Source organism: Nocardia sp. NPDC004340 (genome assembly GCF_053602575.1).
On record NZ_JBSGDW010000012.1, the window covers coordinates 56,847 to 112,697 of the forward strand.

55 protein-coding genes (1 of these 55 cut by a window edge) are annotated in these 55,851 nt (G+C 68.9%); 18 read left to right on the plus strand and 37 right to left on the minus strand.

From position 1 onward, the window contains the following. Positions 1–52: 52 nt before the first annotated feature. Both ACWEOI_RS31460 and ACWEOI_RS31465 read right to left on the minus strand, forming a co-directional pair. Complete coding sequence (locus ACWEOI_RS31460) at positions 53–1,351, minus strand: hypothetical protein (protein WP_452361937.1); 1,299 nt, start codon at positions 1,349–1,351, stop codon at positions 53–55. Between the two features lie 74 nt (positions 1,352–1,425). Beyond that, positions 1,426–2,250 (minus strand): methyltransferase domain-containing protein, encoded by an 825-nt coding sequence (locus ACWEOI_RS31465; RefSeq protein ID WP_433673432.1) that lies wholly within the window; start codon positions 2,248–2,250, stop codon positions 1,426–1,428. 90 nt (positions 2,251–2,340) lie between these two features. Between ACWEOI_RS31465 and ACWEOI_RS31470 the strand changes: the two genes are divergently transcribed. Beyond that, positions 2,341–3,786, plus strand: coding sequence for a metallopeptidase (locus ACWEOI_RS31470; RefSeq protein WP_452361938.1), 1,446 nt, complete (start codon positions 2,341–2,343; stop codon positions 3,784–3,786). 6 nt (positions 3,787–3,792) lie between these two features. Here ACWEOI_RS31470 and ACWEOI_RS31475 read toward each other — a convergent pair whose 3' ends face one another. From ACWEOI_RS31475 to ACWEOI_RS31515, 9 genes are all read right to left on the minus strand, one after another. Continuing rightward, on the minus strand, positions 3,793–4,632 hold the full coding sequence (locus tag ACWEOI_RS31475) for an alpha/beta hydrolase (protein ID WP_452361939.1): 840 nt from the start codon (positions 4,630–4,632) through the stop codon (positions 3,793–3,795). 261 nt (positions 4,633–4,893) lie between these two features. Then, positions 4,894–6,357, minus strand: a complete 1,464-nt coding sequence (locus ACWEOI_RS31480; RefSeq protein WP_452361940.1) for a M20/M25/M40 family metallo-hydrolase — start codon at positions 6,355–6,357, stop codon at positions 4,894–4,896. Positions 6,358–6,360: 3 nt separating this feature from the next. Further along, entirely contained in the window at positions 6,361–8,019 is a 1,659-nt protein-coding gene (locus ACWEOI_RS31485; protein WP_452361941.1) for a CocE/NonD family hydrolase, read from the minus strand. A gap of 72 nt (positions 8,020–8,091) precedes the next feature. Further along, positions 8,092–8,226, minus strand: a complete 135-nt coding sequence (locus tag ACWEOI_RS31490; protein ID WP_452361942.1) for a hypothetical protein — start codon at positions 8,224–8,226, stop codon at positions 8,092–8,094. 20 nt (positions 8,227–8,246) lie between these two features. Further along, the gene (locus tag ACWEOI_RS31495) at positions 8,247–9,212 is read right to left on the minus strand and encodes an alpha/beta hydrolase (RefSeq protein ID WP_452361943.1); all 966 of its coding nucleotides are present in this window, start codon (positions 9,210–9,212) and stop codon (positions 8,247–8,249) included. Positions 9,213–9,298: 86 nt separating this feature from the next. Then, positions 9,299–9,631, minus strand: coding sequence for a hypothetical protein (locus tag ACWEOI_RS31500; protein WP_452361944.1), 333 nt, complete (start codon positions 9,629–9,631; stop codon positions 9,299–9,301). Further along, complete coding sequence (locus ACWEOI_RS31505; protein WP_452361945.1) at positions 9,628–11,028, minus strand: ABC1 kinase family protein; 1,401 nt, start codon at positions 11,026–11,028, stop codon at positions 9,628–9,630. The genes ACWEOI_RS31500 and ACWEOI_RS31505 overlap by 4 nt, the downstream gene beginning before the upstream one ends. Before the next feature lie 16 nt (positions 11,029–11,044). Then, positions 11,045–11,482 (minus strand): SRPBCC family protein, encoded by a 438-nt coding sequence (locus ACWEOI_RS31510; protein ID WP_452361946.1) that lies wholly within the window; start codon positions 11,480–11,482, stop codon positions 11,045–11,047. Then, positions 11,472–11,810 carry a hypothetical protein gene (locus ACWEOI_RS31515; protein ID WP_452361947.1) on the minus strand — a complete coding sequence of 113 codons (339 nt, stop codon included), beginning with the start codon at positions 11,808–11,810 and terminating at the stop codon, positions 11,472–11,474. Before ACWEOI_RS31515 ends, ACWEOI_RS31510 begins: the two co-directional genes overlap by 11 nt. A 187-nt stretch (positions 11,811–11,997) precedes the next feature. On the opposite strand from ACWEOI_RS31515, the gene ACWEOI_RS31520 reads away from it, so the two are divergent. The 4 genes from ACWEOI_RS31520 (at position 11,998) to ACWEOI_RS31535 (ending at position 17,588) form a co-directional block, all read left to right on the plus strand. Then, positions 11,998–12,981 (plus strand): alpha/beta fold hydrolase, encoded by a 984-nt coding sequence (locus tag ACWEOI_RS31520; RefSeq protein ID WP_452361948.1) that lies wholly within the window; start codon positions 11,998–12,000, stop codon positions 12,979–12,981. A 22-nt stretch (positions 12,982–13,003) separates the two neighbouring features. Beyond that, positions 13,004–14,329: a YhgE/Pip domain-containing protein gene (locus ACWEOI_RS31525; RefSeq protein WP_452361949.1), complete on the plus strand. Its 1,326-nt coding sequence runs from the start codon at positions 13,004–13,006 to the stop codon at positions 14,327–14,329. 132 nt (positions 14,330–14,461) lie between these two features. Then, positions 14,462–15,616, plus strand: a complete 1,155-nt coding sequence (locus ACWEOI_RS31530; RefSeq protein WP_452361950.1) for a TetR/AcrR family transcriptional regulator — start codon at positions 14,462–14,464, stop codon at positions 15,614–15,616. 145 nt (positions 15,617–15,761) lie between these two features. After that, the gene (locus ACWEOI_RS31535; protein WP_452361951.1) at positions 15,762–17,588 is read left to right on the plus strand and encodes an acyl-CoA dehydrogenase; all 1,827 of its coding nucleotides are present in this window, start codon (positions 15,762–15,764) and stop codon (positions 17,586–17,588) included. On the opposite strand, the gene ACWEOI_RS31540 is transcribed toward ACWEOI_RS31535, so the two are convergent. From ACWEOI_RS31540 to ACWEOI_RS31610, 15 genes are all read right to left on the minus strand, one after another. Beyond that, positions 17,585–18,577 carry an AraC family transcriptional regulator gene (locus ACWEOI_RS31540; RefSeq protein ID WP_452361952.1) on the minus strand — a complete coding sequence of 331 codons (993 nt, stop codon included), beginning with the start codon at positions 18,575–18,577 and terminating at the stop codon, positions 17,585–17,587. The two genes, ACWEOI_RS31535 and ACWEOI_RS31540, sit on opposite strands and share 4 nt — an antisense overlap. A 118-nt stretch (positions 18,578–18,695) precedes the next feature. Next, positions 18,696–19,664 carry an alpha/beta hydrolase gene (locus ACWEOI_RS31545; protein WP_452361953.1) on the minus strand — a complete coding sequence of 323 codons (969 nt, stop codon included), beginning with the start codon at positions 19,662–19,664 and terminating at the stop codon, positions 18,696–18,698. A gap of 153 nt (positions 19,665–19,817) precedes the next feature. Continuing rightward, on the minus strand, positions 19,818–20,771 hold the full coding sequence (locus ACWEOI_RS31550) for a ketopantoate reductase family protein (RefSeq protein ID WP_452361954.1): 954 nt from the start codon (positions 20,769–20,771) through the stop codon (positions 19,818–19,820). Continuing rightward, the gene (locus tag ACWEOI_RS31555) at positions 20,768–21,784 is read right to left on the minus strand and encodes a virginiamycin B lyase family protein (RefSeq protein WP_452361955.1); all 1,017 of its coding nucleotides are present in this window, start codon (positions 21,782–21,784) and stop codon (positions 20,768–20,770) included. The genes ACWEOI_RS31550 and ACWEOI_RS31555 overlap by 4 nt, the downstream gene beginning before the upstream one ends. Before the next feature lie 14 nt (positions 21,785–21,798). Further along, positions 21,799–21,993, minus strand: coding sequence for a hypothetical protein (locus ACWEOI_RS31560; RefSeq protein WP_452361956.1), 195 nt, complete (start codon positions 21,991–21,993; stop codon positions 21,799–21,801). Between the two features lie 22 nt (positions 21,994–22,015). Continuing rightward, entirely contained in the window at positions 22,016–22,900 is an 885-nt protein-coding gene (locus tag ACWEOI_RS31565; protein ID WP_452361957.1) for an SDR family NAD(P)-dependent oxidoreductase, read from the minus strand. Between the two features lie 70 nt (positions 22,901–22,970). After that, positions 22,971–23,561 (minus strand): hypothetical protein, encoded by a 591-nt coding sequence (locus tag ACWEOI_RS31570; protein ID WP_452361958.1) that lies wholly within the window; start codon positions 23,559–23,561, stop codon positions 22,971–22,973. Positions 23,562–23,578: 17 nt separating this feature from the next. Next, positions 23,579–24,535, minus strand: coding sequence for an MlaD family protein (locus tag ACWEOI_RS31575; RefSeq protein ID WP_452361959.1), 957 nt, complete (start codon positions 24,533–24,535; stop codon positions 23,579–23,581). After that, on the minus strand, positions 24,532–25,584 hold the full coding sequence (locus tag ACWEOI_RS31580; protein ID WP_452361960.1) for an MlaD family protein: 1,053 nt from the start codon (positions 25,582–25,584) through the stop codon (positions 24,532–24,534). The genes ACWEOI_RS31575 and ACWEOI_RS31580 overlap by 4 nt, the downstream gene beginning before the upstream one ends. Then, positions 25,581–26,567 carry an MlaD family protein gene (locus ACWEOI_RS31585; protein ID WP_452361961.1) on the minus strand — a complete coding sequence of 329 codons (987 nt, stop codon included), beginning with the start codon at positions 26,565–26,567 and terminating at the stop codon, positions 25,581–25,583. The genes ACWEOI_RS31580 and ACWEOI_RS31585 overlap by 4 nt, the downstream gene beginning before the upstream one ends. Next, on the minus strand, positions 26,567–27,529 hold the full coding sequence (locus ACWEOI_RS31590; RefSeq protein WP_452361962.1) for an MlaD family protein: 963 nt from the start codon (positions 27,527–27,529) through the stop codon (positions 26,567–26,569). The genes ACWEOI_RS31585 and ACWEOI_RS31590 overlap by 1 nt, the downstream gene beginning before the upstream one ends. Continuing rightward, the gene (locus tag ACWEOI_RS31595) at positions 27,517–28,521 is read right to left on the minus strand and encodes an MlaD family protein (RefSeq protein WP_452361963.1); all 1,005 of its coding nucleotides are present in this window, start codon (positions 28,519–28,521) and stop codon (positions 27,517–27,519) included. Before ACWEOI_RS31595 ends, ACWEOI_RS31590 begins: the two co-directional genes overlap by 13 nt. After that, positions 28,518–29,543 carry an MlaD family protein gene (locus tag ACWEOI_RS31600; protein WP_452361964.1) on the minus strand — a complete coding sequence of 342 codons (1,026 nt, stop codon included), beginning with the start codon at positions 29,541–29,543 and terminating at the stop codon, positions 28,518–28,520. The genes ACWEOI_RS31595 and ACWEOI_RS31600 overlap by 4 nt, the downstream gene beginning before the upstream one ends. A gap of 4 nt (positions 29,544–29,547) precedes the next feature. Next, positions 29,548–30,360 carry an ABC transporter permease gene (locus ACWEOI_RS31605; protein WP_452361990.1) on the minus strand — a complete coding sequence of 271 codons (813 nt, stop codon included), beginning with the start codon at positions 30,358–30,360 and terminating at the stop codon, positions 29,548–29,550. A gap of 46 nt (positions 30,361–30,406) precedes the next feature. Then, a complete protein-coding gene (locus ACWEOI_RS31610; RefSeq protein ID WP_452361965.1) occupies positions 30,407–31,264 on the minus strand; it encodes an MlaE family ABC transporter permease in 858 nt (285 codons plus the stop codon). A 198-nt stretch (positions 31,265–31,462) separates the two neighbouring features. Between ACWEOI_RS31610 and ACWEOI_RS31615 the strand changes: the two genes are divergently transcribed. Continuing rightward, positions 31,463–32,311: an alpha/beta fold hydrolase gene (locus tag ACWEOI_RS31615; RefSeq protein WP_452361966.1), complete on the plus strand. Its 849-nt coding sequence runs from the start codon at positions 31,463–31,465 to the stop codon at positions 32,309–32,311. Between the two features lies 1 nt (position 32,312). After that, positions 32,313–33,896, plus strand: a complete 1,584-nt coding sequence (gene mhpA, locus ACWEOI_RS31620) for a bifunctional 3-(3-hydroxy-phenyl)propionate/3-hydroxycinnamic acid hydroxylase MhpA (protein WP_452361967.1) — start codon at positions 32,313–32,315, stop codon at positions 33,894–33,896. A gap of 11 nt (positions 33,897–33,907) precedes the next feature. Here mhpA and ACWEOI_RS31625 read toward each other — a convergent pair whose 3' ends face one another. Further along, positions 33,908–34,606 (minus strand): IclR family transcriptional regulator, encoded by a 699-nt coding sequence (locus ACWEOI_RS31625; protein ID WP_452361968.1) that lies wholly within the window; start codon positions 34,604–34,606, stop codon positions 33,908–33,910. 44 nt (positions 34,607–34,650) lie between these two features. On the opposite strand from ACWEOI_RS31625, the gene ACWEOI_RS31630 reads away from it, so the two are divergent. Genes ACWEOI_RS31630 through ACWEOI_RS31645 form a run of 4 tightly spaced genes read left to right on the plus strand, consistent with a single transcriptional unit; the run spans position 34,651 to position 37,941 of the window. Beyond that, positions 34,651–35,481 carry a fumarylacetoacetate hydrolase family protein gene (locus ACWEOI_RS31630; RefSeq protein ID WP_452361969.1) on the plus strand — a complete coding sequence of 277 codons (831 nt, stop codon included), beginning with the start codon at positions 34,651–34,653 and terminating at the stop codon, positions 35,479–35,481. 6 nt (positions 35,482–35,487) lie between these two features. Continuing rightward, on the plus strand, positions 35,488–36,639 hold the full coding sequence (locus tag ACWEOI_RS31635; protein ID WP_452361970.1) for a DUF3500 domain-containing protein: 1,152 nt from the start codon (positions 35,488–35,490) through the stop codon (positions 36,637–36,639). Positions 36,640–36,697: 58 nt separating this feature from the next. After that, positions 36,698–37,333 carry a TetR/AcrR family transcriptional regulator gene (locus ACWEOI_RS31640; protein WP_452361971.1) on the plus strand — a complete coding sequence of 212 codons (636 nt, stop codon included), beginning with the start codon at positions 36,698–36,700 and terminating at the stop codon, positions 37,331–37,333. Further along, positions 37,330–37,941: a TetR/AcrR family transcriptional regulator gene (locus ACWEOI_RS31645; RefSeq protein ID WP_452361972.1), complete on the plus strand. Its 612-nt coding sequence runs from the start codon at positions 37,330–37,332 to the stop codon at positions 37,939–37,941. The genes ACWEOI_RS31640 and ACWEOI_RS31645 overlap by 4 nt, the downstream gene beginning before the upstream one ends. Positions 37,942–37,946: 5 nt before the next feature. Here ACWEOI_RS31645 and ACWEOI_RS31650 read toward each other — a convergent pair whose 3' ends face one another. Next, the gene (locus ACWEOI_RS31650) at positions 37,947–39,575 is read right to left on the minus strand and encodes a flavin-containing monooxygenase (protein ID WP_452361973.1); all 1,629 of its coding nucleotides are present in this window, start codon (positions 39,573–39,575) and stop codon (positions 37,947–37,949) included. A gap of 176 nt (positions 39,576–39,751) precedes the next feature. On the opposite strand from ACWEOI_RS31650, the gene ACWEOI_RS31655 reads away from it, so the two are divergent. The 3 genes from ACWEOI_RS31655 (at position 39,752) to ACWEOI_RS31665 (ending at position 42,751) form a co-directional block, all read left to right on the plus strand. Then, on the plus strand, positions 39,752–40,684 hold the full coding sequence (locus ACWEOI_RS31655) for a hypothetical protein (RefSeq protein ID WP_452361974.1): 933 nt from the start codon (positions 39,752–39,754) through the stop codon (positions 40,682–40,684). 137 nt (positions 40,685–40,821) lie between these two features. Further along, positions 40,822–42,054: an MFS transporter gene (locus ACWEOI_RS31660; protein ID WP_452361975.1), complete on the plus strand. Its 1,233-nt coding sequence runs from the start codon at positions 40,822–40,824 to the stop codon at positions 42,052–42,054. After that, positions 42,044–42,751, plus strand: coding sequence for a GNAT family N-acetyltransferase (locus tag ACWEOI_RS31665; RefSeq protein WP_452361976.1), 708 nt, complete (start codon positions 42,044–42,046; stop codon positions 42,749–42,751). Before ACWEOI_RS31660 ends, ACWEOI_RS31665 begins: the two co-directional genes overlap by 11 nt. Positions 42,752–42,754: 3 nt before the next feature. Here the strand turns inward: ACWEOI_RS31665 and ACWEOI_RS31670 are convergent, their stop codons facing one another. After that, the gene (locus ACWEOI_RS31670; RefSeq protein ID WP_452361977.1) at positions 42,755–43,666 is read right to left on the minus strand and encodes an oxygenase MpaB family protein; all 912 of its coding nucleotides are present in this window, start codon (positions 43,664–43,666) and stop codon (positions 42,755–42,757) included. Between the two features lie 130 nt (positions 43,667–43,796). Here ACWEOI_RS31670 and ACWEOI_RS31675 point away from each other — a divergent pair, with 130 nt between their 5' ends. Both ACWEOI_RS31675 and ACWEOI_RS31680 read left to right on the plus strand, forming a co-directional pair. Continuing rightward, positions 43,797–44,606, plus strand: a complete 810-nt coding sequence (locus ACWEOI_RS31675) for a hypothetical protein (RefSeq protein WP_433666978.1) — start codon at positions 43,797–43,799, stop codon at positions 44,604–44,606. Between the two features lie 27 nt (positions 44,607–44,633). Next, positions 44,634–45,812 carry a hypothetical protein gene (locus ACWEOI_RS31680; protein WP_452361978.1) on the plus strand — a complete coding sequence of 393 codons (1,179 nt, stop codon included), beginning with the start codon at positions 44,634–44,636 and terminating at the stop codon, positions 45,810–45,812. A gap of 140 nt (positions 45,813–45,952) precedes the next feature. Here the strand turns inward: ACWEOI_RS31680 and ACWEOI_RS31685 are convergent, their stop codons facing one another. From ACWEOI_RS31685 to tsaA, 6 genes are all read right to left on the minus strand, one after another. After that, entirely contained in the window at positions 45,953–47,209 is a 1,257-nt protein-coding gene (locus ACWEOI_RS31685) for a dihydrolipoamide acetyltransferase family protein (RefSeq protein WP_452361979.1), read from the minus strand. Between the two features lie 15 nt (positions 47,210–47,224). After that, entirely contained in the window at positions 47,225–48,208 is a 984-nt protein-coding gene (locus ACWEOI_RS31690) for an alpha-ketoacid dehydrogenase subunit beta (RefSeq protein ID WP_357288816.1), read from the minus strand. A gap of 19 nt (positions 48,209–48,227) precedes the next feature. Continuing rightward, entirely contained in the window at positions 48,228–49,391 is a 1,164-nt protein-coding gene (pdhA, locus tag ACWEOI_RS31695) for a pyruvate dehydrogenase (acetyl-transferring) E1 component subunit alpha (RefSeq protein ID WP_433666975.1), read from the minus strand. An 11-nt stretch (positions 49,392–49,402) separates the two neighbouring features. Further along, positions 49,403–50,860 (minus strand): dihydrolipoyl dehydrogenase, encoded by a 1,458-nt coding sequence (gene lpdA, locus ACWEOI_RS31700; RefSeq protein WP_452361980.1) that lies wholly within the window; start codon positions 50,858–50,860, stop codon positions 49,403–49,405. A 175-nt stretch (positions 50,861–51,035) separates the two neighbouring features. Next, positions 51,036–52,238: a helix-turn-helix domain-containing protein gene (locus tag ACWEOI_RS31705; protein WP_433666973.1), complete on the minus strand. Its 1,203-nt coding sequence runs from the start codon at positions 52,236–52,238 to the stop codon at positions 51,036–51,038. Between the two features lie 49 nt (positions 52,239–52,287). Beyond that, complete coding sequence (gene tsaA, locus ACWEOI_RS31710; RefSeq protein ID WP_452361981.1) at positions 52,288–52,722, minus strand: tRNA (N6-threonylcarbamoyladenosine(37)-N6)-methyltransferase TrmO; 435 nt, start codon at positions 52,720–52,722, stop codon at positions 52,288–52,290. Between the two features lie 146 nt (positions 52,723–52,868). Between tsaA and ACWEOI_RS31715 the strand changes: the two genes are divergently transcribed. Continuing rightward, entirely contained in the window at positions 52,869–53,318 is a 450-nt protein-coding gene (locus ACWEOI_RS31715; protein ID WP_452361982.1) for a TY-Chap domain-containing protein, read from the plus strand. 56 nt (positions 53,319–53,374) lie between these two features. Here ACWEOI_RS31715 and ACWEOI_RS31720 read toward each other — a convergent pair whose 3' ends face one another. Continuing rightward, a complete protein-coding gene (locus ACWEOI_RS31720) occupies positions 53,375–54,256 on the minus strand; it encodes a tyrosine-protein phosphatase (protein ID WP_452361983.1) in 882 nt (293 codons plus the stop codon). Positions 54,257–54,530: 274 nt separating this feature from the next. On the opposite strand from ACWEOI_RS31720, the gene ACWEOI_RS31725 reads away from it, so the two are divergent. Further along, positions 54,531–55,028: a hypothetical protein gene (locus ACWEOI_RS31725; protein ID WP_433666969.1), complete on the plus strand. Its 498-nt coding sequence runs from the start codon at positions 54,531–54,533 to the stop codon at positions 55,026–55,028. 61 nt (positions 55,029–55,089) lie between these two features. Here ACWEOI_RS31725 and glnA read toward each other — a convergent pair whose 3' ends face one another. Beyond that, a protein-coding gene (gene glnA, locus ACWEOI_RS31730; RefSeq protein ID WP_379095637.1) for a type I glutamate--ammonia ligase crosses the window boundary here: on the minus strand, positions 55,090–55,851 show its 3' portion. 675 nt of this gene lie beyond the right edge of the window; the window shows 762 of its 1,437 coding nt (coding positions 676–1,437); its start codon lies beyond the right edge, outside the window — the gene reads right to left on this strand; its stop codon occupies positions 55,090–55,092.

The window sequence follows — 55,851 nt, forward strand, 5'->3', positions numbered from 1 at the left end:
AGAAAACCCGTTGGGCGGAGAATTTCGCGGCAGGCCATTCTCGGCCCGCGGGTCAGAGGTGGTCGTCCGGCGTGCGTGCGGGGTCGATTCGGGTGGAGGGGAATTCGGCTCCGAGCGTGGGTGGGACGTGCGGGAGTGGGCTGCCGAGTAGCTCGTCCTCGCGATTGCGGATCAACCAGGGCGGGCAGGTGTGGGCCGATTCGGGAGCGGTCGTTCGGGTGCCCGGAGCGAACATACCCGGCGGTATGGCGGTGCCGGGAGATTCGGGGCGAAGCTGTGGTGTGAGGGGGCGGGGCTGGGTGGTCGGCTCGGGCACGGTCGGGCCCCGGACGCTGTGGGCGAGGTCGGGAAAGGGGTTGGGGGAGTATCGGTTCGATGGCGAGCCGATGCGGGAGCTGGGCCGGCTTGCACGGGTGGGATCGTCGGCGGGCGTCGTCGAGGTCGGGAGGGTCGCCGTGGGGTGGGTTTCGGTGGTGGTCGGTGGCGTGGTCGAGCGGTGATCGGGATCGGTGTCCGGTCGCCACCGATCCGCGCCGGGGTCGGTCGCGCTGCGATGGAGCGCGTCCGGCTCGTCGGTGGCGGCTTGATCCTGGGGGATGTGCTGTGCGAATGGGGAATTGGTGGCCGAGGCGGTCTCCTCACCTGCGTGTGGCCGGTGGGTATCGAGGTCGGCCGGATTGCGCCACGCGTCCAGGCTCGGAGTGAACCCTGGCGTGGTAATGGCTCGCGCATCGGAGGCGGGACTCGGATCCGTTGCGCCACTGCTGTTCCCGGAGGCATCGGCGGCGCCCGGTGTGGTGATCGTGAAGAACGCCGGGATTCCTGAGCCTGCGGGCGGATAGATCGGGGTGTAGTTGGCGTCCAGGGCCGCGAGGGCGAGCTGATATTGCTCGTCTCGGTCGGATTGGGAGCCTTGGGTCACCGGTGGGGGCACGGTTTTGCGGAGGGCTTCGGCGCCGAAGGCGGCGGCGATCATGCGGTGGCCGGTGCCGTGGGCGATCTCGGCGGTGTCGGTGGCGTCCTGGACGAAGCGGCGGGCGGCGGCCGCGGCGGCGTCGGCGAGGTGGCCGGTCATGCTGTCGGCGAGGGCGGTGTGGACGGCAGCGTGCAGGGTGGTGACGGCGCCGAAGATGCTGTCGGCGATGGTGACCCAGGTGTCGGCGGCAGTATGCATGTCGGCGGGGTTCATGGCTTGGGCGGCGTCGTGGATCTGCTGGTGGGAGAGCCGGGTGAAGTCTTCGACCTGGTCGATGTAGTCGGGGTCGGTGGTTCGGTCGGTGAGGCGGGCCTGGTCGTGTTCGGCGCCCGATTGGCTCAGGCGGGCGCTGCGCCGCAAGGCTTCCGGTTCCATCGGCGTCCCTCCCGTCGTCCAGCTTCCGAGTACTTGGACGCGGGAGGGTCGATGCCGGTTCCCTCTGTGGCCGGTCAGCCTTTGCGGGCTTGCAGGGTGTAGCTGAGGGGCAGGCGTTCGGGGTGTTCGATCAGTCGCCATTCCCACTGCTCGTCGTGGGCCATGCGGCCGGGCAACGGGTTCGAGGGGACGCTGTCGTGTTCGACGAGCTGGGTGAGGGTGAGGTCGGCCTGCAGCAGGGCTTCGACGATCTCGCCGAGGCCGTGGTTCCACTCGTGCGTGATGGTGTTGGCCACCGTGGAATCGGTTTCGACGTAGGTGGTCTCGTCGTTGAACACCATGGGCTCCGCGGTCTCGAAATAGGGGTAGCCGATCGTCAGAGCGTCGGTGCGGGTCTCGTCGATCGACCACAGCACCGGGTGGTACTCCCGCAGGAACAGGCGGCCCCCGGGCCGCAGCAGCGTGGCCACGGTCGTGGCCCAGCGGCGGATGTCGGGCAGCCAGCACAGCGCGCCGACCCCGGTGTAGACCAGCCCGAACCGCCTCCCGCCGAGCGCGGACACCGCCTCGTAGATATCGGATTCGACGTACTCGATCGGCGTGGCGGCGGCGTCGGCCAGCTTGCGGGCTTCGGCCAGCGAGGCGGGGGAGAAGTCGAGTCCGGTCACGGTCGCGCCGAGCCGGGCCAGCGACAGCGTGTCGGTGCCGATGTGGCATTGCAGGTGCACGGCGTCGACCCCGCGAATGTCGCCGAGCCGTGGCAGGTCGAAGCGCACCACATGGCTGAGGAAGGACGGGTCGGTCCGGAAGTCGTCGAAGTGGTAGTCGAGGGAATCGGCGTGTAGTGGGGCGCGATCGTTCCAATTGGCCCGGTTCAGGCCGCGATAGTCGCTCATGATCCTCGACTGTGTCACGAACTGTCGTTGCGGGACCGGGGACTTCGCGCGATATCTCGGTGGATACTTGTCCCGAGCGGTGTGGGAGGCGAGATGGGGACGTCGCGGATTCGGCGGGGACTGGTCGTACTGCTGGCGGTCGCGGGGGTGGCCCCGGTCGGCTGCTCATCGGTGAAAAGCCCCGCCTCGCAGCAGGTTTCGGCACCGGTGACGGACAACCCGTGGGTGGTGGCGGGCCAGACCTCGGCCGCCGGGCCCAGCGGACCCCGGTCCGGGGTGCCGGACGCGAACCTCACGGCCGAGAACGGTGACGGCGGCGCGGTCGACAAGCTGGCCCTCAATGCCATCGCGGATATCGCCGACTACTGGAACGGCCAGTACGCCAAAACCTTTCCGGGCGCGTTCAAACCGGTGACCCGGTTCATTTCCTGGGACTCCACCGCCCCGCGCGCCCAGGCCGTCGAATTCTGCCGCAGCAGTACGTTTCAGCAAGTCAATGCCGCCTATTGCGGTGTCGACAAGACCATCGGCTTCGACCGTGGCACCCTGCTGCCCGGCTTGGTGAAGAAGTTCGGCCCGATGGCGGTGGTCATGGTCCTCGCCCACGAGTACGGCCATTCGATCCAGGCGCAGGCCAAGCTGAACGGTTTCTTCACCCCGACCGTGGTCCGCGAACAGCAGGCCGACTGCTTCGCCGGCGTCTTCCTGCGTGCGGTGGCGGAAGGCAATGCGCGCCACTTCACCCTCAACACCACCGAGGGCCTCAATGGCGTACTGGCCGCGGTGATCTCCTTCCGCGACCGCGAACCGGGCGCGTCGCAGGACGAGCACGGCACCGCGTTCGAGCGGGTCACCGCCGTCCAGATCGGCTACACCGACGGCGCGACCGCCTGCAAGGGCATCACCCGCGCCGAACTGAAGCAGCGCCGCGGCACCCTGCCGACGAGCTTCCAGCCGGGCGACAAGGAACGCCAGCTGCCGGTGGATCAGCCCGATCTGGCGTTGGTGGCGCAGTCGCTGATCCGCACTTATCCGATCCAGCCCGCGCCCGCCTTCGACTACAGCGGAGTCACCCGGGCCTGCCCGAAAGTGACCGTAACCCAGCCGGTTTCGTACTGCCCGACCACCAATGTGATCGGCACCGACATTCCAAGCCTGGCAAAGCGCGCGGCCACTGGCGACACAGGCGACCTCTTCTCCGCGACCGTTGGCGGTGACTACAACGCCTTCGTGGTGTTCGTCTCGCGCTACATGATCGCCGTGCAGCAGGCCCGCCGGCTCGCCATCTCCGGAGCCGACACCGCCGGGCTGCGCGCCGCCTGCTTCTCCGGGGCCTACAGCACCAAGCTGAGTCGCCCCGGCAGCGATCTGCAGTTGTCCGCAACCGATCTCGACGCCGCCGTCTCCGGACTGCTGATGGACGGCCTGGCCGCCGCCGACGTCAACGGCGCGGTGGTACCCAGCGGTTTCGTCCGGTTGGAAGCGTTCCGGACCGGCGTCCTCGACGGCGAGGACGCCTGCCTGAAGACCTACAGGTGAGCCCGGTCAGGCGTTGGGCAGGTGCGCCTCGAGCCAGTTGACCACGTCGGTGAGTACCTTGTCCTGCTCGGGCTCGTTGTAGATCTCGTGGTAGAGCCCGTCGTAGCGGATGATCGTCTTGTCCTTGGCCGCGGCGTCGCGTTCCACCTTGTCGGTGCCGGTGGGTGAGGCGAGGCCGTCGGCGCTGCCGTGCTGGACCAGCAGCGGCGCGGTCAGCCGATCCAGGTGCGCCTTGACGTACTCCCCGGCGCGCAGCATCTCTCCGGCGGTGCGGGCGGGCACGCCGCCGTGATGCACCAGCGGGTCGTCGTCGTAGGCGCGCACCACCTCGGGGTCGCGGCTGACCAGCTTCGAATCCAGTTTCACCACAGGCACGTTCGGCAGGTACTTGGCCACCAGCGGCGCGGCCAGGCGCTGCACGGCATTGCCGGCCTCGATGTCGATCGCGGGGGCGGACAGCACCAGGCCGTCCACCTCGGGCTGGTCGCGGGTGGCGAAGTAGGCGGTGGTGAGCCCGCCCATGCTGTGGCCGATGACGAATTTCGGCAGTCCCGGGTGACGCCCGGTGGCGGTGGCGAGCATGGTGCGCACATTGTCGGCGGCGGTGTCGAGCGAGCCGATATTGGCGCGGGCGCCCTCGGACTTGCCGTGGCCGGTGTGGTCGAGCGCGTAGACGGCGAACCCGGATTCGGTGAGCCGCCGCGCGACATGGGCGTACCGGCCGGAATGCTCGGCGTAGCCGTGCACGATCACGGCCACCGCGCGCGGTTCGGTGTCGGGCAGCCACGCCTGCCAGAACACCCGCCCGCCCGCGCCTTGGAATTCACCGGTCTCCGTGCGGGTCATCGCCGCTCCCTTCGGGGTCGAATGGTCACCGTGCCGGCGGGAACGCCCGTCCACGACGACGTGCGCCCGAATTGTCACCCTCCGGCGAAGCCATTCTTGCGTATCCGGCGCGGCGCGGAGCGGGACCGCGAAGTTCGCACCCGTGGGCGTGGCAGTCGGCGCGGGGATGACGGCGTTCACGCGGGTCGGACGCGAGGCCGACGCCTCGGAGGGGCCGATGCGCCCGGGTGCGCTGCCGGCGGCGGTAGTGCCGGGCTCGGGTCAGAAGGTGGCGATGCGGTCGATGAGGAGCCGGTTGAACCGGATCAATCGGGCGTAGTTGGCGCGGGAGATGCGTTCGCCGGTGCCGTGGATGCGTTCCAGGTCGGCCGCTGACAGCATGATCGGCGCGAAGTTGCAGCGGGTCCGCGCCAGATCGTCGTAGTAGCGGGAGTCGGTGGCGGCGGGAACCACGCCGACGGTGACGGCCAGCCCCGGCACCACCGCGCGCGCCACATCGGCGACCACCTCGAAATCCGGTCCGGCGCTGGGGTTGGCCGATGGCTCGGAGCAGGTGCCGTCGAGTTCGATGGTGACTCCGTTGTCGCGCACCACCTTCCGGCAGTGCGCCAGGACACCGGCCACCGAATCACCGGGCAGGATACGGAAATTCACGTACGCCTCGGCCCGCTGCGGCAGCACGTTGGACTTGACCCCGCCGCTGATCACGGTGGGCGCGGTGGTGGTCCGCACCAGCGCCTCGGTCTGCGGCCGGGCGGCCAGCACCCGCGCCGCGATCGGCCCGGCCACATTGACCAGTCCGAGCAGGGTGCGCCGCGGTTCGGTCACGAATTTCCGCACCCGGGTGAGCATGTCGACGGCGACCGGGGTGAGCCGCAGCGGGAACGGATGGTCCTGGATCCGGGCCACCGCCCGCGCCAGCCGCCCGACCGCGGTCTGCCGTCCCGGCATGGACGAGTGCCCGCCCACATCGGTGACCGACAGCCGGACCGTCGCGAAGCCCTTCTCGCCCACCATGATCGTGGCCACCGGTACGTCGATGCCTTCGGCGACGCCGACGGTGATGACACCGCCCTCGTCCACCAGCAGCCGGGCCCGCACCCCCGCGTCCCGCAGCCGCCGCGACATCTGTCCCGCGCCGTCGGCCCCGAAGATCTCCTCGTCGTGGCCGAACGCGAGATACACCGTCTGCGTGGGCTCGACGCCGTCCCGCAGCGCCGCTTCGACCGCCTCGAGAATCGCGATCATCCGGCTCTTGTCGTCGATCGCGCCACGCCCCCAGATGAATTCGTCGTCCACGATCCCGCCGAACGGCGGATACGGCCAGCCGTCGTGGTCGTCGACGGGCACGACATCCATGTGCGCCAGCAGAATCGCGGCCACGGCTTCAGCGCCGGGCTCTCCGGTGCGCGTCCCCTGCCGCATGCTCCCGGCCGCCCCAACGTCGGCTGCCTTCGCCGCCTGCCCGGCTCCGCCCGCCAGGTGCTCGGCCGCCGCGCTGCCCGCCCAGCGGTACAAGCGGCTGTGGCCGAAGCTCTCCCAGGTGAGATGGGCGTGGACCAGGGGGAAGCATTTCTCCAGGTGGCCGGTGAGGCGTTCGAATTCGCCCGGGTCGATACGGCTGTGGTCCTCGTGAGAGACGGTGCGGCAGCGGAGCGCCCCCGCCAGCCGCTCGGCGGTGGCGTCGTCGACGGTGGGCGTGTCGGTCGGCGCGGTGCTGGTCATGGGCTAACCGCCGGTCCGGGGAGGGAAGGTCACGGCCACACTGGCATTGTTCACCAGATCAGGGATCAGGGAGACCGTCTTCTCGTTTCGCCACTTCGGAATCGCCTCGCTGAGGTCGCCGGGCAGGTCCGGGGTGCGGATCCCGGACAGCAGCGGCAGGTGCAGCTGCGCGGCGGTCACGGTGACGGGGGCATTGGCCGGCTGGTGCGCCCACACGTCGTCGACCACGTCGGTGACGCGGATGCCGATGCGATGTCCGGCGGGAATCGGCCAGTCCTGGGCGAGGAGCCGGACCTGTGTGGTCGGGGTGACCGGTGCGATGCCGCGGGTGATCACGGTGGCCCGATTGTCGGGTGCGATGTCGTAGACCTCGACGGTGACGCTGGCCGTGGCGGGACCGTCCAGGGTGAGCGTGGCGGTCGGCGCACCGGACAGCTGCTGATCCTGGGCGAGCGGTTCGGAGACGGTCCAGATTTCCCGGTCCGCGCCGGGCAGCAGCCCGCGATCGTTGTAGCGTCCGGTGCGCAGGTCGATGTCGAGGGCGCGGCTGTCGGCCGGCGGCCACGCCGTCTCCGCCCGCCAGCGGCCGTCGAACTGCCCGACCGTGACGCGCGGGCCGGGCACCGTCACATCCTTGCCCGCCACCTGCCGGTCGAAGAAGGCCAGCAGCTCCGAGGAGAACTGTGTGGCACCGCATTTCTCGCTGCAATCGCGGTGACCCCACTGCCCGAACATGGCCTTGTGCTCACCGGGGCCGAGCCCGTTCCACAGCTGGAAGACCCGGTCGGCGCGAGTGTTGTAGTCGACGAACCCCTGGCCGAGGAACAGCGGAATGGTGTTGCCGCGCAGCTTCTCCACCAGATCGCGGTCGCGCCAGAACGGCGTGCTCGCGTCGTGGTTGCTGGTCTCGGCCAGATACTGCTGGTAGCAGGCCGGATCGATGGACGACGCGTTGGCCTTGTACTCGGCCGAGTCATTGGGATGCGCGGGCGTCGACGCGATCAGCAGGTGCTCGAACCCGGCCATGTCCCCAGGCCGGAAACCTTGTTCACTGATCGGTTTCAGCGAGAACTTCCACGCGATGCCCTGCATGTACAGGTAGGCGTTGGGGTCGGCGACGACTTCGAACGAGGCCACCGCCGCCAATCCGGCCGGCTTCTCGGACAGCCCCATGAGCCCGGTCCACCCCTCGTAGGACACCCCGTACAACCCGACCCGCCCGGTCGACCACGGCTGTGCCGCCGCCCATTCCACCGCGGTCTTCACGTCCGACCGCTCACCCGGCCCCCCGAAGTCCGGGCACCCATTGGATCCGCCGAACCCGCGCAGGTCCACGATCACATAGGTGTACCCGGCGGCCAGGAGCATCGGCACCGGCAGATCCCCGGTCGAGGGCCCGCCACCGGGCCGCAACTCGGTCAACCGCGCCTCGTGCGACCGGTACGGACTCACCGTCATCACCACCGGCGTCCGCACATCGTCCCCGAGCCCCACCGGCCGCAGCACGTCCGCGTGCAACCGCGTCCCGTCGGGCGCGGTGATGAACTCCTCCCGCCACTGATACCCGGGATCCGCGCTCGCCTGGCCCGGCGCGACCACCGCTCCCATCACCAACAGCACGCCGACCACCGCGCGCCACACCACCATCCGCATGCTCACCATAGTGACCTTGGTGGTTGTGCGCGCCCCTGACCAGCCCCAGGAACCTGGGTGCACGATGGTCGGCGGCTCCGGTCATTCCGCGGGCGGCTCCCGGCGGCGAGCCCGCCGGTCGTTGATCCGGCCCACGATCTCCACGGCCAGGGGAATCCAGATCGGACTCAGGCCGAGCAGGAACAGCGGAACCAGAGTCTTGGCCAGTTCGAGCATCGGTTCGCGACCCTTCGGCTTCAGCTCGATTCGACGCCGACGGCGTCGCCCGCCAGTTCCCGGACCAGGAACGACTCCTGGGCGGCGAGCGCCCGGGAGAAGAACGGCTCGGCGTAGATCTCGAAGTGACCGGCCTGGTAGCGGTGCAGCTCGGCGCGGGGACCGAGCCGGGCGGCCGCACGCAGTGTCGGCTCGACCGGCGTGAGGTCGTCCAGTTCGCAGCCGAAGAACTGCACCCGGCACGGCACGCGGTCCAGATACTTGACGGCCCGGAAGAACGGCACGGTGGCGAAGTCGCGCAGGCCGACTCGATTCAGCCAGGTGGGTCCGGCGATCGGTTCGACGAATCCCCACGAGACATCCGAGACGTAGGCGGCCGCCGCGTTCGCGGGCCCGACAGCCTGGATGTAGTAGGGCTCGCGTCCCAACAGGCCGCGCCCCAGATCCCTGGCGACACAGGAGAACAGCCAGGCGACGCGGCGAATCGGCGTGGTGCGGATCAGGAATCGCAGTGTCGCGCGATTGTCCATGTTCGGGACCTGCGCGACGACGGCGGCGATCCGGCCGTCGAGCGCCGCCGCGGCGATGACCAGACCACCCGAGTACGAGGTGCCCCACAACGCCACCCGGGTGGCGTCGACCCCGGGCAGGTTGCGTGTCCAGTCGATGGCGGAGGCGTAATCATCGAGTTGCGAACCGACAGTGACCACCTCGCGCGGCCGCCCGCCGCTGCCGCCGAAGCCGGAGTAGTCGATGACCACGGCGTGCAGTCCGGCCGCGGCGAAGCGTTCGGCGTAGGCGGCCAGCCCACAGTCGCGGGTGAGTCCGTAGCCGTGCCCGAGGATCACCGCGGGGGTGCCGTGTTCGGTGCGCAGTCGGTCGGAGGCGGGCGGGTAGTGCCACGCGCTGAGCGAGTGGCCGCCCCGCGGGATGGCGACGTCCTGGCGGATCGGCGGCCGGGTGTCGGACGATAGTTCGGACGACATGGTGAAGCTCCTCGGTCGATTGTCGAGAGTCGGTGTCTGTGAAGGGCATTCGCCCTGCCCGGGGCGGTGCCCGCCGGGCGAGGCGGCTATTGCGGGGAGGCGCCGGTGTTCGCGGACATCGTCCGAAGCGCCGCCCAGAGTGCGCGTACCTCGGCGGTCAGCTCGTCCACTCGCTCCTGGAGATCTTCGAGCTGCCGCGTCTGGGCCCGAACCCGGCCCTGGAGCAGATGTTGTCCGGAGGCGGTCGGGAGGTTGAGCGTGCCGAGCACGGAGTCCTGGATCCGCAGCATCGAATCGCGGGCATCGGTCGCGCGATGCACCAGTTCGGTGGTCAGCGGCGCGGCCAATGCGGCGTTGACGGTGCCGAGCGCGGCGGACTGGAGGCGGTCGAGCGGCTTCACTTCGGGCTCTCTCGTCATGATCGGAGGGTGGGAATCGTTGTGGTGGACCGGAATTCACGATCGGACCGACCCAGCGGGGTGGCCGGCTCCGCGCCGTGCAGCCATTCCCGCAGGATGCCGTTCCAGTCGCCGGTGGCCCGCAGATGCCCGGCGGTGGCCATGACCAGCAGCATCATCCGCAGCACGACGGCCTGCTCGGCGGGCAGCGACTGCCGCCGGGTCATGCCGAAATACTGTGAGCTCGGGCTGATGGTGTTCACCAGCGCCTCGTTGATCACGTCCGGAGCCAGCTCGACCGGCCCCGCCGTGGCGGCCCACCAGAACAGGTCCCGGATGTAGGCGTGGGCGATCTCCGGGCTGACACCCTGTGCGTCGGTGATCATTCCGGCCCGGCGCATCTCCTCGAAGATCCGTTCGGGATCGTCGGTGAGGATCGCGCACAGCAGGGCCCGCTGCGTTTCGGCCTTCTCCCGGCCGAGATGCTTGTACAGGCCGAAATCGAGGAAGGCTACCCGGCCGTCGGGGCCCACCAGGAAGTTGCCCGGGTGCGGGTCGGGGGAGAACTGCCGGTGGTTGATCAGACCGCCGAAGTAGAACCGGAAGACGATCTCTGCCACCCGATCCCGCTCCTCGGCGGACCGGTCACGGATCTCCTCGAAGCGCGCGCCGTCGAAGAACTCGGTCACCAGCACGTGCGGTCCGCAGTGCGCGCCGATCACGTCGGGGACGGTGATGAACGGGTGCCCGCGGTACAGCCGCGCCACCGCGCGCTGGTTCATCGCCTCCAACTCGTAGTCGAGTTCTTCCTCGAGGCGTTCGCGGATCTCCTGGGCCAGGGCGGCCCAGTCGGTATTGGGTGCGATGGCGCGCCCGGCCCGCATGACCAGCGAGAGATTGCGCAGATCCGCCCGGATCGCCTTGTCGATGCCGGGGTACTGCACCTTCACCGCGACCGCGCGGCCGTCGCGCAGCCGGGCGCGATACACCTGCCCGATCGAGGCTGCCGCCAGCGGGGTCTCGTCGAAGTCGGCGAACACGCTGCCGAGCCGCACGCCCAGATCGCCTTCGATGACCCCGCGCATCTTGGCGAAGGGCACTGTCGGCGCGGAGTCGAGCAGCTTGGTCATGGCCTGCTGCATGTCCGAGCGGACCTCCTCGGGGAAGACGCCCATGTCGACGACGGCCAGCATCTGGCCGATCTTCATGGCCGCGCCGCGCATGGTGCCGAGCCCGGTCACGATCGCCTTGGCGGCCTCGGCCTGGCGGCGTTCCAGGGTGGCCGTGCGGTGCTCCTCGCCCCGGCCGGTCGCCGCGATCCGGGCGCCGACCTGACGGGCCGCCTGTCCGGCTACGACGCGGCCGAGGATCGCGGTGCGCGCCGTGCGGGAGGTCGGTAGTCGTTTCTCCTCGGGCATGGGTTCTCCTCCGCTCTCACCGGGCAGCCGTGCGGGCCGCGGCGGCCTTGCGCGCGCCCGCGATCATGGTGGCGGTGGACCGCCGCAGCAGCGCTCGTACCAGCGCGCCCGGAATCGGAAGCGCGGGAACGGATTCCATGGTGTACCGGACCCGGGTGCCGGCCGGGTCGACCCGGAATTCGACGGTCCCGACATGGCTGCGCACGGGCAGCCCGGACAGCACCCGGTAGACCATGCGCTCGCCGGGGACCAGCTCGGTGATCTGCTCGCGCACCCCGAAGCGGCCGAAGCCGAGGAAGTGGACCGCGCCCACGCCCTGCCGTTCGGTAGTGCCGGGTCGATCCAGGCGGGTGTTCAGCGGGAGGTAATCGCCGCTGCGCTCGCGGTCGGTGAACACCTCGTACACCAGGGGGAGCGGGGCCTCGATGACGGTTTCGACGGTATTAGACGGCATCGACGCCTCCGCGGCGGAAGGTGATGAAGCTGCGCACCAGGAACAGCACCTGTGCGGTCACCGCGAGCACGCCCAGCGGGCGGGTTCGCTTGCGCAGGAACATGATTCCCATGGCGGTCTCGGTGACGCCGAAGGCCAGCGTCTTGGGGCGCAGCGGCGCGCGATAGGCGATGGCGGTCATGCGATCCCAGGGGCGGGGGAAGATCAGGTGCGAGATGCCGATGACGGTCAGATACCAGCCGAAATACCGCAGCGGGGAGGTGTCCTCACGCTCGTCGGTATCGGGCTCGGTGAGCGTGGGGAGTTCAGGAGATGCCTGGGCTGTCATAGCCGTGGGTCCTGTCGCTAACGGACCGGGCGCGGGAGCGCGGCGGTCATGGCCATTGTGTACATAGATGTAGGTACCACACTGTAGGCTAATTTCGCGAGGGGTGGCCGACTATTGACTGACCGGTGGACGCTGAGCACGATTAGACAGCGAACGGCTCGCAAACTCTCAGATCAGAGGGGTTCCTATGAAGCGAAAGACCGGTCCCGACACCCTGTACCACGATCAATCCGCTTGGCGCGAGCTTCAAGAATTCCTGCCGTCCCGACTCCGGCTCACCACCGAGGCGGACCTTCCCGCCGAGGATTTCTGGGAATGGAACGGCAACAACATCCATCTCGACCAGTACCTGAATCCGAGCGCCCCCGCGAAAGTGATCCTGCATCACGGCGTCGGCACCAACGGCCGGCAGATGAACCTCATTCTGGGTAAACCCCTGGCGGACAAGGGCTGGGAGGTCACCGCGCTCGACAATCTGGGCTACGGCATGACGCAGGTCCGGCCCGAGGGCACCTACGGGTACGGCAACTGGATCCAGATGGTCACCGACTACCTGCTCTACGAGAAGTCGCGCGACGATCGCCCGATCGTGCTGTACGGCCTGTCGGCAGGCGGCATGGTGACCTATCACGTGGCTGCCCACGCCCCGCGCGGCACGCTGACCGGCATCGTGGGCATGACCTTCCTCGACCAGCGCAACCGGGACGTCTGGATCGCCACCGCGCACGACAAGTTCAGCGCCACCGTGGGCACCAAGGGCATCGAAGCCCTGGCCAAGTCGCCGATGAAGGGCCTGGAATACCCGATGAGCCTCGCCTCGAAGATGAGCGCGCTGTGCAACAACGACGACGCCATGAAAGTGTTTCTGGCGGACAAGACTTCGGCGGGCAACGTCGCGTCGATGAAGTTTCTCGACGATTACCGCACCTACGTCCCCGATATCGAGCCGCCCGATTTCGACGTCTGTCCGATCCTGCACACCCAGCCCGCGGCCGACCATTGGACACCGCTGGAATTGAGCAAACCCGTCCTCGACCCGATCAAGAAGGTTCCGGTGAAGCTGGTGATGCTCGAGAACGCCGGGCACTATCCGCTCGAGGAACCCGGACTCACCCAGATGGAGGACGCTGTCGACGCATTCGTGCGCGAGGTCACCGGCACCAACCCCTGAATCGCAGAGAGTCGGGTACCCCATGGCGAATGTAGAGCAAACCGCACCCGAGTCGGTGGCGGAAGCCTCCGCCGACTCGGTGCCGCGGAAGAGCCCGCGGGTGTGGCTGGCCCCCGCGATCGTGGTGTCACTGCTGATGGCGCTGCTGGCCACCATGTACCTGTCGTACGTGGTGGATCCGTCGAAGCACCTGCACGGATTCCCGGTCGCCCTGGTCGATCAGGACTCCGGCGACGTGATCGGCGGGCAGCCCACCAATATCGGCAAGCAGATCAATGATGCTCTGGTGCAACAGATTCCGGCCGACAAGTTCGATCTGCGGGTGCTGGGCATCAGCGAGGCGCAGCAGCAACTGAACACCGGCAAGGTGTACGGGGCCATTGTCATCCCCAGTGATTTCACCAAGCGGCTGGGCATCTTCGCGGCCGCCAGCGCCGTGCCCGGCGATGTCACGCGCCCACAGATCACGGTGTTCACCAATCCGCGCACCGGGACGTTCGGATCGCAGGTGATGCAGAACATCGCAGGAACGGCGCTGAAGCAGGCCAATGACACTGTGGGCCAACGGCTCACCGGCGCCGTGAACACCCAGCTGCAACCCTCCGGCGGCGTCGCCACGCTACCGGGGCTGAGCAAGCTCATGCTGGCCGCGCCGATCGAGGTGACGGTCACGCCGTTCCATCCGCTGCACGGCGGCACCGGCGGCGGGCTCACGGCCTTCTTCTACACCGTCATGGTGCTGCTGGCCGGCTTCACGGGCGCCATGGTGATCAATGGAATGGTCGACTCCTCCTTGGGTTTCGCGCCGACCGAGTTCGGGCCCTGGTACGTGCACTACCCGTCGGTACCGATCTCCCGCTTGCGCACGCTGTTCCTCAAATGGGCCATCATCACCGGCGTCGCGCCGGTGGTGGCGGGCATCTTCCTGGGTATCGGGAAATGGCTCGGCATGCCGATGGACCGCCCGTTGCTGTTGTTCCTGTACAGCACGTTCGCGATCATCGCGGTCGGCGTCACCGCGCTGTCGATCGTCTCCGCGCTGGGCACCATGGGTCTGCTGGTGAACCTGGTGCTGTTCATCGTGCTCGGCCTGCCGTCCTCCGGCGGCACCGTCCCGGTCGAGGCGATCCCCCGGCCGGTCGCCTGGCTGGCCGATTTCGAGCCGATGCATCAGGTGTACCTGGGCGTCCGCGCCATTCTGTATTTCAACGGCGACGGTTCGGCCGGTCTGAGCCACGCGTGCTGGATGACATTGCTCGGATTGGTGATCGGTCTGCTGGTCGGTCTGATCGTGACGGGCTACTACGACCGGAAGGAGTTGCACCGCGCACCCGCCCCCGCCCGCTGACGTCCGGCCGCTATCGTGGCGGCAAGCCCCGCAGATGAAGGTCGTGCCGCGTTGACCGCTACGCGAATACCCGCCGGTCGTGTCCGGTCGCGTCCCACCGCGCCGCGAACGCGTCCCCCGACCCGGCGCGTCATGATCCTGAACGCCGCCGTGGACGCCTTCGCGCACGGCGGCTACCACGGGACCCCGATGGCGGAGATCGCGGCGGCGGCGGGTATCTCCGCTCCGGCGCTGTACCGGCATTTCCGGAACAAGCGGGAATTGCTCGGGCAATGTCTGCTGGCCGGGCTCGACGACACCCTGGCGCGGCTCGAAGCCGCCTATCGCGCGGACCGGTCCGGGGCGGCGGTGCCGGCCGAACTGGTCCGGGTCGTCCTCGAACTGCGTGAGCTGCCCCGGTTGTGGCAGCTCGAGTTTCGTCATCTCACCCCCGGGGACCGGTCCGCGGTGCTGCTGCGCGCGGCCCGCATCACGGGCTATCTGCGGCATTGGATTCGGGGCTGTCGTCCCGACCTGGACGCCGCCGATGTCGAAATGCTGAGCTGGTGTGTGCTGTCGATCGCGGTGAGCCCGTCCTACCATCGGGCCGAACTGCCGCCGCAGGCCGCGGCGCAGGTGCTCGATTCCGTTGTCGCCGAGGTGATCCGGACCGAGTTCCCGCACCGTCCGGCGGGGCGGCCGCCGATGCGGCCGGCGCGTGCGATCGGCGGGAATCCAGCTCTGGATCGGGCGCTGCGATCCGAACGGATGCTCGCCGAGGCGGCCAAGCTGTTCAGCAGCCGCGGTTTCGCCGAGGTCGGGATCGAGGACATCGGCGCCGCGGTGGGCGTGTCCGGGCCCGCGCTGTACTACCACTTCAGGAACAAGGCCGAGCTGCTCGATCGGATCGTGCGCCGGCAGGACGAGTGGCTGCAGATGACGCTGCTGCGGGCGGTCGCCGAGACGCGCAGCGCCCAGGCGTCCCTGCGCTCGCTGCTGCGCAATTTCGCCCGATTCGGTGTCGACGAGCCCGATCTGCTGGCCATCACGGTCAGTGAGACCCGGCACCTGCCCACCGACGGGGTGCGGCGTTACCGGCAGGTCCGAGTGGACGGCATCGCGCAGTGGGGACGGATGCTGCAGGCGGTGCGGCCCGAGCTCCCGGCGGCGGTGGCGCGTTTGCTGATTCGCGCCCTGACGACGGTCGTCATCGAGGCGGTGCGCAATCCGCGCCTGCGGTGGCGCGACGATCTCGTGGACGTGCTGGTGGCGGTCGGCGATCGGATCACCACGGCACCGGTCCGGTGAATTGTGCCACTTAGCCGCGATTAACTTATTCGATCGGTCCGGCCTGCTACCAGTGCGGAAATGGCGAGTATTCACGCGGTTTCCTACTTATCGGTCATTAACAAGCCATTGTCAGCCGGTGGTGGGTTCTCGAACAGTGGTGCCCGTGACCCATTACAAGAGCAACGTCCGCGATCTCGAATTCAACCTGTTCGAGGTATTCGGGCTCGGAACCGTCCTGGACGCGGGCGCCTTCGGCGACCTCGACGCCGACACCGTGCGCACCATGCTGGCCGAAGCCGCCCGCCTGGCCGAGGGCCCGGTGGCGGCCCCGTACGCCGAGACCGACCGCACCCCACCGGTTTTCGACGCCGCGGCACACGCGGTGCGGCTGCCGGAATCGTTCAAGCAGGCGGTCCGGGTCTGGCGCGACGCGGACTGGTGGCGGGTGGGCAAGGCGGAGGAGATCGGCGGGATGCCCGCGCCCGCGATCGTCTCCTGGGCCATCTCGGAATTCGTGCTCGGCGCCCAACCGGCCGCCTACATGTACCTGAGCGGCCCGATGATCGCCAATGTCGTGCACGGTGTCGGCACCGCGCGGCAGCGGCACTGGGCGAAGCTTATGATGGACCGCAACTGGGGCGGCACCATGGTGCTCACCGAGCCCGACGCCGGCTCCGACGTCGGCGCGGGCCGTACCAAAGCCATTGCGCAGGAGGATGGTTCGTGGCGGCTGGAGGGCGTCAAGCGTTTCATCACCGGCGCCGACTCCGACGACCTGTTCGAGAACATCGCGCACCTGGTGCTGGCGCGGCCGGAGGGCGCGGGACCGGGTACCAAGGGTCTGTCGCTGTTCTTCGTGCCGAAGTTCCATTTCGACCCCGAGACCGGCGAACTCGGCGACCGCAACGGCGTCTTCGTCACCAATGTCGAGCACAAGATGGGTCTCAAGGCCTCGGCCACCTGTGAGCTGACCTTCGGCGGAGACGGCGTCCCGGCCGTCGGGTGGCTGGTGGGCGAGGTGCACGACGGCATCGCGCAGATGTTCAAGGTGATCGAGGAAGCCCGGATGATGGTCGGCACCAAGGCGATCGCCACGCTGTCCAGCGGCTACCTCAACGCCCTGGACTACGCGCGCCAGCGCGTGCAGGGCGCGGATCTGACCCGGCAGTCCGACAAGGCGGCCCCGAAGGTGACGATCATCAACCACCCCGACGTGCGCCGCTCACTGCTGCTGCAGAAGGCGTACGCGGAGGGGTTGCGCTCGATCTACCTCTACACCGCCGGACACCAGAACGATGAGGTGGCGCAGCATCTTTCGGGCGCGGACCCGGAGCTGGCCGCGGCGGTCAACGACCTGCTGCTGCCGATCGTGAAGGGTGTCGGCTCCGAGCGGGCCTACCAGTACCTGGCCGAATCGCTGCAGACCCTGGGCGGTTCCGGCTTCCTGCAGGACTACCCGATCGAGCAGTACATCCGCGACGCCAAGATCGACTCGCTGTACGAGGGCACCACCGCCATCCAGGCACAGGACTTCTTCTTCCGCAAGATCGCCCGCAACCGCGGTGTCGCGCTGGGGCATGTGCTCACTCAGGTCCGCCGGACCGCGGAATCCGACGGTCCGGCGCGGCTGAAGCTCGCCAAGGAGCAGCTGTCGGTCGCGGTCGAGCGGGTGCAGGACATGGCGGGGATCCTGACCGGCCATCTGCTGGCCGCCGGGGAACAGCCGACCGAGCTGTACAAGGTCGGTCTGGGTTCGGTCCGCTTCCTGATGGCCGTGGGCGATCTGCTCGTCGGGTGGCGGCTGCTGGCCGGCGCCGAGACCGCGCTCGCCGCACTGGATTCCGCCGACGCCGATCGCCGCTTCTACGAGGGCAAAGTGGCTACGGCCACGTTCTTCGCCGGGCAGATCCTGCCCCGTCTCGACGCCGACCGCGACATCCTCGCCGCGCTCGACGACGAGATCATGTCCCTCGGCGAGGCCGCCTTCTAGGCCGGTTGGAGCTGCTTGAAGGCGCGCGGGCCCATGCCCTTCCAGCGCCGGAACGCCTGCGAGAAGCTCGACACCTCGAGATAGCCCAGGCGCTGGGCGATCTCGGCGACCGGCAGCGCCTGCGCGACCAGCATCTCCTCGGCGAGGCGTTCGCGGACCTCGTCCAGCAGGGCACGGTAGGACGTGCCCTCCTGGGCGAGGTGATGGCGCAGGGTGCGCTCGCTCATGTGCAGCGAGTTCGCGATGGCGACCGCGTCGGGCGGGTCGGTCAGGTTCTCCAGCAGCTGGTCGCGGACCTGTCCGGCGATGCCGGTGCGGGCGCGGCGGCGGTCGAGCAGGTCCCGGCAGTGCTGCATGGCGATCGCCGCGGTCTGCTCGTTGGCCTGCGGCAGCGGCGCGTCGGCGAGGGCGGCGTCGAAGGCGAGGATGTTCTGGTCCGCGTCGAATTCAGGTCGCATACCGAAGATTTCGTCGTAGTGCGGCAGGACGTCGTCCGGGGGAGCGGGGAAGGCGAAGCTCACCCGGGTCAGGGCGGTCGGCACGGCGAGCAGATCGCGGTGCAAGGTCTGGATGCCCGCCATATCGCGTTCGATGGTGAAGCGGCGCAGTTCCGGCGGGATGCGCAGCGGTTCGAGGATCAGTTCCAGATCCGGGCCGTTGTCGCGGTGCGCGGTCTCGCTCAGGGAGAAGCTCAGTTCGGCGAATTGGAAGCCGACCCGGATGGCCGAGCGCAGGGTGGGGCTGCTGATCATCGCGAATCCCCACATGCCGTAGGAGGTGAGCCGGAACCGGGCGCCGGCGGTGAGGCCCAGACCCGGCGGATTCCCGAGCTCGCGCACCAGATTGCCGATAATGGCCAGCTCCTCGGCCGCGGCCACCTCGCCACTGGGATCGGCCAGCTGCGCCGCGGTGATCCCGCTGTCGCGCAACAGAGTTGCCGTCGAGAGCCCGTGCTCTTCGCCGAGCCGGGTCGTGAGCAGGGCGCCCATCGTCGAGCGCGGTACATCCCAATGAACCACGGAGCTCCCTGGAACCGGTCGGACATGTCCTTGCCGATTCTAGTAACTCCGTGGTTCGGGTGGGCCGAGGCGGCACGGCGAGTGCTCGCTACTGCGTGTACTTGGTGACGAACTCCGCGATCGCGTCCTGCATCTGCTGCAGGCCGGGCTCCTCGATCGGGTAGTGGCCCGCGTTGTCGAGCATGACGGTGGTGACCGGGACCTTGGTGATCGGATCGAGCACCGGCGTGCTCAGGTGCAGCGGCGACCAGCGGTCCTCGGCGGGCTGGGTGAGCAGGACCGGGCAGGCGTCGAAGTCGGCCGGTTCCACCGCGGGCTGGTAGCTCATGTAGGAGTCCAGGAAGCGGATCGGCACCGAGTTGCCGCCCGAGGTCTTGTCGCGGGTCATGACCCTCAGCGCCGCTTTGTCGTTCACCAGCGCGGACATCTTCGAGGCCAGGGTCATCGGGTAGCGGAAGCCCCGGGCGGGGGTGTGAGCCAGAGCGCCCATCAGCGGCCCGCCCAGGCGGGCGGTGACCAGGTCGTGGGCCGTCTCGTCCTTGACCTGCTGGTCGCGCTGGTCCAGGAACGTCATGCCGACGATGCCGCGCAGCGTGCCCTTGGGCGCCTTGGCCGCCACGTGATAGGTGAGCATGCCGCCCGCGCTCAGACCGTAGAGCACGATCGGCCGGTCGTCGCGGGACTGCTCATAGGCCAGGAAGTCCACCACCAGATCGACCCAGTCGGCGTAGCTGGGGATGGTGCCGTCGGCGACCCGGGTCAGGCCGTAGCCGAGATTGTCGAGAGCCACGGTCTCGAACCCGCGCTGCGCCAGCGGCGCGCCGAGAATGAGGCTCATCTGACGGCCATTGGTGCCGACACCGTGGTGCAGGACGACTTTCGCATTGGCGCTCGGATTACGGTAGCGATCCAGGTGCACGGTATTTCCGCGCCATTCCCAGAAATCCTCTTCCGGTGCGTTGGTCTCGTCCAGCCGCAGCCGAGCGGGCAGGAATTCCTGCAGGTCGCGCCAGGCTTGCTGGTCGCGGTAGAACAGGGGGGTGGTGTTGGCGGTCATCGATTCGTCCTTTCGTTGAATGCTGTCGGCGTCCGTCCGGAATTCGGGTTTTCCTCGGTTCCGTGATTCATCGAGCTGCTATTGAATTTATGAATTCCGGACGGTTCGCCACAGGTTGCGGACGGCCGATGAGTTACTGGATTCGGCAAGCCGTCAGGAGACCGGCACCTGTCCGGCCAGCGTGCGCAGCGCCTCCGGGCTGGTGCCGGCCCGCCGGGCCAGGGCCTCCAGCTCGGCCAGCAGCATCGCCACCTCGCCCGGCGCCGCCCCCGAATGCGAGCTCAGCGAGCGTTTGGCCATCGGCGACCAGAACACCGTCCACAGCAGTCCGGTCAGCACCCCGGCGGGCAGGCGGTCCAGGAAGCGCATGTTCACCGGGGTGAGCCGAATCCGATTGCCGCGCACCGCCGCGAAGCCCGCCCGGATCGCGGTGGCCAGTGCGCGGGCGTCGGACCATCGCAGCCTGGGGCCGAAACGTCCGCGCGGCGGGACATAGCCCATCGCCATGATCGGAGCCATATAGGCCGCATGGGTTTTCAGCCAGGCGTCGATATCGGGATCGACGACCGTGGGAATCCCCGCGGCATTGAACGCGTCCCGGGCCGCCGCCAGCTCGGGGGTGACCGCACCGTCGAGCGTCCCGACCGTGGTGACCTGCACGAATTTCAGTGCCGCCGGCACGATGGCGTATTCGAGCACTTGGTCCTGGAGATCGGCGAGCACGGCCGGGAAGCCCCACAGCAGCCGCCGCGCCCCGATCCGATCGGCCCACTGCCCGGCCCCGGACGCGCAGTTGAACATCAGCATGATCGCGCGAGATCCATTGGCCGCCAAGGTCGGAATCAGCGCCTCGATGTGCGGCCGCTGCACCGCCACGATGATCAGGTCGTAAGTCTCCCGGAGCTCGGTCGCGAGCCCGACTCGCACGGTCGCGGTCTTCCCGCTGAGCCGCGAACGGGTGACCAGCCCGTGCTCCCGCAGATACGCGCGCCGAACGTCATTGCGCACGACCATCGTCACGTCCTGCCCGGCCGCGGCGAGCTGGGCCGCGAACAGACTCCCGATCGATCCCGCGCCCAGGACCGCGATGCGCTGTGGTGTGGTCATAGCGTGAACCGTCCGATCCGCGAGGCCGCCGCCTGGACGAACCAGAGGTTGCCGTCGGATCCGGCGACGATGCCGTCGGGCACGGTCGCGAATCCGACATTGCGCACCTCGGTGATCTGCCCGTCGGTCGAGATCCTGCCGAGGTTCGCGCCGCCGTACTCGGTGAACCAGAGATTGCCGTCCGGTCCCGCGGTGATGTTCACCGGCAGGGTGGTCGCGGTCAGCGGCCCGGTGAACTCGTCGACCTTCCCGGTGGGCGTGATCCGGCCGATGCGGCCGCCGAAAGTCTCGGTGAACCACAGGTTTCCGTCCGGCCCGGCCGTGATGCTGACCGACCCGGCCATCGGCGTGATGCCGTCGGTGAACACGGTGACCTGGCCTTGCGGCGTGATCCGGCCGATGCCGCCGAAGCGCTGTGTGAACCACAGGTTGCCGTCGGCCCCGGCGACGATGTCGGTGGGCGCGGCCAGCGGATTCGGCCCGCCGTCGAATTCGGTCACCACCCCGTCCGGGGTGATGCGCCCGATCTTGTTCGAGACCGATTCGGTGAACCAGAGATTCCCGTCCGGCCCGGCCGCGATGCCGAACACGCTGCTACCCGGCGTGATGCCGGCCGCGAACTCGGTGATCACGCCATCGGGAGTGATGCGCCCGATGCGCCCGCCGAACCATTCGGTGAACCACAGGTTCCCGTCCGGCCCGGCCGCGATCCGGTCGGGACCGCTCAATGCGCTGAGTCCGGTGCGGAATTCGGTGAGCGCCCCGGCCGGGCTGATTCGGCCGATGGCATTGCCGGTGAGTTCGGTGAACCAGAGATTGCCGTCGGGTCCGGCAGCGATGGTCGCGGGCGAGGACATCGCCCGCAAGGGAAACACCGTCAGGGCTGAATCATCCTGTGCGGCTGCGGCTCCCGCGGTCGCACAGAGGGTCGCGGCGGTGGTGAGGACCGTGACCGCCGCCGCGAGGCGCGGGAACCGGTCGGGTCGCCGGGCTCGGTTGTGGGCAGATGACATTCATCGCTCCTAATTCAGGAGGGCGTGGACTGTTGCCACCCGCAGCTCAGGCCACAGGTGACGAACAGGGTGGATTCGTGGTCACCGCTGAGGAATTCCGTGGTGACCACGTGCGCCTGCGACGGATAGCCGCAGACGGGGCAGGTGCCCAGGTGATCGAGGATCTCGCGCCGGTAGCGCGTGCGGATGAAGCGGGGCGGGGAGGTCACGGTCGACGTGGCGCGCGCACCGCTACACCCCGGTGAGCTCGGCGCTGCGTTGCCAGATGCGCTGGTGCAGTGCGGTATCGGAGAGGGCGGCGAGTGGCGGCAGGAAGCGCAGCCCGGGTGTGGAGGTGACGAACCGCCCGGTGACCCCGTCCAGGGCGGGATCGAGGATGAGGCGCAGGCCCGGGCGCGCCCCGGCGGCGGGGCGGCGCAGGATGCGGGCCCGCGCGCCCACCGACCAGGTGCTGCTGACCGCGGAACTGTCCCGGACCAGGCCGGTGGAGACCGCGCCGGGGCAGAAGCAGTTCGCGGTGACGGTGGTGCCGTGCAGCTGCCGTGCCAATTCCTTGGTGAACAGGATGTTGAGCAGCTTCGACTGGCCGTACACCAGCTGTCCGCCCCACGCCCCGTACTCCGTCGGCCGGGCCAGGGTGGGCGCGTCGGGGCGGCGCGCGTGGCGGTGGGCCTCGGAGGCGGTGTTGACGACGCGGGCCCCGGGGGTCTTGGTCAGCAGGTCCAGGACGCCGACGGTGAGCAGAAACGGCGCCAGGTGGTTGGTGGCGATCATGGCGTCGAAACCGTCCACGGTCGGCGGCTCGCTGCGGAACAGGGTGATGCCCGCGTTGTTCACCAGGACGTCGATGTGGTCGAGGCGGTCGTGGAGTCGCGCGGTCGCGGCCCGCACCGAGGACAGGTCGGACAGATCGGCCTCGACGACATCGACGTGCGCGGCCCCCAGTGCGAGCAGTTCCGCCGTGGTTTCCGCGGCCTTGCGCGGATTTCGGGCGATCAGGGTGAGGCGGGTGTGGCGGGTGGCGAGGTCGCGGGCGATCTCCTTGCCGATGCCGTTGGTGGCTCCGGTGATCACGATCTCGGCCTTGTCGACCGAGCGTGCTGCGGGTGCGGACATGTTCTTCCCTTGTCGTCGATCAGTGGGTGCCGGAATGGCCTTGGGGCAGTGGCTACTCGAGCGGCGGCGGCTATTTGAGGGGCATGGCGCCGTCCATTCCGCCGACGTCGGTGATCTTCCAGCCCGCGTTGCTGTCGACGGTGACGTTGTAGGTGACCGTCATCTGGCCGCCGTCGGGGGTCTGGGCGCTGGTGGAGGTCACGCTGACGAAGGCGTTGACCTTGTACACCCCGCCGGACTCGCTCGCCACCTTGGCGGTGATCGGCTTCGCGGTGGAGGTCCACTTCAACGGGATCAGGATCTCCTGCAGCTTGGGCGCGGTGGCGTCGAACTTGTTGGCCAGCTGCGGGGTGGTGTTGGTCTTGAGCCGGTCGACCCAGGCCTGGAAGTTGGCGTTGTCGATATTGGACGCGCCGACCGCGTAGTCCGCGGCCACCTGCTCGGCGTGCCGATTGCCGGCGGCCGTGTCTCGCTCGTGCCGGGCGTCGCCGCGGGCCGAGAGCCACAGTGCGGTGGTCGCGCACAGGGCGGCCGCTACACCGAGGTACGCCGCGCCGCGCGCGATGGTCGTCACGGGCACCGATCGGGCGGTGCGCACGCGGACCTTCGGTTCCGGAGCCTGGTCGGTGGCAGTATCTTCGGTGGTGGTCGTGGTCGGCATGGGGGCTCCTCGGTCGGTCATTTGAGATGGATCCGCAGCCGGACGGCATCGTCGCCGACGCCGTCCAGCGCCGCGCTGATCAGGCGGCTCAGATCGATGCGGGGGGATTGCGCCACCGCGTCGTCCACCAGTGGACGCAGCACCGGAACCAGCGGCGCCAGCTCCGGCCCCGCGGTGTCGACCCACGCGGTGAGCCGGGTCAGGAACGGCACCAGCCCGTTCTCGTCGAGGTACATCTGCGGGCCGTCGCCCGCCCGGAACAGCCGCCCGAGCGCCTGGGCGATCTGGTCCACGCGCACACTGAATTCCACGAACGGCGGTGCGGCGGCCGGAGCCGCGGTCGCGACCCAGTCGATGTCGTCGGCCATGGTCTGCATGTCGGTGAACGTCTTCGTGATCTCGGGCAGGCGGCTGTCCAGACTTGCGGCCAGCAGCGCGGTCGAGCGACCGAGGTCGGCCATGGCCGAGTCGGTGCCGTCCAGGGCGCCGCCGAAGGTGCCGGTGAGCCGGCTCATGGCCGCCGGATCGAGTTGATTCAGCACCTGCGTCATCAGCCGCGCCACCTCCGGAATCGAGCGCGGCCGCGAGATCCGCTCGGCCGAGATCGTCTGTCCGTCACGCAGATACGGCCCGCCCTCGGACTTCGGCGTGAACTCCACGTAGGGCTCGCCCAGCGCGGACAGATGCTCGATGCTCACGGCGCTGTCGACCGGGATCGGGTACCTGCCGGTCACCCGGAAGTGGACCTCGGCCCCGGCGTCGGCGTCGCGCACCGCGGTGACGTCGCCGACCCTCACGCCGCTGAGCAGGATCGGCGACCCGATGGCGAGGCCCACCGTATTGCCGAGAACCATGGTGGCGGTGGTGTATTCGGCCATCGGATCGACCCCGGCCACCCCCACCGCCAGGTATCCCGACCCCAGCACCAGAATGCCGGCGATACCGCCCAGCGAGACCAGCGAACCGAGCTTCATCGCACCACTCCGATCATGCGCAGCGTCTCGACTATCCGGTCGACCTGCTCGTCGCGCGAAACCGGATCACCGGTGCTCACCCGCACCACGTCGACCTTGGGCCCGCGCTCGGCGAACGGAATCACCTTGTCCCGCAACAGCGCGACCAGCGCGTTCAGATTCGACGGCGCATCCAGGTCCAGCGGCCGCGCCGTGAACGCCAGCGGCACGAAGGCGCGCGCCGCCGCGTCCCCGGCGCTCACCAGCGGGGCCAGCCACACCAGGGCGTGCGCGACCGGACCGAGTGCGCCGATCACCCCGATGGCACCGACGAACGAGGTGATCGCCGCCGAGACCTGCGCCACCGCGGGCGGGGTCAGCAACTCTCCGAACAGCTCGTCGCGAGTGCGCACCACCGCGGCGTCGGTGGCGAGCCCGTCCAGGAAGACGTCCACCTGATCGAGGTGAGCGGCCAGATCCTGGGCATCGGCTCCCGCTACGCCCGCGATCCGCGCGGTCTCGCGTGGATCGGCGGGCAGCACGCTGTTGAAGCGGTTGACGATGTCCTGCAGCTTGTCGAACGCGCCGCCCTGGATGAAGGTCGCCATCCCCGCCATGGCGTCTTCGATCTGCACGGGCGGCTTGGTCTGCCGCAGCGGAATGGTGGCGTCATCGTCGAGCAGCGTGCCGAATCCGTCCGCCGGAGTGCGCAGGGCGATGTGGATGTCGCCGAGCACCGTGTTCTGCCGCAGTTCCGCCGAGGTGGTGGCCGGCAGGTGCGCCGAGCGCTGGACCGTCGCGTCAACGCGAACGAATCCCGCACGCCCGGGCGCGGCGTCGACCAGCGTCACCTTGGTGACGGTGCCGATCCGGGCCCCGTTGGCCACCACCTTGGCCCGCAACGGCAGGTTCAGGACATTGGTGAATTCGATGTGGATGTCATAGGTGAGGCCCGAAACACCGGTTCCCGGAACGGGAATCGCGGCGGGGTCGAAGCCGCACCCGCCAGCCGCGAGAATCGTGACCGCCGCGATCGCCGTCGAGAGCCGCCGCCCGCGCGCCGCCCTCATCGCGCACCCGCCAGGCCGAGAACCGCCCGGGTGACCTGCAGATCGGCGCGGCCCGAGCCGACCGCGGAGGTGACCGCCGAGGTGAGAATCGGTGTCTTGGTGACGATCTCGCGCAAGGTTCCGACATGCGCCCCGAGAAAGCGCAGCAGCGGAATCGATGCGTCGAGGGCCTCGAAGATCGGATCGCCGAACAGCGTGGTGACGTCGTTGAACAGTGGCAGCACCCGCCGGAAGCCGTCGATGATCACCACGGTCTCGGTGAAGAGCTCGTTGTTGACCTGATCGAGCACCGGGCCCATCCGCGTCAGCATGGATTCGATGTCCCCCCAATGGTTCGCGATGGCCTCCGACAGCGAGGACAGCGCGTCGATCAGCCCCGCCAGATGCCCGATGGCGGCGTCCGGGGAATGCAGTGCGCTGCTCAGCTTTCGGATGATCTCGTTGAGCTGCGGCCCGGTGCCCGCGGTCGCGGAATCGAGCGCGGCGACGGCCCGGCCGAGGGTGTCGTCCTGGTCGCGGCCCAGCACCTCGCTCGAGAGCTGGGCCATGGCGTCGAGGGTCTGGGTGATGCTCTTGGGCGTCAGCGTCCGGGTCAGGCACTGGCCACGATCCCAGCGCTCGGTGGCCTGCCCGCCGCTGAGCACGGCCAGGTCCCGGTCGGCGACGACGGTGTCGGAGACCGTGGTGGCCGCGGCGTCGGCCAGTACCGGATGCGTTGCGTCCACGGTGAAATCGACGCGGACCTTGGTTCCCTGCGGTACGACCGCGGTGACCGTGCCGACCGTGATGCCGCGCATGGTGACGTGGTTGCCCGGGTACAGTCCGATGCCGTCGGGCATGAGGGCGCAATAGGCGTCGGTCTTGCGCAGTGGATCGAAGGCGACCACATAGGTGACGGCCACCGCGGCACAGACCGCCAGCACGCCCAGCACGGACATGAGCGCGCGAGATCCCAAGACCCGGTGCAGGATTCGGTCGGACATCAGCACGCCTTCCCCGGGACCGGAACGCACACCGTCGCGGCGACGTCGGTGACCCCCAGCTGGCCGTCCGGCAGCACCAGCTGCTGGAACTTCTCCAGCAGGCCGTGTACGGCGGTGATCAGGGGCTCGAGCTTCCCGCCCAGCTCGGTCAGCCGGGTCGCGGCGGTGGACAGCTGCTCCGCCATGGGTTTCAGCGTCGATTCCCACGCCGGTTGCAGCCCACCCAGGCGATTCACCACCCGGTCCAGGGACCGCACGGCCTCCCGTAGCTCGGCGCGATTGTTCACCAGCAGGGTCTCGAGCAGATTGATCTTCTCGATGAGCCGCCGCAGTTCACCGCGCGCACCGTCGATGGCGGTGACGTACTCGTCGGCCAGCGCCACGGCCCGCGACACGTCCGCGCGCTGGCGATCCAGCACGTCCACGAACCCCTGGACGCCGTTCAGTACCTCGCGCAGACTGCCGGGACTCTGCTCGAGCGATCCGGCCAGCGCGGACAGGTTGCCGCGCAGGGTGTTTCCGTTCATGGCGCGCAGCGGCGCGGTCGCGTCCTGGAAGGCCTGGATCAGGCTGTAGGGCAAACGAACACGATCCGACGGAATGTGCTGCTGCCCCAGCGGTTTCGTTCCCGCGGGAACGACCGCCACGTAGTGGCCGCCGACGACGGTGAGCATGCGGATGTCCAGGGAGGTCAGATCGCCGAGGAACACGCCCGATCGCACGGTGAATCGCATGATCACCCGATCCGGGCGCAGCTCCAGGTCTTTCACGGTGCCGACCGGCACCCCGGCCACCCGGACGTCGTCGCCAGCCTGGACCGATTGCGCCTCCGACAGCTCGGCGACATAGGTGCGAGCGCCGAACGGGACGGCGTACAACACGGCGGCGGCCAGCAGACCGGCGGCGAACACTACGGCCGCGACCAGCCCGGCCCGCAGTTCGCGGCGTCTCACGGGTTGCATATCGTCACCTGCTGTCCGCGGAGCAGAACCTGCAGAACCGGTGGCACATCAGCCTTTCCCTTGGTGCACAGCGACCCCGCGCCGGCGAAGTTCGGAATCGACGCCGACAACGCGGCCAGCGCGCCCGGCAGCCGGCTCAGGGCGTCGACCGTCTGCTGCGGGTCGGGGAACAGCCGCCGCACGACGGCGTCGATATCGGGGTTGTCGCCCACATTCAGCCCGAGCGTCGCGAGCAGACTGTCCAGCGGATATAGCACCGGCGGCGCGGTGAGCGCGAAGTCGAGCAGCCCGTTCATGTTGACCTGCAACGACTCGTAGACATCGGCGAGATTGCGCAGCAGGCTGACCAGCCCCTGCGAACGTCCCCCCAGCTTGTCGGAGATGTCGGCCAGATTCGCCATCAGCACCGAGATCACCCGCTGCCGGTCGCCGGCGTACGCGCCGAGCTTGCCGATGGCGTCGAGGGCCGGACCCAGTCCGGTCCCATTGCCCTCGATGACGGCGAGCATGCTCTCGGAGAACGTGTTGAGCGCCTCGGGGGACAGGGTCGCCAGTACCGGCTTCAAACCGTTGAACAGGGCGGTCACGTCGAAAGACGGGACGGTGTGCGCGGTTCCGATGACCGCGCCGCCGGGCAGCCGCGCGCGCGGATCGGCGGGCTGCTGCACATCGATGTACCGCTGCCCGGTCATGTTCTGATACCGGATGGCGAGCGTGCTGTTGTCGTAGAGCGCGGTGTCGGTGCGAGCCGTGAACCGCACCGACGCCTGCGCCCCCGCCAGCTCGATCTCGCCGACCTTGCCCACCGCGACACCGCGGATCCGCACGTCGTCGCCGGACTTCAAACCGTTGGCATCGGTGAACAGCGCACGGTAGGAACGGGTCTCGCCGTTGATCGGCCGCTGGATCAGGCTGATCACGAGCGCCAGTACGGCCAGCATCGTCCCGGCGAACAGGGCCAGCCGCCACAGCGCCGGTCCGACCGCCTTCATCGGGCTCCCCCGAGCAGCGGGACGGCCACGGCGGGAACACCGCTCAGCTCGACGTCCAGGTTCAGCACCGGACCCGACGGTGTGTCCGGCATGGCGTCGCGCAGCCGGGTGAGCAGTTCGGCGATCTCGGCGCCGGAGGGCTGCGGGGCGGGCACCATCTGTGCCAGCACGGTGAGCAACGGCGCGAGCATATCGGTGAACCCGGAGAAGGTCGCGGCGTGGAACAGTGTGCTGGTCAGCGTCGGGAACAGCTGGGTGATCACCATGTTCAGGCCCGCGTCGATGCGGGTGCGATCGTTGCGCAGGTCCTCGATGCGATAGATGTGGTCGATGGTGCTGACCGTTGCGTCCACCAGTTCCGAGGTGGGCCCGAGCGCATTCCCGAAGCGGCCCAGCAGTTGCGAGGGCTGCAGCCGCTGATTGTCGGCGACCACGCGGGCCATCGACACCATCGACTGCAGGAACGGCGTGAAGGCGCGCAGATCCGTGGCCAGCCGGTCGATGAGCGTGGACAGCTGTGGGGTGAGCACCGCGGTCGACACCGTCGACATGCTGCGCAGCAGACTGCCCATGGTGGCGTCGTAGACGTCGGCGGCGCGCACGCCGGTGAGATGGATCTCCGCGCCGGGCCGCAGCGGCTGCCCGCCGGGCCCGCGCCGCAGTTCGATCTCACTGATCCCGAACAGGTTCTCCGGCGCGTAGTCGACGCGCAGGCTGTCGTCGAGGCCGTGCAGCCGGGACGCGGTCAGCCGCAGCGTGATTCGCTGGGTGCCGGCGGGGCCGGGGGAGATGTCGTCGACGCGCCCGATCGCGACCCCGTCGAGCGAGACGCGGCTGCCGGCGTCGATGCCGTCGCCGATCTGCTCGGTGTACAAGGCCACCCGCATCCCGTCCTCGGGCCGGGTCGCGTGGTAACCGGTTGCGGCCGTGGCCATCAGCGCGACGGTGGCCGCCGCGCCCACGCCGATCAGCAGCGAGCGGCGCCGGTCGACGGGCACCCCCGGCATTCCATAGGTCGGCATCACGTCACCCCGTGAATTCCACGGCACTGTCGATGCCCCACAGCAGCAGAGTGAGCACCATGTCCAGCGCGATGATGACGACGAAGCTGGCGCGCACCGCCCGGCCGGAGGCGATGCCCACGCCCTCGGGGCCGCCGGTGGCGAAGAAGCCGAAATAACTGTGAATGAGAATCACCGCTGTCCCGAAGACGAGAACCTTCGTCACCGCCGCGAGAATGTCGGCGCCGCTGACGAATTGGTAGAAGTAGTGGTCGTAGACGCCGGTGGCCTGGCCGTGTAGCAGGGTCACCAGCCCGGCGCAGGCCAGGTAGCTGAGGATCAAGGCGATCAGGAAGGTCGGCACGATGGCCACGGCGCCGGCGATCACCCGGGTGGTCACCACGAACGGAATCGACCGCAGGCCCAGCGATTCCAGCGCGTCGATCTCCTCGGCGATGCGCATGGAGCCGATCTCGGCGGTCATCCGGCATCCGGCCTGCGCCGCGAAACCGATGGCCGCGGCGATCGGGGCCAGTTCGCGGGTATTGGCGAAGGCCGACACCACGCCGGTCACCGGGCCCAGCCCGATCATGTCCAGGGTGGCGGTGGATTCGATGCCGACCGAGGCGCCCATGGCCAGCCCCAGCACGATCATCATCGGCACGGTGCCGCCGCCTACGATGATGGAGCCCTGGCCCCAGGTCATATTGTTGATTGTGCGCATGGTCTCGGCCCGGTAGCGGCGCAGCGTCAGCGGCACCGCGGTCAGCACGTGCCAGGCGAAACCCAGTGCGAATCCGGCGTTTTCGAGTGGTCCGAGCAGCGCGGAGCGCTTCATCGCGTAGTAGCGGATCGCGGCGGGCCGGTGTGTCGAGGGCGTCATGTCAGGCCACCCGGGTCGGCAGGAACATGGTCACCAGCTGGGTGACGAGCACGTTCACCACGATCAGCGTCACCACCGAGAGCACCACCGCCGCGTTGACGGCGTCGGCGACGCCGCGCGGGCCGCCCTCGGCCTCGAGGCCGCGCTGGCAGGCGATGACCACCACCAGGAATCCGAAGATCACCGACTTGCCCAGCGACACCCAGACATCGGTGACGACGGTGAACGAGCCGAAGGCCGACCAGTAGCTGCCCGGCGTCACGCCCTGCGCGCCGATCGCGACCGCGTACCCGGCCAGCACGCCGACGAAGATGATCAGGACATTGAGCAGTGGCGCGACCACCACCATGGCCACCATGCGCGGGACTACCAGCCGGGCGACCGGGTCGATGCCCATGGTGCGCAGGGCGTCGATCTCGTCGCGAATGGTGCGCGCGCCCAGGTCGGCGGCGATCGCCGCCGCGCCCGCGCCGCCGAGCAGCAGCCCGGTCGCCAGCGGCGCGCCCTGGCGGATCACGCCCAGCCCGCCCGCGGCGCCGATCAAGGAATCCGCGCCCAGATCGTGGATCAGATTGCCGACCTGCACCGAGACGATCACTCCGAACGGGATGGCCATGAGCACGGCCGGCAAGGCGGTGACGCCGACGATGAACCAGGCCTGAAAAGTGGTCTCGCGCCAGTGGAAGCGCCACCGCACGGCGTCGGAGGCGCCCGCGCGCACGGCCTCGAGTCCGGTGAGGACGCAGCGGCCCAGCGTGGCGATCGACGACCCGATCGTGCCCGAGAAATTGTCCCGCGCGATGGCGAAGGACGTGGGTCCGCGATCCGGTCGATTCACCGCTCGCTCGGCCGTGTTCATTCGGGATAGCTCCTGTCGGAATGGGCGTCGCTGCACTTCCGGCCCCGGGCGAACCGAGACTACACTCCGGTACCTACACATATGTCCACACCGGTGGTTGGAAGTCTGGGTGTGTCGGAGCCCACTGTCAAGGGGGTGGTTGACGAATTCCTCGATTGAGTACAAAACTGTAGGTACGAGTCTGTAAGGAGGACGATGATGACCGCCGTGACCACCGACACCCCAACCACCCGCTTCGCCGAGGTGGAATGGGGCAGACTCGCGTACACCGAGCACGGCGGCGGTGACTCCGTCGTCGTGCTGCTGCACCAATTCCTCATCGACATGCGCGCGCAATGGCCGATCGCGGAATATCTTGCGGCGCGCGGATATCGGGTGATCTGCGTTGATCTGCCCGGGCACGGCGAATCCGAACAGCCGCGCCGCACCGACGCCTACGGTCTGCGCGTTTCCGCCGACGCGGTACTGGCGCTGCTGGATACGCTCGAATTGGACCGGGTCTTCCTCGGCGGCGCGTCCTTCGGATCGCTGCACGCGCTGCGCATGGCGTTGCTCGCTCCGGAACGCTTCACCGGCGTCTGGCTGGAAATGCCGATCCTGGACCGCAGCATTCGCAATTCCTGCTATTGGGGCGGGCCCTTGCTGATCGGCTACAGCCTGCTGACCCCGCTACTGCGCGTCGTCGCGCCGGTGGCCCGCGGCTACGCGAAACGCACCGGCCGCGGCGGCATTCCGCTGGGCGTGCTGGCGCGCGACCCGATCGCCACCCGCCATCTCATGACCGGGGTCCTGAGCCGGGGCATCCAGCCGTGGATCGCGGACTGGCGGCAGCTGCGGACCCGCGCCCTGGTGATGGGGCACCCCTTCGATCCGATGCACGTGCGCAAGGACGCCGACACCCTGGCCGCGGGCCTGGCCGACGCCCGATCCTTGCGCGCCCCCTCCATCGCCGCGTTGCGCCGCCATCCCGAACGGCTGATGCCGCGGGTCGAGGAATTCATCGCGGCCTGCTTCGCCGACCACCGGAGCACGGCGATCCCGGCCTGATATGACTCCCGAACATCGTGAATACGCCGTCGCCGTCATCGGCTGCGGACCCGTCGGCAAGGTGCTGGCGCTCCAGCTCGCCGCGGCCGGACTCCGAGTCGTGCTGGTGGACAAGCGGACCGCCGACTATCCGCTGCCCCGCGCGGTGACCCACGACGCCGAATTCGCGCGCATCCTGCAATCGGTCGCGCTCTCGCCCGAGACCCTCGCCGAGGTCGCCGAACCCTACGACGGCCTCTACCGCTGGGAGAACGCCGACCATCAGGTGCTGCTCGAGGTGGATTGGTCCGGGCACGGCGAATCCGGCTGGTACAACACCTATTTCTTCCATCAGCCCGCGCTCGAGGAGCAGCTGGAGGCGCGCCTGCGAGAATTGCCGAATGTCGTGATCCTGCGCGGCTGGGAATATCTCGGCCACACCGATCTCGATGCGGCGGTCGCGGTCCGACTGGGGCGCGGCGCGGAATCGCTCGAGCTCACGGCGAGCTACCTGGTCGGAGCCGACGGCGCGGGCAGTGCGGTGCGGGCCGCGATCGGCGCGCACTGGCAGGACAATCGGTACTTCTCGGACTGGCTGGTGGTGGACGTGGCCCCCGGCCCGGGCGCGCCCGAGCTGATCGAGGCTCGTCAGACCTGCGATCCGGCCCGGCCGCATACCATGGTGCCGGGCGGCCCCGGGCGTCGCCGCTGGGAGTTCATGCGGCTGCCGCACGAACGCGTCGCCGATATCGACCGGCCCGGCTTCGCCTGGTGGCTGCTCGCGGATTTCGGCTTCACCCCTGAGAATTCGACCCTCGAACGCCACGCCACCTACCGCTTCCAGGCGGGCTGGGCGACTACCTGGAAGCGCGGGCGAGCCCTGATCGCGGGCGACGCGGCGCACCTCATGCCGCCGTTCGCCGGACAGGGCCTGTGCACGGGACTGCGCGACGTCATGAATCTGGGGTGGAAGCTGCGGGCGGTCCTGTCCGGCACGGCGACCGGCGCGCTGCTGGAAACCTATGCGACCGAACGGATTCCGCACGCCACCGAGATCATTGACTTCTCGGTTCGCCTGGGCAAGCTGATCTGTCTCACCGACCCGGCCGCGGCCCGCGCCCGCGATACCCGGATGCTGGCCGAGCGGGCGCGGCGCACCCGGCCGGAGCGGCCGCCACGCCCGCGGCTGGGGCCGGGCCTGCACCACGGCGCGCACGGCGGCACCCTCTCCATCCAGGGCTTCGCCCGGGACGGGCAACGACTTCCTGCCCGGCTCGACGATCTGCTGGGCGGGGCCGGGGCGCTGATGGTACGCGACGCCCGCCTGCTCGAGGGGCTGGACCGATTCGAGCTGTGGCAGCTGGCCGCCATCGGCATCCGCCCCTGCGTGCTCGCCGCACCGGGCGGGTCGCAGCCGTCCTATCGCGCGGTGCGACTCGAGGACGCCGACGACGCCTACGGGGAGTGGCTGCGGCGGCTCGGCGCCGACGCGGTGCTCATCCGTCCGGACTTCTATGTGTACGGCACCGCGCACACCGATGCCGGAGTCCGGCTCATGGTGCGGCGGTTCCTGGCCGCGTTGGCTGGCGCCCGGGTGTCACTGTGAGCGGACCGCCGCTAGCGGACGGCCCGCAGGGCCTGCACGAAATCGGCGCGGCGGGATCGGAAACGATTCGTGCCGGTGACAATGGAAATGGCCTGGACAATTCCGCCCGGGCCGCGCACCGAGGTCGCCGCCGCACTGATTCCGAGATCATGTTCCTCGTGGTCGAACGCAATTCCCCGGATGCGCACCATATCGATTTCACGAAGCAATTCTCCGACCGATGTGATCGTATTTCTGGTGAATTTCTCCAGTGTGCCCGGAAGCAGTGCGCGGATTTCGGAATCGGACAGCTCGGCCAGCAGCACCTTGCCGATGCTGCTGGCGTGCGCCGCGAACGGCCGGCCCACTCGGGTGACCGCTCGCAGCCGGTTGCCGGTACTGACCTGATCGATCACGACCACCTCGCGACCGGTGAATACCGCCAGGTCAACGCATTCCTGGACGCTGTCGGAGAGGCTCGAGACCAGCGTCCGCATGGGTGTGACCAGCTGCTGCTGACTACTCAGCGCCACCCCCAGCAGGCCCGGGCCGATCCGGTAACCGTCGGGCACGGCCGCGACCAGATACCGCCGCGCCACCAATCCCCGAACAATACGATGCACGGACGAACGGGGTACTCCGGTCATGGCCGAGATCTCCCGGATGGTGAGCCGGCGGCGAGAATCCGCTAATGCCTCCAGAACGGTCATCGTCCGGTCCTGCATTTCCATGTGTTCGAGCGTATCGGACCATTCCCGAGAAAAGGATACCCGCAGTGAAACTGGTTGGAATTCGAAGTGCCTCCGGCGCTGCGGCGGTCGCGGTATCGCTGGGCGCGACCGTGATTCCCCTGTGCCTCGTGGAGGAATTCTGGAGCGATCCGCGGCTGTGGCTGATGGCCGCGGGCCAGGCCGACGGAACCGCCGTGGCGGCCGCGGACCAGGAATTCGTGCCGATCGTCCCGCCGTCCGCCCGCGTCCTGTGCATCGGGCTCAACTATCGCGCGCACGCCGGTGAAGGCGGCTTCGAAGTCCCGGACTTCCCCACGGTCTTCGGGCGCTGGACCGCGTCGCTGAGCGTCGGCGACGCGCCGGTGCGGGTCCCCGCTGGAGAAGCGGGCCTGGACTGGGAGGGCGAGGTCGCCGCCTATATCGGGACCGAATTCCGCGGTGGCGACGCGGATTCGGCGCGTGCGGCCGTGCTGGGCTACTCGACCTTCAACGACCTCACCGCGCGCCGTGCCCAGAAGCTCACCTCGCAGTGGACGCTCGGCAAGAACGCCGACCGCAGCGGTCCGCTCGGCCCGCTGGTCACCGCCGACGAGGTCGGCGACCTCCGGGACGGCCTGCGGGTCCGCACCCGGGTCAACGGAGAGCTCATGCAGGACGCCAGCACCGCCGCCATGATCTTCGATGTGGGACAACTCATCTCGCACATCGGCAGCGTGCTCACCCTGCACCCCGGCGACGTGATCGCCACCGGAACCCCCGAGGGCGTCGGCTATGTCCGCAACCCGGCACGGCTGCTCGGTTCCGGGGACGTGGTCGAGGTCGAGATCGACCGGCTCGGCGTGCTGCGCACCCCGGTCCGCGGCGCGGAAGGCTAGCGGCACATGAACATCGACGAACACCTCGATCTCGCGGTCTACGAGGACCGGCAGACCGCGACCCGGCTGCTGGTCATCGCCATGGGACTGCTCGACACCTTCGACCCCGCACAGCGCGCCGAGGCCGTGATCGCCGACTTCGAGGACCCACGCCGGCTGGACTGGGACATCATCCCGAAGCCGGATCGCACCGGCATCCCGCTGCACCGCCTCGACCGGCATCAGAAGGTGCTGGCGTGGGACCTGATCCGCAGAGCGGTGCCCCGCCGTACGTTCACCAAGATCCTCGCCATCACCCAGCTCGAACACGTCCTGCGCGAGGAGGAATACGAATTCCTCGGACCCGCGCTACCCGCGTGGCGGTCCTCGGACTCCTACTTCCTGACCTTCTTCGGGCGACCCGGATTCGAGGACACCTGGACCCTGCGGTTCCTGGGCCATCACGTGTGTCTGAACATCACCGTCATCGACGAGCAGTGGATCTCGGCCACGCCCATGGCGCTCGGCGCCCAGCCCACCCTCGACGCGGGGGTGCTGGTGCCGCTGGCCGAGGACGAGGGGCTCGGCTTCGCGCTGCTGCACGCCCTCGACGCGGACCAGCGGGCGCGGGCGGTGATCCACCCGGTCGCGCCGCCCGACTTCGTCACCCGGCAGGTGCCGAAGGTGGGCGCGTACGAGTACCCGGACCATTACGACCTCGGTATGCCCGGCTACACCATCGGCGACGCCGACCGGGCCGCGCTGAAGTTCACCCGCGCCGAACCCTCGGGAATCAATGGCGCGGAACTGGATTCGTTCCAGCAGTCCATGCTGTGGCAGCTGGTCGACTGCTATCTGTCGCGGCTGCCCACCGATCTCGGGTGGCGTCAGCGCACCGCGCTGCACGCGACCGGCCCCGGCTGTCTCTGGTTCGCGTGGGCGGGCGCGCTGAAACCCGGTGCACCGCACTATTTCCGGGTTCAGGCGGGCCGATACCTGATCGAAGCGGTCAATGCCGTCGGCGGCGGCGACCATCTGCACAGTGTGCTGCGCGACCTCGACGCCGACCTCGGCGGCGATCTGCTCGCCGCCCGGGACCGCGACCGGTCCCGCGGCGCGCGACACCTGCGGACCCGGGCCGTGTCGAGTGCGGACCTCCCCCCGGATGCGGAACATTAAGATGGGGCCGGGCCGCGGCACCCCGCGGCCGGCATGAACGAGACGCAGTGGAGGGCAGGTGCCGGAGCACACCGCCAAGCGTGGCCGGCAGGCGCCGCGCATGGCCCCGCGCGAGCGGCAGCAGCAGATCCTCGACTCCACCCTGCGCCTGGTGTTGCGCGACGGGTACGGCGCGGCCACCATGCAGGCCATCGCCCGCGAGGCCGGGGTCACCCGCCCGGTGGTCTACGAGTTCTACCCCGACCGTGACGAACTGCTGTCGGACCTGATCACCCGGGAAGCCGAGAAGGCGCTGTCGGTGTCCGCCGGGCTCACCCCGGCGGTGCTGTCGGGGGAGAACCTGGAACCGCTGATGGAGCAGGCGCTCAGCACGTTCCTGCGGGTCGTCTCCGAATCCCCCGACACCTGGCGGCTGATCTTCATGCCCCCGGCCGGGGCGCCGGAGACGCTGCGCTCTTTCCTTGACACCGTGCGCACCGCCATCGTCGAGCAGATCCGCACCAACTTCGAACTACTGCCGCCGCCCCTGGGCGACGGGGGAGCCGACGCGGAACTGCTGGCGGTGGTCTCCCTGTCCACCAGCGAGGCCGCCGCGCGCGCCATGCTCGCCGAACCGGAACGCTTTCCGGCGGAACGGTTCTCCGCGGCCATGTCCTGGCTGATGAACCAGGTCGAGATCGGGTGGGAGCGATGACCGCCCCGCGTCTGCGGTCGGTGGGCCGCCGCGTCACCCCCGAACGGCTGCAACGGATCGCCGACGTGGCCCTGACCATCGCGGTCGAATCGGGATTCGCGGCGGTCACCATGCAGACCGTGGCCAAGCGGGCCGAGTATGTGCGGCCCGTCGTCTACGACTGTTACGGGACGCCGGAGAACCTGCTGCTGACCGTCCTCGACCGCGAGAGGACGCTGCTCACCGCGGAACTCACCGAGGCGGCCGCCGCCCGCGGCGGCGCCGGGCGACTGCTGTCGTATCTGCGGGTCCAGGTCGCACACCCGCGCTCGTGGCGGCTGTTCACACTGCCCACCGAGGGGGCCGAGGAATCGGTGCGCGCGGCGGTCTCCGAGTTCCGGGAACTGCTGCGCCGCGATATCGAGGACTGGGTCACCGATGTCACCGCCGACCGGCCCGGCCCGGTCGATGCCGAGGCTCTGTCGGTACTGGTGCTGGCGGCGATCGACGCGATCGGGGCACGCATGGTCAGCGATCCGCAGGCCTACGGCGACGCTCGGATCGAGACGTTCGTGCGATCGCTCGAGGGCCTGCTGCGCCCGGCGCCGAGCGGTGCCGGGCGGTCGTAAGCCGGTCAGTGCAGCGGTGATTCGTACAGCCCGATCGGGCTGGTCTCGTACTCGTAGTCGTCGAGATCGAAGGTGCGGCTCGCGAGCCACAGCGCCGGACCCGACACCGGCCGCACGAACGGCGCGTCCCGGTGATGGTCGAAGTAGTAGCTGTTGGCGTTCGCGCAGCTGGGCTGGGCGAACACCGTGTGCCGCACCTTCTTGTACATGCTCGCCATGTAGTCGTCCATCGCCGACTGCTTGACGACCATGCGATGCGCCCCGCGGTGCCGGGCCTCGGTCAGGCAGCGCAGGATGTGGGCGCAACCGGATTCGATGACCGCGAACCACGAGGTGCCGGCCACCGACCACGGGCCGTTCATCAGCCAGAAATTGGGGGCCAGCGGCGTGGAGATGCCCTCATAGTTGCGGTAGCGGTGCTCGTACCAGTGCGCGCCGAGTTCGACGCCGCCCACCCCGTGCACCGGGAAGGCCGGGACGCCGCCGCGATCGAGGGTCTTGAATCCGGTGGCCAGGATCAAGGTGTCGAGCCGCCGCAGCGTCTCGGTCGTCTCACCGGTCGCGGGATCGGTTGCGACGGTGACGATGCCGTCCTTCGTGATGTGGTCGATCCGATCCGTCACCAGATCCACGTTCGGCCGGTTGAACGTGGGCAGGTAGGTGCTCGAGAACGACGGCCGCTTGCAGCCGAAGGCGTAGTTCGGGGTCAGCTTCTCCCGGGTCTCGGGATCGTCGACCTGATTCTCCAAGTGCCGCAGGCAGGTTCGCTCGACGGTGCGAACCAGGAACGGCAACCGGGTGTGATACACCGCGCCGGCCGTCATGATCACCTCGGCGATGGTGTTGGTGCCCGCGCGCAGCACCCGCTGCGCGGCGGGCGCCCGCCGGAACAGGGCGCGTGCGAGCGGGGGCATGGCGGTGTTCGGCTTCGGAATCACCCAGATCGGCGTGCGCTGGTAGATGTCCAGATGCTCGACGATGGGCGCGATCTCGGGCGTGACCTGCAAGCTCGACGCGCCCGTGCCGATGATGCCGACCCGCTTGCCCGCGATCGAGACCGAATCGTCCCAGCGGGCGGTGTGCATGATCTCGCCGCCGAACTCCTCGATGCCCTTGATGTCCGGGTACGACAGGCTGTCGAGCGGGCCGACCGCGCTGACCAGGAAGCGCGCGGTGATCACGCCCTGATCGGTGTTCACCCGCCAGGCCGTGCCCGCCTCGTCGAAGTGCGCGGACTGAACTCGGACACCCAGCCGCAGATGGTCCCGCAGGCCGTACTTGTCGGTGCAGCGCTCGGCATAGGCGCGTAGTTCCGCGCCCGGCGCGAAGAGCTGCGACCAGTCGGGGTTCGGCTCGAAGGAGTACGAGTAGGTGGTGCTCGGAATGTCCACGGCGATACCGGGATACACATTGTGCCGCCACACGCCGCCGACCCCGTCGGCGGCGTCGAGAATCGTGAAGTCGTGAAAACCCGCCCGCTTCAACTGGATTCCCAGACCGATGCCGGAGAACCCGGCCCCCACCACGACGATGTCGTGGTCCACCGGTGCGAGTCCGGCGTGTGTGCTGCGTGCCGACGGTGAACTCTTGCGCTTGCGTGGTGCGCGGGTCCGTGGGGTGTCTGCCAGCGTCATTGCTTTACATCCTCTGTCTACGTCGGCCCGGAGGCCCTGCCGACTTAACTTGACATGTTAGTACCTACACATATGTACACGCTAGAGCTGTCGATGATCACGCAGGTGGATACCTGTCCCGGGAGCCGGGACGAGACGCTGGGCCACGCCCGCGTGCCCGACCTACGGTGTCTCGCATGGCCGATGCAGTCCAGCCCGAGACCACACCCGCAGCCGAGGACGCCGAGCAGTACCGGCAGACCGTCGACTCCTACTTCGATCGCCTGGCGGTCGCCGCGACCGCGCCCGAAGGTGGCGTCGTCGACGGCCCGGCGGCCATCGACGGCCGAGCCGCCTTCCGCCGCCTGCGTCACCTCGGCGCCACCCACTACGAGGTGGCTGTCGATTCCGCGGACTACGTGACCGAGTTGAACGCCGAGGATCGCGAACGCTTCCGAATCGCGTTGAGCGGCTTGCTCCAGGACCTCCTGGAGAGCATCGACACCACGCAGGCGGGCCGCACCGTGACCGCACTCTCGGTCGGCACCAACGCGATTCGCGACGACATTCCCCTGTACCGCACCACCTTCGACGACCTGATCGCCCGCTACCTCACCACCGGCCAGTACCACGAGAGCCACGAAGCCTTCGTCACCACGGCCCTGCTCCTCGAGCAATGGCTCTACGCCCTGGCCGATTCCACCACCACCGCCCACGACATCCTCGACGACGCGGTCTCCTCCAACACCCGCATCCTCGCCGCCCTCGGGCGCGGCCTGGCCCACTACGGGGAGCAGATCGCCGCCCTCCCCGAATCCTCCTACCGCAATGTCGGCCGTGTCCTGCGTGAACAGGCCGAGCCCCACCAACTCGGCCGCATCGTCACCGCCCTGCTCACCATGCACAATCGGGTCGCCGCCGCCGACCCCGCCGCCCAGCCGCAGGCCTACGGCCGCTTCCTCGCCGCCGTGGACCCCGATACGGTCCGCACCGCCGTCACCAACGCCACCACGGCCGTCGCCATCGGCCTGAAGTCCAATCCCGAACTCGCCACCGTGCTGCTGCGTGCGCTCGCCGAAACAGCGTGGGCCGCGCTGAAATCCGTGCCGAAACTCTGGGCCTCCCGCTGATCCCTCCCCGGCGCTGGTTCCCCGGGTTGGAATCAGCGGCAGGAAAAGGGTGTTCCGTCACCGCGCCGGTTGATTCGATGCGGATGTGGTCGTAGCCGGGATCTTGCTGTGGGATCGGTGTTCGGGGTTCGAGTGCGATGAGCGGTGAAGGCGTCACCGACCTCGTCGCGCCGGTGGTGCGGCTGCGGGCCTTGACGTGGCAGGTGTTCGTTCCGACCGCCGTCTTGGGGATGGGCGGCGGGGCGGCCGCTCCCATGTATCCGTTGCGAGCGCTCGAGCTGGGCGCGAGCGCCGGGGCGGCGGGAATCGTGGTGGCGCTCTCGGGCTTCGGGCTGTTGCTCGCGGATCTGCCCGCGGGACAGCTGATCGCCCGGGTCGGGGAGCGGCGCGCGGTCGCCGCGGCATCGGTGGGCGGGGCGGTCGGTGTGCTCATGGCCATCTTCGCGCCGAATCTGGGGTGGCTGGCGGCGGGGATGTTGCTCACCGGCGCGGCGTCGGCGCTGTGGGGACTGGCGCGGCAGACGTATCTGGTGGCCGTCGTGCCCGACAGCGACCGCGGGCGAGCGCTGTCGCTGTTGGCGGGCTCACAGCGATTCGGGGTGTTCGCCGGGCCGCTGATCGGCGCGGCCGCGACGCACGCGTTCGGCGTGACCGGCGCGATGTGGCTGCAGCTGGCGGCGATACTCGTCGGCGGAACACTGATGATGTCGGTCACCGATATCGAGGAGGCCGAGCAGGTCCGGCAGGGCCTGCGTGCGGTGGTGACCGAAAACCGCCGTGTCCTGGGCACACTCGGGCTCGGCGCACTCGCGACCGGCGCGGCCCGAGCCTCCCGGGTCGCCCTGCTTCCCTTGTGGGCGGCGCACATCGGCATGAGCGCCCCGGCCATCGGACTGATCTTCGGAATCGCGGGAGCCGTCGACGTCCTGCTGTCGTACCCGTCCGGCATCTGGCTGGACCGATACGGGCGCCGCGCGACCGGAATACCCTCGCTACTGCTGTTCGCGCTCGGCTACACCACGCTGCCCTTGGCCACGACCGCCGCCGGATTGTGTGTGATCGCCGTGATCCTCGGAATCGCCAACGGCCTCAGCAACGGCCTGATCATGACCGTCGGCTCCGACGTCGCCCCACCGTCAGCGCAGGCCGAATTCCTCGGCGCCTGGCGGCTGACCCACGACCTCGGCATGTTCGCGGGCCCCATCGCGGTCGGAATCATCGGCACGGCAGCCACACTCGGCTCCGCCGGCGTCGCACTGGGAGCGGTGGCGACCGCGGGCGCGCTCGCCATCCGCCGCTGGTTCCCAGGCCCCCCGCTATCCTCGGGACGACCAGCGGAGAACACGGGGGAGCGTCGACATGCCCACTGAGACACGGGCGAACGAATCGGCAACGACCGAATCGGATCGGTTTCCGGTGATCGCGGATCCGCGGCCGGACGACGAGGTGTGGCCGGACATGATCTGGCCGGTGCCGACCGGGACCGTCCTGAGCGGGGAGGCCGTGGAGTTGACCGCGATCGACCCGGCCGCCGACGCCGACGCGCTGTTCGCGGCCCTCGATCATGAGCGGGCGTGGGCGCATGTGCCCTGGCGGCCGACCGATCCGCGACAGTTCGAAGACAGCCTGCGTCAACGTCATTCGCAGGACGATTGGCACATCTGGATCGTGCGGACGCGCGTGGAGCTCGGCGGCCTCCCCGCCGGATCGATCGTCGGCGTCACCGCCTATCTGGAGGCCCGGCCGCGCGATGCGGGGCTGGAGATCGGGTTCACCCTCTACACCCCGTCGGTGTGGGGCAGCGCGGTGAACCCGGAAGCCAAGCTGCTGCTACTCGAGTACGCCTTCGAGACCTTGCACGTGGGGCGGGTCCAGTTGAAGACCGACGTCCGCAATCACCGCTCCCAGCAGGCGATCGCGCGACTGGGCGCGCGGTACGAGGGCACGCTGCGCCGTCAGTTCCGGCGCGGCGACGGGACCGTGCGCGACAGCGTGCTGTTCTCGATCATCGCCGAGGAGTGGCCGGAGGTTCGCGCGCGGCTCGCGAACCGAACCTGCCGGGCGTGAACGTCAGATCGGGCGCACGTCGATGATCGCGCGCAGGCGGGCACGGTCGCGTTCGAGGCGGCGGGCCTCGTAGGCGATGGGGAAGTAGCGGACGCGTTCCGGGAGCATCGGGACGAGGCGGCCGATGACCCAGCCCAGGACCCGCAGGGCGCGTTCGTCGTTCGCGGTCCACTCCAGGCCGAGGCGGTCGCGGATGGAGTCGGGGGTGGTGCCGACGGTGCAGAAGTACTGGAGGCGGCCGATGGGTTGGGTGGCCACGCGCCACACCGGGCGCAGGGCGGACGGGATCTGCTTGGGCGGGGCGATGTTCCGGATGACCTTCAGGTAGTCGTGCGCGACATTCGTGGGCACCAGGTGGTTCTCGATCTGGTCCTCGAACCAGGGGAGCCATTCGGCATAGGTGGCCGGAATCTCCTTGGGCGGCACCGAGAAGTTGCGCATGAGCTGCACGACTTCCTGGTAGTAGGACTCCTTCTCGGCCTCGGTCAGCTTGTCGCTGGAGAAGTACTTGTTGCCCTCGGTGAAGGCGAAGACCGCGGTGTGCAGCACCCACGCCCACGGGCCCGAGGACAGGGCGCGGTGCTTGACGCCCTGGGCGTCGGTGGAATTCAGGGTGGCGTGCATGGTGCGCAGCCGGTCGGCCTCGGCGAGAGCCTCCTCGCCGCCGTAGATCCACATCATGACCGAGGCGATGCTGCGGGCCGCGCGGCCCAGTGCGTCGGTGCGGAAGCTGGAGTGCTCGTCCACCACGGCGGCGATGCTGGGTTCCATGGTCTGGAGCAGGAAGGCAGAGCCGGCGGTGAGGGAGAAGGTGATGAGCCCGGTGTCCTCCCACATCCGGCTGCCGGGTCCGAACGGACGGCGTTCGGGGCGGGCGGCTCCGGATCCCTCGGCGAGCGCGACGGCGGCGGTCATGGTGGATCTCCTTTGATCGACCGTTCCTGACGGCGGTCACGCGCCGACAGGATGAGAGAGTTACTACCGAATCTTCTCATCATGTCGGTGGAGTGGCAACCGTCACGATCGACCGGGATACGATCGATTCGTGGACACCGCTGCCGGTTGGTTGCGCGGCACACCCTGGGGCCGGACCGCCTGGCGGACGGTCCAGGGCCTGTTCGAGATCGAGCTCGTCGATCGCTCGCTGGCGCTGTCCGCGCAGATCTTCACGTCGGTCTTGCCGGTCATCATGGCGGCATCAGCCCTGAGCGGCTGGCATTCCGCGTCCGGCGCGATCCGCTTCCAGTTCGGATTCGATCTCGAGGCGCTGCCCGTCGGTGACGCGGCTCAGGCGTCGGATTCGTCGCTGGCCGCGTTCGGCGTGGTCGGTCTGCTGATGGTCGTGTTCAGCGGCACGTCGTTCGCCCGCGCGCTCGGACGGGTCTACGGCGCGGTGTGGCAGGTGAATTCGATCGGGCCACGGGACGCGTGGCGGTGGTTCGCGGCACTGTTCGCGGTCGCCCTGGCGGTCGCGCTGGTCGGGCAGACCCAGAACCTCGCGCGGGTCAGTTATGTGGGGTGGCCGCTCGTGCTGGCCGGCGAGCTCGTCATCTGGACGGTGGTGTGGGCGTTCGCGCCGTTCCTACTCACGAAGGGCGCGTTGACCCGGCGGGTGGCCTGGGCGACCGGGCTGCTGACCGCGGCGGGCCTGACCGCCGTGCATCTGGCCGGGCGGGCCGTGCTGCCGAGGATCACGGCCAACGCCCAGCGGCACTTCGGGCCCCTGGGGCTCGCTTTCACTTCTGTCAGCTGGCTTTTCGTGATGTCGGTGGTGATCGTCGGCGCTGCCGCGATCATCAAGGCTTTCGCCCTGGACGAGACCGTGATCGGACGGTTTCTGCACGGCTCGAATTGACCATCGCACGATCGAGGCGGGACAGTCATGGCGGCTTCCGAACCCGAACGCCCACGCCGTAGCGCATTGCGGTGGACGGCCGCGGCCGTTCTGCTGACCCTGTTCGCCGTCCTGGCGATCACCTCGGTCCTCGCCGGATTCGCGCACCGCGAGTTGCTCGACACCGACCGCTACGTCCGGACCGTCACGCCGTTGTCCGCCGACCCCGCACTGCGGGAAGTGCTGGCCGACCGGGCCACCGACGCGATCATGAACAGCGTCGACGTCCAATCCGTCACCGCCCAGGCACTGGCCGCGCTGGCCGACAGCAACCCGCGCGTTCCGCGCGCCGTGACCGGTCTGGCTCCCCTGGCCACCCGGCAAGCGCGAGGTCTCGTGCGCGACACGGCCGAATCCGTTCTGGCGTCCGGCCAATTCCGAACCGTGTGGATCGAGGCGAACCGGCAGGCGCACCGCGGGCTGGTCGTCGTGCTGACCGGTGCGGCCCCCACGGCGGTCGGAATGGATCGGAACGGCGCGGTGAGTGTGCAACTGGGCCCGCTCATCGACAGCGTCCGATCCGAATTGACCGACCGGGGCTTCACGTTCGCCGACCAGGTGCCGGCGATCGACCGGTCGTTCGTGGTCTTCCGGTCTCCCGAACTGGTCGAGGCGCGGCGATGGGTGATGATCCTCGATCGGGTGGCCGACGTGCTGCCCTGGATCACGGTGCTCGTCGCGGCCGGCGCGGTCTGGGCCGCACCCGCGGGCGCGCGGCGTCGCGCCCTCACCTGGCTCGGTGCGACGCTGGCGTTGGCGATGGCATTGCTCGCGGTCGCGGTCGGCATCGCACGATCGGCCTACCTGGACGCGGTACCGGCCGACGTGCTCACCCCTCGAGCCGCCGCGGCGGTGATCGACGCCTTCCTGGTGCGGCTGGACACCACCGTGCGAGTGATGTTCGCCCTGGCCGTGGTGATCGTGCTGGCCGCGCAGTCGCACCGAGTCGCGCGCGATCCACGGGCGATCCGATCCGTCGTGGCCCGCTACCGGGGCTCGCTGCGGATCGCCGTTCTCGCCGTCGCGGCGATCACGCTGACGTTCTGGTCGTACCCGACCGGACCGGTGGTCATCTGGACCGTGTTCGCCGCCATCGCCGCATGGGTGGTCGTCGAACTGGCGGCCGGACCCGGACAGTCCCGGCCCGCGCCCTCGGCCGAAACGTGAAAAGCCGGATGACGGGGACCAGCCGGGTAAAACCGGTCCACGCCATCCGGCGATTCCGCCCGGCACCGGGTGAGTTCGGCTCACGGCGGGCGTCGCCGTCCGATCCTGGATCAGAAAATCGGACGACGGTCTCGGGGTGACTAGGTCACGATCCGCAGCGGATGCTCGATGAGTTCCTTCAGCTGCTGCAGGAACTTCGCCGCGACCGCACCATCGATCGACCGGTGATCCGCGGACAGCGTGACGCGAAGGATCTTGCGCGACACCACCTTCTCGCCGTCGAGCCTCAACTCGTCCTGCGCCGCGCCGACCGCGAGGATCGCCGACTCCGGCGGATTGATCACGGCGGTGAACTGCTCGATACCGAACATGCCCAGGTTGGAGATGGTGAAGGTGCCGCCGGACATGTCCTCGCCCTTCAGCTTCCGGTCGCGGGCGCGCCCGGCCTTCTCCCGGCCCTCGGCGGCGATCGCCGACACCGACTTGCGGTCCGCGTCATGGATGACCGGCACGAACAGGCCCGCGTCGGTGGCCACGGCGATGCCGATATTGATCGCCTTGTGCCGCAACAGCTTGTCGCCCGCGAAGGAGACGTTCACCGACGGATCCAGGCGCAGCGCGGTGGCGACCGCCTTCACCAGCAGGTCGTTCACGCTGACCTTGCCGGAACCGGTCTCCTCCAGGGTCTTGTTGATCTGCGCGCGGAAGGCCAGCAGCTCGGTCACGTCGATGGCGCTGGTCAGGTAGATGTGCGGCGCCTGCTGCATGGACTCGGTCAGACGCTGGGCCGAGACACGCTGAATGGTGGTCAGCGGGATCTCGTCGTAGTCGCCGGTGGCCGGGGCGGCCGCCGCGACGGGTGCGGCGGCGGTCGGGGCTGCGGCGGGCGCGGGCGGAGCGACTGTGCTGCTCGCGGTCTCGACATCCAGCTTGGTGACGCGGCCACCGGGGCCGGTGCCGGTCACGGCGGTGATGTCGACGCCCAGCTCCTTGGCGACCTTGCGGGCCAGCGGGGACGACTTCTTGCGCTCGCCGTCGGCGGAAACCGCCGGGGCGCCGACGTTTCCGTTCACGACAGCCGGATTGCTCTGCGCGGCAGGAGCGGCGGGGGCCGGAGCCGCAGCGGGGACGGCGGCTGTGGCCGGAGCGGAGGAGGACCCGCTGCCGTCACCCAGGATCGCGATGGCCTCACCGATCGGCACGCGCGCACCGGCTTCGGCGATGATCCGCTCGAGCACCCCGTCCTCGTAGGCTTCGAGCTCCATGAGCGCCTTGTCGGTTTCGATCTCGGCCAGGATCTCGCCCGCCTTGACCTGGTCGCCGACCTGCTTGAGCCAGGCCGCGACGACGCCCTCCTCCATGGTGTCGGAGAGCCGGGGCATGGTTACTTCGGACATGGTTCCTTCCGGATCTCAGCGGCGCTTGCCCACGGCGGCAAGGGTTTCGGTGGCGGCCCGGTACAGCGACTCGGGCGAGGGCAGCGCCAGCTTCTCCAGCGGCTTGGCGTAGGGCAGCGGCACCTCGGCCATGGCGACCCGGCGGACGGGGGCGTCGAGGTAGTCGAACGCGCCGTCGGAGATGGACGCCGCGATCTCCGCGCCGATGCCGTAGGTCAGCCAGTCGTCCTCGCCGATGACGGCGCAACCGGTCTTCTTGACCGAGGCGATGATGGTGTCGCGGTCCAGCGGGCGCAGGCTGCGCAGGTCGATGACCTCCGCCGAGATGCCGTCGGCCGCCAGCTGTTCGGCGACCTGGGTGCAGACGTTCGCCATGCGGGAGTAGCCGATCAGGGTGATGTCGGTGCCCTCACGGGTGACCGCGGCCTTGCCGATCTCGACCGGCGGCAGGTCCTCGGGGACCTCGCCCTTGGTGTTGTAGAGCGACAGGTTCTCCAGGAACAGCACCGGATCGTTGTCGGCGATCGCGGCCTTCATCAGCGCCGCCGCGTCGGCGGGCGTCGACGGCGCGACCACCTTCAGGCCGGGCACGAACGCGTAGTACAGCTCGATGTTCTGCGAATGCGTCGCACCCAGCTGTTGCCCGCCGCCCCCGGGGGTGCGGATGACCATGGGCACGGCGGTCTGCCCGCCGAACATGCCGTAGATCTTGGCGGCGTGATTGACGATCTGGTCCAGCGCCAGCAGCGAGAAGTTGATCGTCATGATCTCGACGACCGGGCGCAGGCCCAGCATGGCGGCGCCGATCGCCGCACCGACGAAACCCTCTTCGGCGATGGGGGTGTCGCGCACCCGCTTCTCGCCGAACTCGGCCAGCAGGCCGGCGGTGATCTTGTACGAGCCTTCGAAGACGCCGATCTCCTCACCGATGAGGAAGACGTCGTCGTCGCGCCGCATCTCCTCGCGGAGGGTCTCGCGCAGCGCTTCACGGTAGGTCATGACAGCCACGGTGATGTCCTTATGCGGTGAAGAGCGGATCACCGGGCAGGCGATGGGAATCGCCCGCGACCGGGGTCGCGTAGTTGTAATCGAACAGGGTGGCCGGGTCCGGATGCGGGGACTGGTCGGCGAAATCGACCGCGACGCGCACCCGCTCCTTCACATCGGCCTCGATGGCGGCGGCCGACTCCTCGCTCAGCACGCCCGCCTCCAGCAAACGGTTGTGCCACAACACGATCGGGTCGTGCGCGACCGCGGTGGACACGGCGTCCTCGGCCCGGTACTTGGCCGGGTCGACCACCGAATGCCCCTTGAGCCGGTAGGAGACGGCCTCCAGCAGCGCGGGCTTGCCCTCGCGGCGCGCGGTCTCGATGAGATCGGCGGCGACCTCACGCACGGCCAGCACATCGGTGCCGTCCACCCGCTCACCGCGCATGCGGTACGAGGCGGCACGCTTCCACAGATCCGGTTCGGCCGAGGACTTCTCGACGGTGGTGCCCATACCGGTCTGGTTGTTGATCACCAGGAACACCACGGGCAGATTCCACAGCGCCGCGATGTTCAGCGACTCGTGGAACGCGCCGATGTTCGTGGTGCCCTCACCCATCTGGCACACCACGACGTCATCGCCGCCGCGGTAGTCGATGGCCAGCGCCGCGCCGATCGCCAGAGGCACCTGGCCGCCGACGATGGCGTACCCGCCGAGCAGCCGGGTCTCGGTGTCGTACATGTGCATCGACCCGCCCCAGCCCTTGGAGGTGCCGGTCGAGCGGCCGTACAGCTCGGCCATGACGCGGCCGGGCTCGATGCCCTTGGCCAGCGCGTACCCGTGCTCGCGGTAGTTGGTGAACAGGTAGTCGGTGGGACGCATGGCCCGCCCGACACCGACGACGGTGGCTTCCTCACCCAGGTTCAGGTGGCAGTAGCCGCCGATCTTGGCCTGCTGGTACGCCTGCGCGGTGCGCTCCTCGAAGCGGCGGATGAACAGCATCTCGCTGTACAGCTCGCGCAGGGTCGCGGCGTCGGTGCCGCCGAAATCGGCTCCACCAAGCAGGGTTTCGGCGATTTCGGCCTGGGATACGGCGGCGTCCGCGGTCTGGTCGGCCGGGCGGGTGGCCTTGCGCGCCGGCTTGCGCGGCGCGGCGGTGGTCTTGATCAGCTCCGCTGAAGTGGTCGTGGTCATGACGGAACTCCTCAACGCTTCCGGGGCGGCGCGACGTGAATCGGCAGGCCCAGCCCGACCAGGGCGGCCTCCATACCGATCTCGCCGAGGGTGGGGTGGGCGTGAATGGTCTCGGCCAGTTCGTCGAGGGTCGCCTCCAGCGAGATCGCCAGGGCCCCTTCGGTGATCAGGTCACTGGCCGACGGGCCGATGATGTGCACACCCAGCACTTCGCCGTGCTTCTTGCCCGCGACGATCTTCAGGAAGCCCTCCTGATCGCCGAAGGACTTGGCCCGGCCCAGCGCCGCGAACGGGAACTTCGCGGCCACGATCTCGTGGCCCGCGGCCTTGGCGGCGTCCTCGGTGAGGCCGACGCTCGCGATCTCGGGATGCGTGAAGGTCGCGGCCGGGATCACGTTGTAGTCGATGTGGGCGGCGTGACCGGCGATGGTGTCGCTGGCGACCAGGCCCTGATGCGAGGCCACGTGCGCGAGCAGCGCCTTACCGGTGACGTCGCCGATGGCGTAGACGTGCTCGACACCGGTGCGCAGGTGCTCGTCGACCGGGATGAAACCCCGTGCGTCGGTGGCGATTCCGGCGACCTCCAAGCCCAGCCCGGCGGTATTGGGGCGGCGGCCGACACCGACCAGCACCACGTCCGCGGGCAGCTCCTGCGGCTTCGCGCCGCCGACCGTGACGGTCAGGCCCGCATCGCCCTCGGCGATGGCGGTGACGGTCGCGCCGGTCAGGACCTTGATGCCGCGCTTGGTGAACGAGCGGACCAGCGCGGTGCCGATCTCCTTGTCCTCCAACGGAACCAGGCGATCCTGCATCTCCACGACGGTGACGTCCGCGCCGAACTCGTGGAACAGATTGGCCCACTCCGCGCCCACCGCGCTGCCGCCGATGACGACCAGGCGCTTCGGCACCTCGGTGAGACCGAACGCGCCGTCGGAGGTGATGACGCCGGGCAGGTCCGCGCCCGGGATCGGGAGTACGGCCGGGACCGAACCGGTCGCGACGATGACATCCTTCGCGCTCACGGTGCGCACGGCGTTCGCGGTCGGGGCGGCGGCGTAGCGCGGGCCGCCCTCGAAGATCGGCGACGGGCCAGCCTCGACGACCTCGACCGTGGTCGGGCTGGTGAAGCGAGCGTGGCCCTCGATGACGGTGACGCCATTGGCCTTGAGCAGGCCCGCGACGCCGTCGGTCAGTTCCTTGACGATGCCGTCCTTGCGCTGCCGCACGGCGGCGTAGTCGAAGCGCAGGTTATCGGCGTAGATGCCGAATTCGGCGGCGTGCGCGACGGTGTGGAAGACCTCCGCCGAGCGCAGCATCGCCTTGGTCGGGATGCAGCCCCAGTTCAGGCAGACTCCGCCCGGGCGTTCCTTCTCGACCAGGCCGACGGTGAGGCCTCGTTGAGCGGCGCGGATGGCGGCGACGTACCCGCCGGGACCGCCACCGATCACCAGAAGATCGAATTCCGGCACTCGTGGTGCTCCTCGTTCTCGATAACTCGACCCGCCATCGGTTGTGATGCGAGTCATTGCGAACGAGTCTGTCGGTCCCCATTTGCACAATCAATGCCCTCGAAGCCCATATATGTCTGTGCGCGACTGGGCGGAGAGCACAATTTGTACCCGTGAGTAGCGTGCTTTCGGCGGCTCAGCCGCGGGTGGTCCCGGGCAATTCCAGAGCGGCCAGAGCGAGGGAAAGTTCCAGGTAGGCGCGCTGGCCTTCCACGGGTCGGCCGAGCAGCATGGTGATGCGCTGCAACCGGTTGATGACCGTGTTCCGATGGCAGTGCAACTTGGGTGCGGCATTGGCCGCGGAGCAGTTCTCGGCGAGCCAGACGGCCAAAGTCCGCAGCAGAATGTCGCGTTCTTTCGGCGGCAATTCCAGGACCGGGCCGAGGGTCCGGGCGACCAAGAGATCGGTCAGATCGGGGGAGCGTAAAAGCAGCGCCTCCGGGTAGCGCTCGTCCAGTGAGACCAGCAGCCCGGCCGCGTCCCCGGGCGCGGTATCCAGCGCCAGTACCGCCAGCCCGTGCGCGGTATCGATGCCCGCCAGCCCGGCGACCGCGGGGGAGACGCCCGCCCGGCCTCGGATCAACGGCCGAAGCTGTTGCAGCACAACCGAACTATCCCGATGCTCCAGCGACACCAGTCCGACGGTCGAATCCACGCGCTCGTGCCACACCGACCGCACTCCCGAAACCCCCAGCGCCGCCTCGGCACCCGTGTGCAGCCGCGGACCGCCCTCGCCGCGCGCCACCACAACCAGATACGCGCCGTGGGCGGGCAGATTCAGTTCCCGCCCGGCCCGCGCCGCGAAGGTGGCGTCGTGGGCGCGCCCGGCGAGCAGGTCCTCGATGAGCGAATGCCGGCGCCGCTCGTCGCTGCGCACCCGATCCAGCTCGGTGTTCCGGTACGAGGTGACCAGGGCCGATGACATGCCGTCGACCACCGCCCACATGGCCGAGCCGACCTGCCGGGTCTCCGCCGATCCGATGTCATCGGCCTTGTCCAGCAAGGCTTCCCACACGATCTGGCCGCCGAGGCGGAACGTCCGCAGCATCGCCTCCAGCGGCACACCCTGCTCGGCGCGCCGCCTGCCGATCGCCGCGGCCACATCGTCGCCGTCCGGATTCGGCGGCAAACCGCCCAGCAGGTCCAGAATCCGCGTCAGATACCGCCGACAGCCGTCCCGTAGGTCCGCGCGCGGCACCGCCGTGTAATCCGTCCAGCCCGGGTTGTCGGTGAAGATCGCCGCCATCAACTGCTTGGTCAATGCCGTCACCTCGGCCTGACACGCCGCGGCCAGCCGTTGCGTGCCGACCGCCGGGATCGGATGCCTGGGTGCCGCCATGAGACTCAACCTACCCTCGGGGGTCGCCCGCCCGTCCCATCCGGGCCGGTCAGCGGGTTTCTACCCCGCCCAGCACCGGCTTGATATCGAGGATCGGCGTGCCGTCGATGGCCTCCAGGCCCGCCACCCCCAGCACGCCCGGCGACACCGCCGTCAATGTCACCTCGTGCAGGCCGATCGGGTTCGGCCGGTCGGGGGAGCGGGTCGCGAAGACACCGGTCGCCGGACGGGAGCGGTCCCCGCGCGGATGCACCGCGAGCACGTCCCGGCTTCCCGCGTGCAACCAGGTCAGCAGGATCACCCGCATGCCGGGCTGAAGATCGGCCGCCGCCGCGGCGAATTCGGGCGCCAGCACCACCTCGGCGGGCGGCGCGTCCTCATCGGGCTGGCGCGGCGCCCCGGTGCGGTCGGTGAGCGGGGAGCGGACGTGGCCGACCGGACGCACTTCGAAATAGTCAGGGCCGCTGGAGAATTCCGAGGACATGGATCGTCTGCTCCTTTACATCGTGCCGACTGTGGCGATGTCCATGATCGTCCGTGCTGATCGAAGTCGCCAATATTTCCGTGATCGGACTGGGCGGCACGGTAATTCGTCCGGTGATTGCATTGGACGGCGTATGATCGGCCGGGATGGGCATCCAGGGCCAGCGCGAACGAATAGTCACCACCGACTGGGACGTGTTCGCACACAGGCTGGCCACCTTCCTCGCCGGGTTGCCTTCCCGCGCCACCCTCACCCTCGTCGCCACCGGCAATCGATACGTGCAATTCCAGCAGTTCGACATCAATCTCTCCGCCGAACTCACCGGTAATTACTATTTGCCCGAACCGATTTCGGAGGCCGCCGCCCAATTGCTGCGCGACCTCGGCTGGACCGCTCCCGCCCTGCAACGCGAGATCGAGAACTGGCGGCGCACCCTGCGCTGGCCGATCACCCGCTCCGCCTTCGAGGACCTCGCCCGCTCCGCCACCCGCGGCCTGCACGAGGCCCTCGGCGTCGGCGACCCCGGCGACCTGCGCGCCACCGCGTGGGCGGAGACGACCGCTCTGGACCTGTCCGCCTTGAGTTCCCGGCCGTAGCCGGACACGCGACGGCCCCGCCGCACGCGGTACGACGGGGCCGGAACGGGTGAGGGTCAGCCCACCAGGGTCTTGTGCAGCTTCACGATGGTCGCGGCGTCGACGCCCAGTCCCTTGGTGAGGAACTTGCCGAAATCACCGAACTGCTCGTTCATCTTGTCGATCGCGTTGTTCAGGTACTCGTCGCTGACGACCTGCAACGGAATCAGCAGATCCGGGTTCTGCATGATGCCCGCCTGCTTCAACTGCGCCCGCTGCGCGGCATCCGCCGCCGACCGGTACTGGTTCGACAGCAGATAGTCCTGGCGGGCAACGTTTTCCGGCACACCCACGGCGCGCAGCATCACATACGTCATCCACCCGGTCCGGTCCTTGCCCGCGGTGCAGTGATACAGCGTCGCGCCCCCGGAGGCCGCGATGTCCTTGATCGTCTGCCCGAACTTCGCCATCGAATCCGGCGTCAGGAAGCTCTGATACATATCGCGCATCATCTGCTCGGCCTTGCCGTCACCCAGCGCCGCCTGCTGCACCGCCGGATCCTTGGACCCGATGGCCTGCACCATCTTCAGATACATCCCCCCATCACTGATCGGCCGGGACACCGCGGTAGCCCCCGGAATCGCCCGATCCGCCCCCTGCGCCCCCACCTCGGCCTGCGTCCGGAAGTCGATCACCGACTTGATCCCCAGCGCCCCCAACTGCTGCACATCGGCGTCGGTCAACTTCCCGAGCGCATCCGCCCGAACCACCTTCCCCGACTTGGTCGAATCCCCGGTATAGGTCGCATACCCCCCGATATCGCGCACATTGACCGCCCCCTGCAACGTGATCCGAGTCGCCTCGGCGTGCATGATCGGCGGCGCGGCCAGAGCCACGGACGGCACCCCCGCCACCCCGCCCCCGAGCAGCGCCCCCGCCGCAGCGGTCACAACGAGCATTGAAATACGAAGTCGTGCAAATCGTTTGATGTTCACGGCGGCGACGGTAGGGGTGCTTACGCGTGCCCCGCCCGGTTACCCACCGGTCCTCCCGCTCACCGGCCACCCGTCCCCACCCACCGGGACCGCCACTGGACCACCCCGAACACCGTTGCACCCCAGTAACTCTCGCGCAACTATTCTACCCCGCAAGAACCGGAGTCGCACTGACCACCCGGAGTGTCGATTCCGAGAGGTAACCTGAGGCGCTCGGTGCTCCAGGAGGGGAGTCGTTTTGGCGCAAATCTCGGTGACGGTCTGCTTGCCGCCGGATGCGATCGATGACGTGCAGGCCGCGATCACGAGAGCCCTCGCTCCATTCGAGATGCACCAGGGGCTTCCGGAGCGAGACATGTGGAGCACCTGGCGGCTTCGGAACGGTGGAGACGGAGCCGGGTTCTACGTCCGACCGGGCCACGAGGATGATCCCCGGCTGATCCACGATGGTCCCAACCGATTCGGCATCGTGCTTCCCCCCACGCGCGGCGAATGCGCGGGCGGCCCGAAGGCCTTGCTGGACGTCGCGACACACAATTTCGCAGAGCCCGATGTGCTCACCTTGGATGGCTGGTGGATCGAGTCGAGCGGCGTTTGCCGACACAAGGACTGGGACCAGAACACGTCCCCCGCAGACCGGCCCGCCTGCCCCATACCACCCGGCGATCTCGAAAACTACCTCGAGACACTGCCCGACGACACCGTGCTCGTCCGGGTCTACTGCCACCGCCGGTAACGCGCAAAGCCCCACCCGCCGAGGCGGATGGGGCTTCCGAGAGCGCTTGCGCTACTTCGACTTAGACGTCGTAGTACAGCTCGAACTCGTACGGGTGCGGGCGCAGGTTGACCGGGGCGATTTCCTGGGTGCGCTTGATGTCGATCCAGGTCTCGATCAGGTCGGTGGTGAACACGCCACCCTCGGTGAGGTAGTCGTGGTCCTGCTCGAGGCGGTCGATGACCGACGCCAGCGAGGTGGGGGCCTGCGGGATGTTCTTGGCCTCCTCCGGCGGGAGCTCGTAGAGGTCCTTGTCGACCGGAGCCATCGGCTCGATCTTCTTCTTGATGCCGTCCAGGCCGGCCATCATCATGGCGGCGAAGGCCAGGTACGGGTTACCCGAGGAGTCCGGCGCGCGGAACTCGATGCGCTTGGCCTTCGGGTTCGAGCCGGTGATCGGGATACGGATCGCGGCCGAGCGGTTGCGCTGCGAGTACACCAGGTTGATGGGGGCCTCGTAGCCCGGCACCAGACGGTGGTACGAGTTCACGGTCGGGTTGGTGAACGCCAGCAGCGACGGGGCGTGGTGCAGGATGCCGCCGATGTAGTGACGCGCCAGGTCCGACAGGCCCGCGTAGCCGGCCTCGTCGTGGAACAGCGGCTTGCCGTCCTTCCACAGCGACTGGTGGGCGTGCATGCCCGAGCCGTTGTCGCCGAACAGCGGCTTCGGCATGAAGGTAACGGTCTTACCCTCCTGCCACGCGGTGTTCTTCACGATGTACTTGAACAGCTGCAGGTCGTCAGCGGCGCCCAGCAGGGTGTTGAAGCGGTAGTTGATCTCGGC

Bases quoted from the DNA above. Each gene is read 5' to 3' on its own strand.
- ACWEOI_RS31460 (WP_452361937.1), bottom strand. From the start codon at position 1,351: ATGGAACCGGAAGCCTTGCGGCGCAGCGCCCGCCTGAGCCAATCGGGC.
- ACWEOI_RS31470 (WP_452361938.1), top strand. From the start codon at position 2,341: ATGGGGACGTCGCGGATTCGGCGGGGACTGGTCGTACTGCTGGCGGTC.
- ACWEOI_RS31475 (WP_452361939.1), bottom strand. From the start codon at position 4,632: ATGACCCGCACGGAGACCGGTGAATTCCAAGGCGCGGGCGGGCGGGTG.
- ACWEOI_RS31480 (WP_452361940.1), bottom strand. From the start codon at position 6,357: ATGACCAGCACCGCGCCGACCGACACGCCCACCGTCGACGACGCCACC.
- ACWEOI_RS31485 (WP_452361941.1), bottom strand. From the start codon at position 8,019: ATGGTGAGCATGCGGATGGTGGTGTGGCGCGCGGTGGTCGGCGTGCTG.
- ACWEOI_RS31490 (WP_452361942.1), bottom strand. From the start codon at position 8,226: ATGCTCGAACTGGCCAAGACTCTGGTTCCGCTGTTCCTGCTCGGCCTG.
- ACWEOI_RS31495 (WP_452361943.1), bottom strand. From the start codon at position 9,212: ATGTCGTCCGAACTATCGTCCGACACCCGGCCGCCGATCCGCCAGGAC.
- ACWEOI_RS31500 (WP_452361944.1), bottom strand. From the start codon at position 9,631: ATGACGAGAGAGCCCGAAGTGAAGCCGCTCGACCGCCTCCAGTCCGCC.
- ACWEOI_RS31505 (WP_452361945.1), bottom strand. From the start codon at position 11,028: ATGCCCGAGGAGAAACGACTACCGACCTCCCGCACGGCGCGCACCGCG.
- ACWEOI_RS31510 (WP_452361946.1), bottom strand. From the start codon at position 11,482: ATGCCGTCTAATACCGTCGAAACCGTCATCGAGGCCCCGCTCCCCCTG.
- ACWEOI_RS31515 (WP_452361947.1), bottom strand. From the start codon at position 11,810: ATGACAGCCCAGGCATCTCCTGAACTCCCCACGCTCACCGAGCCCGAT.
- ACWEOI_RS31520 (WP_452361948.1), top strand. From the start codon at position 11,998: ATGAAGCGAAAGACCGGTCCCGACACCCTGTACCACGATCAATCCGCT.
- ACWEOI_RS31525 (WP_452361949.1), top strand. From the start codon at position 13,004: ATGGCGAATGTAGAGCAAACCGCACCCGAGTCGGTGGCGGAAGCCTCC.
- ACWEOI_RS31530 (WP_452361950.1), top strand. From the start codon at position 14,462: ATGATCCTGAACGCCGCCGTGGACGCCTTCGCGCACGGCGGCTACCAC.
- ACWEOI_RS31540 (WP_452361952.1), bottom strand. From the start codon at position 18,577: ATGGGCGCCCTGCTCACGACCCGGCTCGGCGAAGAGCACGGGCTCTCG.
- ACWEOI_RS31545 (WP_452361953.1), bottom strand. From the start codon at position 19,664: ATGACCGCCAACACCACCCCCCTGTTCTACCGCGACCAGCAAGCCTGG.
- ACWEOI_RS31550 (WP_452361954.1), bottom strand. From the start codon at position 20,771: ATGACCACACCACAGCGCATCGCGGTCCTGGGCGCGGGATCGATCGGG.
- ACWEOI_RS31555 (WP_452361955.1), bottom strand. From the start codon at position 21,784: ATGTCATCTGCCCACAACCGAGCCCGGCGACCCGACCGGTTCCCGCGC.
- ACWEOI_RS31565 (WP_452361957.1), bottom strand. From the start codon at position 22,900: ATGTCCGCACCCGCAGCACGCTCGGTCGACAAGGCCGAGATCGTGATC.
- ACWEOI_RS31570 (WP_452361958.1), bottom strand. From the start codon at position 23,561: ATGCCGACCACGACCACCACCGAAGATACTGCCACCGACCAGGCTCCG.
- ACWEOI_RS31575 (WP_452361959.1), bottom strand. From the start codon at position 24,535: ATGAAGCTCGGTTCGCTGGTCTCGCTGGGCGGTATCGCCGGCATTCTG.
- ACWEOI_RS31580 (WP_452361960.1), bottom strand. From the start codon at position 25,584: ATGAGGGCGGCGCGCGGGCGGCGGCTCTCGACGGCGATCGCGGCGGTC.
- ACWEOI_RS31585 (WP_452361961.1), bottom strand. From the start codon at position 26,567: ATGTCCGACCGAATCCTGCACCGGGTCTTGGGATCTCGCGCGCTCATG.
- ACWEOI_RS31590 (WP_452361962.1), bottom strand. From the start codon at position 27,529: ATGCAACCCGTGAGACGCCGCGAACTGCGGGCCGGGCTGGTCGCGGCC.
- ACWEOI_RS31595 (WP_452361963.1), bottom strand. From the start codon at position 28,521: ATGAAGGCGGTCGGACCGGCGCTGTGGCGGCTGGCCCTGTTCGCCGGG.
- ACWEOI_RS31600 (WP_452361964.1), bottom strand. From the start codon at position 29,543: ATGCCGACCTATGGAATGCCGGGGGTGCCCGTCGACCGGCGCCGCTCG.
- ACWEOI_RS31605 (WP_452361990.1), bottom strand. From the start codon at position 30,360: ATGAAGCGCTCCGCGCTGCTCGGACCACTCGAAAACGCCGGATTCGCA.
- ACWEOI_RS31610 (WP_452361965.1), bottom strand. From the start codon at position 31,264: ATGAACACGGCCGAGCGAGCGGTGAATCGACCGGATCGCGGACCCACG.
- ACWEOI_RS31615 (WP_452361966.1), top strand. From the start codon at position 31,463: ATGACCGCCGTGACCACCGACACCCCAACCACCCGCTTCGCCGAGGTG.
- mhpA (WP_452361967.1), top strand. From the start codon at position 32,313: ATGACTCCCGAACATCGTGAATACGCCGTCGCCGTCATCGGCTGCGGA.
- ACWEOI_RS31625 (WP_452361968.1), bottom strand. From the start codon at position 34,606: ATGGAAATGCAGGACCGGACGATGACCGTTCTGGAGGCATTAGCGGAT.
- ACWEOI_RS31635 (WP_452361970.1), top strand. From the start codon at position 35,488: ATGAACATCGACGAACACCTCGATCTCGCGGTCTACGAGGACCGGCAG.
- ACWEOI_RS31645 (WP_452361972.1), top strand. From the start codon at position 37,330: ATGACCGCCCCGCGTCTGCGGTCGGTGGGCCGCCGCGTCACCCCCGAA.
- ACWEOI_RS31650 (WP_452361973.1), bottom strand. From the start codon at position 39,575: ATGACGCTGGCAGACACCCCACGGACCCGCGCACCACGCAAGCGCAAG.
- ACWEOI_RS31655 (WP_452361974.1), top strand. From the start codon at position 39,752: ATGGCCGATGCAGTCCAGCCCGAGACCACACCCGCAGCCGAGGACGCC.
- ACWEOI_RS31660 (WP_452361975.1), top strand. From the start codon at position 40,822: ATGAGCGGTGAAGGCGTCACCGACCTCGTCGCGCCGGTGGTGCGGCTG.
- ACWEOI_RS31665 (WP_452361976.1), top strand. From the start codon at position 42,044: ATGCCCACTGAGACACGGGCGAACGAATCGGCAACGACCGAATCGGAT.
- ACWEOI_RS31670 (WP_452361977.1), bottom strand. From the start codon at position 43,666: ATGACCGCCGCCGTCGCGCTCGCCGAGGGATCCGGAGCCGCCCGCCCC.
- ACWEOI_RS31680 (WP_452361978.1), top strand. From the start codon at position 44,634: ATGGCGGCTTCCGAACCCGAACGCCCACGCCGTAGCGCATTGCGGTGG.
- ACWEOI_RS31685 (WP_452361979.1), bottom strand. From the start codon at position 47,209: ATGTCCGAAGTAACCATGCCCCGGCTCTCCGACACCATGGAGGAGGGC.
- ACWEOI_RS31690 (WP_357288816.1), bottom strand. From the start codon at position 48,208: ATGACCTACCGTGAAGCGCTGCGCGAGACCCTCCGCGAGGAGATGCGG.
- pdhA (WP_433666975.1), bottom strand. From the start codon at position 49,391: ATGACCACGACCACTTCAGCGGAGCTGATCAAGACCACCGCCGCGCCG.
- ACWEOI_RS31705 (WP_433666973.1), bottom strand. From the start codon at position 52,238: ATGGCGGCACCCAGGCATCCGATCCCGGCGGTCGGCACGCAACGGCTG.
- tsaA (WP_452361981.1), bottom strand. From the start codon at position 52,722: ATGTCCTCGGAATTCTCCAGCGGCCCTGACTATTTCGAAGTGCGTCCG.
- ACWEOI_RS31715 (WP_452361982.1), top strand. From the start codon at position 52,869: ATGGGCATCCAGGGCCAGCGCGAACGAATAGTCACCACCGACTGGGAC.
- ACWEOI_RS31720 (WP_452361983.1), bottom strand. From the start codon at position 54,256: ATGCTCGTTGTGACCGCTGCGGCGGGGGCGCTGCTCGGGGGCGGGGTG.